The 57671-nt window shown below is 66.7% G+C and carries 47 protein-coding genes and 1 pseudogene (2 of these 48 cut by a window edge); 26 read left to right on the top strand and 22 right to left on the bottom strand.

The window, feature by feature from the left end:
- The 3 genes and pseudogenes from IE075_RS15910 to IE075_RS03020 form a co-directional block, all read left to right on the top strand.
- Positions 1-1920: pseudogene (locus IE075_RS15910) on the top strand (ATP-binding protein) (its annotated part extends 159 nt beyond the left edge of the window); the annotation flags it as partial.
- Positions 1921-2011: 91 nt separating this feature from the next.
- Positions 2012-2416: a response regulator gene (locus IE075_RS15550; RefSeq protein WP_229792280.1), complete on the top strand. Its 405-nt coding sequence runs from the start codon at positions 2012-2014 to the stop codon at positions 2414-2416.
- Between the two features lie 185 nt (positions 2417-2601).
- Positions 2602-4521 (top strand): glycerophosphodiester phosphodiesterase family protein, encoded by a 1920-nt coding sequence (locus IE075_RS03020; RefSeq protein ID WP_189453160.1) that lies wholly within the window; start codon positions 2602-2604, stop codon positions 4519-4521.
- 78 nt (positions 4522-4599) lie between these two features.
- Here the strand turns inward: IE075_RS03020 and IE075_RS03015 are convergent, their stop codons facing one another.
- Complete coding sequence (locus tag IE075_RS03015; protein WP_229792279.1) at positions 4600-6117, bottom strand: NAD(P)H-dependent oxidoreductase; 1518 nt, start codon at positions 6115-6117, stop codon at positions 4600-4602.
- Positions 6118-6550: 433 nt separating this feature from the next.
- Between IE075_RS03015 and IE075_RS03010 the strand changes: the two genes are divergently transcribed.
- The 3 genes from IE075_RS03010 to IE075_RS03000 all read left to right on the top strand — a co-directional run bounded on the left by IE075_RS03010 (position 6551) and on the right by IE075_RS03000 (position 11028).
- Positions 6551-9001, top strand: coding sequence for a DUF305 domain-containing protein (locus IE075_RS03010; RefSeq protein WP_189453158.1), 2451 nt, complete (start codon positions 6551-6553; stop codon positions 8999-9001).
- Positions 9002-9287: 286 nt separating this feature from the next.
- Entirely contained in the window at positions 9288-10577 is a 1290-nt protein-coding gene (locus tag IE075_RS03005; protein WP_229792278.1) for a metal-dependent hydrolase family protein, read from the top strand.
- A 172-nt stretch (positions 10578-10749) separates the two neighbouring features.
- Complete coding sequence (locus tag IE075_RS03000; RefSeq protein WP_189453154.1) at positions 10750-11028, top strand: hypothetical protein; 279 nt, start codon at positions 10750-10752, stop codon at positions 11026-11028.
- A gap of 108 nt (positions 11029-11136) precedes the next feature.
- Here IE075_RS03000 and IE075_RS02995 read toward each other — a convergent pair whose 3' ends face one another.
- From IE075_RS02995 to IE075_RS15545, 3 genes are all read right to left on the bottom strand, one after another.
- Positions 11137-13284 carry a hypothetical protein gene (locus tag IE075_RS02995; protein WP_189453151.1) on the bottom strand — a complete coding sequence of 716 codons (2148 nt, stop codon included), beginning with the start codon at positions 13282-13284 and terminating at the stop codon, positions 11137-11139.
- Positions 13285-13533: 249 nt separating this feature from the next.
- Complete coding sequence (locus IE075_RS02990) at positions 13534-14835, bottom strand: MFS transporter (RefSeq protein WP_189453149.1); 1302 nt, start codon at positions 14833-14835, stop codon at positions 13534-13536.
- A 184-nt stretch (positions 14836-15019) separates the two neighbouring features.
- Entirely contained in the window at positions 15020-15514 is a 495-nt protein-coding gene (locus IE075_RS15545) for a gluconokinase (protein WP_229792277.1), read from the bottom strand.
- A 722-nt stretch (positions 15515-16236) separates the two neighbouring features.
- Here IE075_RS15545 and IE075_RS02980 point away from each other — a divergent pair.
- On the top strand, positions 16237-16740 hold the full coding sequence (locus IE075_RS02980) for a DUF4142 domain-containing protein (RefSeq protein ID WP_189453144.1): 504 nt from the start codon (positions 16237-16239) through the stop codon (positions 16738-16740).
- 219 nt (positions 16741-16959) lie between these two features.
- On the opposite strand, the gene IE075_RS02975 is transcribed toward IE075_RS02980, so the two are convergent.
- Positions 16960-17310: a hypothetical protein gene (locus IE075_RS02975; protein ID WP_189453142.1), complete on the bottom strand. Its 351-nt coding sequence runs from the start codon at positions 17308-17310 to the stop codon at positions 16960-16962.
- A gap of 472 nt (positions 17311-17782) precedes the next feature.
- Between IE075_RS02975 and IE075_RS02970 the strand changes: the two genes are divergently transcribed.
- Both IE075_RS02970 and IE075_RS15770 read left to right on the top strand, forming a co-directional pair.
- On the top strand, positions 17783-17959 hold the full coding sequence (locus IE075_RS02970) for a hypothetical protein (RefSeq protein ID WP_189453141.1): 177 nt from the start codon (positions 17783-17785) through the stop codon (positions 17957-17959).
- Positions 17960-18063: 104 nt separating this feature from the next.
- Positions 18064-18186 carry a hypothetical protein gene (locus IE075_RS15770; RefSeq protein ID WP_268244906.1) on the top strand — a complete coding sequence of 41 codons (123 nt, stop codon included), beginning with the start codon at positions 18064-18066 and terminating at the stop codon, positions 18184-18186.
- A 216-nt stretch (positions 18187-18402) separates the two neighbouring features.
- Here IE075_RS15770 and IE075_RS02965 read toward each other — a convergent pair whose 3' ends face one another.
- On the bottom strand, positions 18403-18681 hold the full coding sequence (locus tag IE075_RS02965; protein WP_189453139.1) for a hypothetical protein: 279 nt from the start codon (positions 18679-18681) through the stop codon (positions 18403-18405).
- Between the two features lie 472 nt (positions 18682-19153).
- Between IE075_RS02965 and IE075_RS02960 the strand changes: the two genes are divergently transcribed.
- On the top strand, positions 19154-20677 hold the full coding sequence (locus IE075_RS02960; RefSeq protein WP_189453137.1) for a serine hydrolase domain-containing protein: 1524 nt from the start codon (positions 19154-19156) through the stop codon (positions 20675-20677).
- A gap of 110 nt (positions 20678-20787) precedes the next feature.
- Here the strand turns inward: IE075_RS02960 and IE075_RS02955 are convergent, their stop codons facing one another.
- Complete coding sequence (locus IE075_RS02955; RefSeq protein WP_189453134.1) at positions 20788-21726, bottom strand: uracil-DNA glycosylase family protein; 939 nt, start codon at positions 21724-21726, stop codon at positions 20788-20790.
- Positions 21727-21944: 218 nt separating this feature from the next.
- Here IE075_RS02955 and IE075_RS02950 point away from each other — a divergent pair, with 218 nt between their 5' ends.
- From IE075_RS02950 to IE075_RS02935, 4 genes are all read left to right on the top strand, one after another.
- Positions 21945-22352, top strand: coding sequence for a hypothetical protein (locus tag IE075_RS02950; protein WP_189453132.1), 408 nt, complete (start codon positions 21945-21947; stop codon positions 22350-22352).
- Positions 22353-22628: 276 nt separating this feature from the next.
- Entirely contained in the window at positions 22629-22886 is a 258-nt protein-coding gene (locus tag IE075_RS02945; protein ID WP_189453130.1) for a hypothetical protein, read from the top strand.
- A 212-nt stretch (positions 22887-23098) separates the two neighbouring features.
- A complete protein-coding gene (locus IE075_RS02940) occupies positions 23099-23671 on the top strand; it encodes a L,D-transpeptidase (protein ID WP_189453129.1) in 573 nt (190 codons plus the stop codon).
- A gap of 553 nt (positions 23672-24224) precedes the next feature.
- Entirely contained in the window at positions 24225-26045 is a 1821-nt protein-coding gene (locus tag IE075_RS02935) for a sensor domain-containing phosphodiesterase (RefSeq protein WP_189453127.1), read from the top strand.
- Between the two features lie 200 nt (positions 26046-26245).
- On the opposite strand, the gene IE075_RS02930 is transcribed toward IE075_RS02935, so the two are convergent.
- On the bottom strand, positions 26246-26626 hold the full coding sequence (locus tag IE075_RS02930; protein ID WP_189453125.1) for a YajD family HNH nuclease: 381 nt from the start codon (positions 26624-26626) through the stop codon (positions 26246-26248).
- A 303-nt stretch (positions 26627-26929) separates the two neighbouring features.
- On the opposite strand from IE075_RS02930, the gene IE075_RS02925 reads away from it, so the two are divergent.
- Entirely contained in the window at positions 26930-27664 is a 735-nt protein-coding gene (locus tag IE075_RS02925; RefSeq protein ID WP_189453123.1) for a hypothetical protein, read from the top strand.
- Positions 27665-27693: 29 nt separating this feature from the next.
- Here IE075_RS02925 and IE075_RS02920 read toward each other — a convergent pair whose 3' ends face one another.
- From IE075_RS02920 to IE075_RS02895, 6 genes are all read right to left on the bottom strand, one after another.
- Positions 27694-28722 (bottom strand): mechanosensitive ion channel family protein, encoded by a 1029-nt coding sequence (locus IE075_RS02920; RefSeq protein ID WP_189453122.1) that lies wholly within the window; start codon positions 28720-28722, stop codon positions 27694-27696.
- A 572-nt stretch (positions 28723-29294) separates the two neighbouring features.
- Entirely contained in the window at positions 29295-30578 is a 1284-nt protein-coding gene (locus IE075_RS02915; protein WP_189453119.1) for an MBL fold metallo-hydrolase, read from the bottom strand.
- Between the two features lie 430 nt (positions 30579-31008).
- Positions 31009-32625, bottom strand: a complete 1617-nt coding sequence (locus tag IE075_RS02910) for a DUF262 domain-containing protein (protein ID WP_189453118.1) — start codon at positions 32623-32625, stop codon at positions 31009-31011.
- Between the two features lie 4 nt (positions 32626-32629).
- Entirely contained in the window at positions 32630-33436 is an 807-nt protein-coding gene (locus IE075_RS02905; RefSeq protein WP_189453116.1) for a hypothetical protein, read from the bottom strand.
- Between the two features lie 91 nt (positions 33437-33527).
- Complete coding sequence (locus IE075_RS02900; protein ID WP_189453114.1) at positions 33528-34121, bottom strand: efflux RND transporter periplasmic adaptor subunit; 594 nt, start codon at positions 34119-34121, stop codon at positions 33528-33530.
- Between the two features lie 147 nt (positions 34122-34268).
- Positions 34269-37727: a methylmalonyl-CoA mutase family protein gene (locus IE075_RS02895; RefSeq protein ID WP_189453112.1), complete on the bottom strand. Its 3459-nt coding sequence runs from the start codon at positions 37725-37727 to the stop codon at positions 34269-34271.
- A 253-nt stretch (positions 37728-37980) separates the two neighbouring features.
- Here IE075_RS02895 and IE075_RS02890 point away from each other — a divergent pair, with 253 nt between their 5' ends.
- Complete coding sequence (locus tag IE075_RS02890) at positions 37981-39273, top strand: 2OG-Fe(II) oxygenase (protein ID WP_229792276.1); 1293 nt, start codon at positions 37981-37983, stop codon at positions 39271-39273.
- A gap of 37 nt (positions 39274-39310) precedes the next feature.
- Here the strand turns inward: IE075_RS02890 and IE075_RS02885 are convergent, their stop codons facing one another.
- From IE075_RS02885 to IE075_RS02870, 4 genes are all read right to left on the bottom strand, one after another.
- A complete protein-coding gene (locus IE075_RS02885) occupies positions 39311-39817 on the bottom strand; it encodes a group I truncated hemoglobin (protein WP_189453109.1) in 507 nt (168 codons plus the stop codon).
- Positions 39818-39836: 19 nt separating this feature from the next.
- Positions 39837-40727 (bottom strand): DUF3034 family protein, encoded by an 891-nt coding sequence (locus IE075_RS02880; protein WP_189453107.1) that lies wholly within the window; start codon positions 40725-40727, stop codon positions 39837-39839.
- Positions 40728-40928: 201 nt separating this feature from the next.
- Positions 40929-41969, bottom strand: a complete 1041-nt coding sequence (locus IE075_RS02875) for a methyl-accepting chemotaxis protein (RefSeq protein WP_189453105.1) — start codon at positions 41967-41969, stop codon at positions 40929-40931.
- An 8-nt stretch (positions 41970-41977) separates the two neighbouring features.
- Positions 41978-42727, bottom strand: a complete 750-nt coding sequence (locus IE075_RS02870) for a cupredoxin domain-containing protein (protein WP_189453104.1) — start codon at positions 42725-42727, stop codon at positions 41978-41980.
- A 350-nt stretch (positions 42728-43077) separates the two neighbouring features.
- Here IE075_RS02870 and IE075_RS02865 point away from each other — a divergent pair, with 350 nt between their 5' ends.
- From IE075_RS02865 to IE075_RS02830, 8 genes are all read left to right on the top strand, one after another.
- Positions 43078-44181, top strand: a complete 1104-nt coding sequence (locus tag IE075_RS02865; protein ID WP_189453102.1) for a Glu/Leu/Phe/Val dehydrogenase dimerization domain-containing protein — start codon at positions 43078-43080, stop codon at positions 44179-44181.
- A gap of 89 nt (positions 44182-44270) precedes the next feature.
- Complete coding sequence (locus IE075_RS02860) at positions 44271-45428, top strand: isovaleryl-CoA dehydrogenase (RefSeq protein ID WP_189453100.1); 1158 nt, start codon at positions 44271-44273, stop codon at positions 45426-45428.
- A gap of 353 nt (positions 45429-45781) precedes the next feature.
- Entirely contained in the window at positions 45782-46957 is a 1176-nt protein-coding gene (locus IE075_RS02855; protein WP_189453098.1) for a thiolase family protein, read from the top strand.
- Between the two features lie 122 nt (positions 46958-47079).
- Positions 47080-47427 carry a hypothetical protein gene (locus IE075_RS02850; protein WP_189453096.1) on the top strand — a complete coding sequence of 116 codons (348 nt, stop codon included), beginning with the start codon at positions 47080-47082 and terminating at the stop codon, positions 47425-47427.
- Positions 47428-47582: 155 nt separating this feature from the next.
- Entirely contained in the window at positions 47583-47882 is a 300-nt protein-coding gene (locus tag IE075_RS02845) for a hypothetical protein (protein ID WP_189453094.1), read from the top strand.
- Between the two features lie 374 nt (positions 47883-48256).
- On the top strand, positions 48257-49885 hold the full coding sequence (locus IE075_RS02840) for a carboxyl transferase domain-containing protein (protein ID WP_189453093.1): 1629 nt from the start codon (positions 48257-48259) through the stop codon (positions 49883-49885).
- Between the two features lie 54 nt (positions 49886-49939).
- Positions 49940-51637, top strand: a complete 1698-nt coding sequence (locus IE075_RS02835; RefSeq protein WP_189453091.1) for an Hsp70 family protein — start codon at positions 49940-49942, stop codon at positions 51635-51637.
- On the top strand, positions 51634-53187 hold the full coding sequence (locus IE075_RS02830) for a hypothetical protein (RefSeq protein WP_189453088.1): 1554 nt from the start codon (positions 51634-51636) through the stop codon (positions 53185-53187). Before IE075_RS02835 ends, IE075_RS02830 begins: the two co-directional genes overlap by 4 nt.
- A gap of 46 nt (positions 53188-53233) precedes the next feature.
- On the opposite strand, the gene fur is transcribed toward IE075_RS02830, so the two are convergent.
- Complete coding sequence (gene fur / locus IE075_RS02825) at positions 53234-53635, bottom strand: ferric iron uptake transcriptional regulator (RefSeq protein WP_189453087.1); 402 nt, start codon at positions 53633-53635, stop codon at positions 53234-53236.
- Positions 53636-53787: 152 nt separating this feature from the next.
- Between fur and IE075_RS02820 the strand changes: the two genes are divergently transcribed.
- Positions 53788-54186, top strand: coding sequence for an outer membrane protein assembly factor BamE (locus IE075_RS02820; protein WP_189453085.1), 399 nt, complete (start codon positions 53788-53790; stop codon positions 54184-54186).
- A gap of 12 nt (positions 54187-54198) precedes the next feature.
- Here IE075_RS02820 and IE075_RS02815 read toward each other — a convergent pair whose 3' ends face one another.
- Both IE075_RS02815 and IE075_RS02810 read right to left on the bottom strand, forming a co-directional pair.
- A complete protein-coding gene (locus tag IE075_RS02815) occupies positions 54199-54462 on the bottom strand; it encodes an RnfH family protein (RefSeq protein ID WP_189453083.1) in 264 nt (87 codons plus the stop codon).
- A 10-nt stretch (positions 54463-54472) separates the two neighbouring features.
- Positions 54473-54910 carry a type II toxin-antitoxin system RatA family toxin gene (locus IE075_RS02810; RefSeq protein ID WP_189453081.1) on the bottom strand — a complete coding sequence of 146 codons (438 nt, stop codon included), beginning with the start codon at positions 54908-54910 and terminating at the stop codon, positions 54473-54475.
- Positions 54911-54967: 57 nt separating this feature from the next.
- On the opposite strand from IE075_RS02810, the gene smpB reads away from it, so the two are divergent.
- Positions 54968-55480, top strand: a complete 513-nt coding sequence (gene smpB / locus IE075_RS02805) for an SsrA-binding protein SmpB (protein ID WP_189453079.1) — start codon at positions 54968-54970, stop codon at positions 55478-55480.
- A 3-nt stretch (positions 55481-55483) separates the two neighbouring features.
- Here smpB and IE075_RS02800 read toward each other — a convergent pair whose 3' ends face one another.
- Positions 55484-57671: the 3' portion of a CHASE domain-containing protein gene (locus IE075_RS02800; protein ID WP_189453078.1), read on the bottom strand. The gene runs 14 nt beyond the window's last position; only the last 2188 of its 2202 coding nucleotides appear in the window; its start codon lies beyond the right edge, outside the window — the gene reads right to left on this strand; its stop codon occupies positions 55484-55486.

Here is a 57671-nt window from a genome sequence, read left to right as displayed (position 1 = left end):
ATGCGCGTGATGTTCCGGATGATGCTCGACGCGAAGCAGCCGATGTCGCTGGTCTGGGGCGACGAGCGCCGGCTGCTCTACAACGACGCGTACGTCGAGTTCCTTGGCGAAAAGCACCCGGCGGCCCTCGGCGAGAAACTCGACGAGGTATGGCCCGAAATCTGGCCGGATATCGGCCCACTCGTGGACCGCGCCCGCGCAGGCGAAGCGTTCCACATGGAAGACGTGCCACTGATGATCCGCCGCGCCGGCGGCGAGGAACGCGCGTGGTTCACGTATTTCTTCTCGCCGGCGCGCGACGAGGACGGTCGCCTGCGCGGGATGTACAGCTCCGTGGTCGAGACGACGACGCGCGTGCTCGGCGAGCGGCGTCAGGCGCACCTGCTCGAACTCACCGACGCGCTGGCGGCGGTGGACTCGTCTGACGATGCACTCGCTGCGGCCGGTCGTGTGCTCGTCGACTACCTCGAACCGCTTGGCGGATGCCGCGTCGTCGATCAGACGCCGGAGGGCGCAGCCCGGACGGAAGTCATCACGGGCGAGTTCGACGCTGAGACATGGGAACGCGCCATCACGTCCCGAGTAGTGCAGTCCGCTGCGGCCGGTGACATTGCGGCTCCTGACGCATGGTGTCTGCCCCCGTCGAGCGGGCCCGCTCCGACAAGCTCCCCGCTCGATCGGGCGCTCCTGGCCGTCCGTATCGACCGCCCCGCAGATGCGCCGGGGCGTTTTTTCTTCGTCGCTTCGCGAATCTGGACCGAGGCCGATTCGGAATTCGCGAGCGAAGTCGCACGGCGCGTCACGGCGGCGATCGACCAGTGGGCGACGGCAGCGGCACTGCGCGAGCTCACGGGTTCGCTGGAGACCACCGTGGCCGAGCGCACCGCGGAGCTTGTCGAAGCGCGCGCCGAAGCGATCCACATCGCCCAGCGCTTGCAGATCGCGCTCGACTCGGCGGAGATCGGCGACTGGGATCTCGACCTCGTCACCGACGCTGCGTACCGCTCGTTGCGGCACGACAAGTGCTTCGGCTACGACGAGCGCATCCCCGAGTGGGGCTTCGAAACATTCATCCACCACGTCCACCCGGACGACCGCGATCGGGTTGCCCAGGCATTCCGCGACGCGATCGCGCAGATCGGAGTTTGGCGATTCGAAGCGCGGGTCATCTGGCCCGACGGTTCGCTGCACTGGATCGCGGCCTACGGCGCCGTCTACGAAAGCAACGGCGCGCCGAGCCGGATGGCGGGCGTGGTCATGGACATCACTGCGCGCAAGGCCGTGGACGAGGAGCTGCGCCTGTCCAACGAGCGCAAGGACGAGTTCCTCGCCATGCTCGGCCATGAACTGCGCAACCCGCTGGCGCCGATCGCCACCGCCGCGCAGTTGCTGCGCATGGTTCCCGAGGATCCCGCGCGCGTGCGCACCACGGGCGAGATCATCAGCCGCCAAGTCGGCCACATCACGGCCCTCGTGGACGACCTGCTCGACGTGTCGCGCGTGACACGCGGCCTGGTCCAGCTCGACGTCGCGCCGGTCGACATGCGCGCCGTCGTCGCGGCCGCGGTGGAACAGGTGCGCCCGCTCGTCGATGCGCGCCGCCACGCGCTGTCCGCGTCGGTGCCATCGGAACCGCTGACCGTGCAGGGCGACCGCACCCGGCTCGTGCAGATCGTCGCCAATCTCCTCAACAACGCGGCGCGTTACACGCCTGAAGGCGGGGAGATCCGCGTCGGCGCCGCCGCGGACGGCGACTCCGTCTCGCTGCACGTGACCGACAACGGCTTCGGCATCAGTCCCAGCCTGCTGCCCGTGGTGTTCGAACTGTTCACCCAGGGCGAGCGCACGCCGGACCGCTCGCAGGGCGGCCTCGGTATCGGCCTGCCGCTGGTGAAGCGCCTGGTCGAGATGCACGGGGGGGGCTGTAACCGCGTCAAGCGAGGGCCCCGGACAGGGCAGCACGTTCGCGCTCTCGCTCCCGCGCCACCAGGCGGCGGACGCGCCACCGCCGGTGACCCACGCACGCCCGGTCACCTTGCGACATGCACGCGTCCTGCTCGTCGACGACAACGAGGACGCGGCGAACACGACGGCCGACCTGCTCCGGTTGTACGGCCACGACGTCACCGTGGCCCACACGGCGACGGGCGCACTTTCCGGGCACGACCCGGGCGCATTCGACACGTACGTGCTCGACATCGGGCTGCCCGATCTCTCCGGCTACGACCTCGCCACCCGGTTGCGCGCGGCCTGCGCCGGCGACGCGCTGTTCATCGCGGCGACCGGGTACGGACAAGCCGAAGACCGTGCGCGTTCGCATGCGGCAGGTTTCGACCACCACCTGGTGAAACCGCTGGATCCCGAACGGTTGCTCGAACTGGTCGGCGGGGCGGTGCCCGGCGGGCAGATCGACTAGTCCGACGCCATCGCGCCTCTGCCGCCGGCCGCGTCGACGCGCGCGGGCCCGGCCGGGACGGAACGAGGCCGCAACGCGACGCCTGCCGAGCAACGGCGGAGAATGCTGGCGCCTGCGATCGGCCGTCGCCCGCCCTGCTCGTCTTTCTTCGCAGCCACCACCGCCCGTCTGTCTAGACTCGCGCCATGCAGGAACGAGGCAGCTCGAGCATCCACGACACGAGCCACGACAGAACGACGCCGCAGGCCGCGCCCGACGACCGCGCGCTCCTGCGCGGCATCCTCGTTCACGACATGCGACGCGACGTGCGGCGCCACCTGCGGCCGATGCTGGCCTGGTATCTGCTGTTCACGGCGTTTGCGACCGTCGCCGCAGCGCCGCTGACGACGTGGTCGCTCGCCGCGTCGTTGCATTGGATCGAACGCCCGCTCGCCGGCGACGTCGATGGTCTGCTCGACAGCGCGCTGGCGCTCGCGTGGCTCATGCTCGCCGCCGCGCTCACGTGGTTCGTCGTGATGTTGCAGCAGGCCGGCATGCTGCTGGTGTCGGCCAGCCACGGTTGCCGGTATCGCACCGCGGCCATGGCGCTGCTGGGCGTGCTGCGCCGCGCCGGTCCACTCGCTGTGCTCGCCGGCACGCAGGTGCTGGTTCACGCGTTGCTGGCTGTGCCCTGGCTCGCACTGGGCAGCGTGCTCTACGAGATGCTGCTGAGTACATATGACCCGTACTACGTGGTGACCGCGCGGCCACCTGCGATGTGGGCGTTTATCGGCGCGTTCCTGCCCGTGTTGATTGCGGGCCTGCTGCTGCACGCGACGCTGTACTTCCGATGGCTGCTCGCAACGCCAGCCCTCGTGCTCGAAGGCCTGACGCCGGCCGCCGCACTCGCGCGCAGTCGGACGCTGACGCGCGGCAGGCACCTGCGCATCGCCGTCCTCGTGGTCGGATTGGCACTCACCGTCGCCGTGATGCCGGTGATCGTCACCGACCTGTATTCGCGCGCGGCTACGCCGCTGCTCGACGGGTTGCCGCCGCATCGCTGGCTCATGAGCGCCGGCATGGCTGGCTACCTCACGTTCTATGCCGCCACGGCGCTGGGTGTGCTGTTTCTGGGCACCACGCTCAATGCACTGCTCGTGCGCGCGCTGTTCCTCCGGCTCGGCGGCACGCGCGCCTCCTGCACCGCCGATCCCGTGCCGGCGCATCCGGGCCGCTTCGTCTGGGCCGCGGAGGGGCTGTTCCTCGTCGTCGCACTCAGCCAGGCAACGCTCGCCGTCAACAGCATGAACCTGCGTCGCGAGGTCACGATCACCGCGCACCGCGGCGCGTCGGCCGTCGCCCCGGAGAACACGCTGGCCGCATTCAAGGCCGCCATCGACGCGGGCGCGGACGCGATCGAGCTCGACGTCCGGCTCAGCGCCGACGGAGTGCCCGTGGTCTTTCACGACAGCGACTTCCTGCGTCTCGCCGGCGATCCGCGGCGAGTCGTCGAGACGCCCACGGCGGTGATTCGCGAGCTCGACGTCGGCCGCCCGTTCGATCCCGCGTTCGCAGGCGAGCGCGTCCCCACGCTGCGGGAGGCACTCACCTTCATCGACCGCCGTGCCACCACGATCATCGAACTCAAGCCCGACGCGCACAACGCCGATGCGCTGCTCACGGCGACCCTCAGGGAGATACGGCGTGGCCGGTACCAGGACCGCGTCATGCTCGCCTCGCTCTCGCCGGAGTTGATCCGCGTCGCGCGCGATGCCGCACCGCAAGCACCGCTGGTGCTGTTTGCCAACGCCGCGTTGCCGGGCACCGCGCGGCGCACCGAGTTCGACATGCTCGGGCTCAACCACTTGGCGCTCGATTCGGCCGCCGTGGCCGACGCCCGGCGTCGCGATTACCGGCTGCAGGTCTGGACGGTCAACGACCCGGCGCGGATGGCGCGCTACATGGACCTCGGCGTGGACGACATCTCCACCGACAACCCGGCGGCGGCCGTCAGGGTGCGCGCGCAGCGCGAGGCGCTCACGGATGCCGAGCTGCTGCTCGCGCGGCTGCGCAGCTGGTTCGGTCGGCAGCAGTTGATGGCGACACCGCATCAGCTCACCAACTGAGCGCGTCGCGGCGAGCGGCTTGCCGGGCAGCGGCCCGGATCTGTCCGGCGGCACCGCTGCGGACGTCACTAACCGTGCCTAACCGAACGCCAGCCGCAGCAGCGGCACCAATCCGAACCAGAGCACGTAGCCGAGCGTGACCGCCATGAGCCCGTCGATCCGCCGCGGCATTTCGGCGGCGCGTGCGTGGCGCCGCAGCAGCCACGTCAGCAGGGCCGCGTGGGGGAGCGCCGCCCAGGCGATGCCGTCGTACGCGCCGCCGACCAGGCCCAGGCTGTCCCACCCGAGCGCGGCCGCGGCGGCCAGCAGCACGAAGACCAGCGACGCCCGCAGCGCGTTGCGGTGACCCAGACGCACGGCCAGGGTGCGCTTGCCGGCAGCGCAGTCGGACGCTAGGTCCGGAATGCCCGACAGGGTGATCGACGGCAACGTGGCCAGCAGCAGCGGCACGCTCAGCACCCACGGCGCGAGATCGCTCCAATCCCCGCCGAGAAACACGTAGCCACACAGCAGCACGCCGATGCTGTGGGTGACGGCGACGTCCAGTTCACCGAGGCCGCGATAGCTGAGTTTGAGCGGTGGCGCCGTGTAGCCGATGGCGAGAACCGCTACAGCACCGAGCGTCCCGAGCACGGCAGCCGGGCTCGCGGTCGACACCGAGACGAGCCACCCCGCGCACGCCAGCAGTCCGACCAAGGCCACCCCAATGCCCGTTCGTACCTCCCGCACGCTCAGCGAGCCGTCAACGAGCACCCGCGAGCCGCCGGTGAAGGTGCTGTAGTGACGGTTGCGCCGGTCGGTCGGCAGGTCGACGAGCTCGTTGACGAGCACCGTCGCCACCTCCAGCAGGAACAGGCAGAGGTAACCCATCCAGAACACCGGCGCCTCGAACACCTGCCCGCCGGGGGAGGCCGCCAGCGCGCCGATGGCGTAGGCCACCCAGGACATCGGATAGAACTGCAGGCGCAGGCTTCGCAGCCAGGCCGCGGCTTTCTGCCGCAGCCGCTCGGCGCGCGTGACGCGGCCGTGCCGCAGCGCGCGCCCCTGCTCCCTCGCCCGGGCCAGCCACGCCTCGCGCTGCGCGGGATCGGCCTGCTTGACCGACCCGAACACCAGCGAACGCACCGGCCGCACGCCGCAGAAACCCAGCGTCGCCCGGGCCAGCGCGTTCCGCCCAGGTTGGCGGTACACGAGCCGATGGACCAGCGGCGGCGTGTCCATGGTGGTGATCAGCTGGGCCGAGCGATCCTGCAGCAGGCCTTCGTAACCGGTGCCGCCTTCACTGGTCTGGAACGCGAACCCCGGCGCCATCAGCCGATCCAGAAACCCCTTGAGCAGGGCCGGCGCGCCGCCCCACCACGTCGGATAGACGAACACGAGGTGGTCGGCCCACAGCACCAGCTCACGGGCTTCGCGGAGGTCATCCTCGAGTGGCTGGTCGTTTGGCGAGTACGTGTGCAGGTGCGCATCGAAGTCCAAAGCCGCCAGGTCAAGGCGACGCAGTTGCGCACCCGCCGACCGCGCGCCCTCGGAGTACGAGTCGGCCAGCGCGCCGCACAGGCTGTCCACCCGCGGGTGGCCGAGGATCACGAGCACGTTGATCGGTCGCTCAAGCGATCCCGAGCCATCAGCCGTCACGCATTTGCCCCGCAGCCCGTCCGTCGATCAGCGTCAAGGGTAGAGCCCGCGTTGCGCGGCGGGCATGAAGCCGCGCCGGCGGGCGCCATTAGAGCCGTCGGCACGGCAGGGCCGTGACAGACGAGCCGGTCCGGGGATCGGCGACGGAGGTGTCCGCGGCCGATCGACGGGCGGCGCGCATGTTCGTTGCCGGCAGGAGCGCACCGCCTTCGCTCGGAAGGCCAGTCCCTCAACCCGACCGCGACCGTCAAGTCTCTTGGTCCGCGTTTCGCTACGTTAGACGGCGGTGGCGCCTCCTCCGGGCGTCGATCTTCGTACTCGGCCACAGGACCCATTGATGACCCGCCAGCCGCTTGAGCCTGTCGCATCGCCCCGTGCGCGCATTTCGAACATGCGCCCCTCCCTCCTGCTCGCGGCGATGCTTGCAGCGCCGATCTCGCCCGCCTTTGCGCAGGTGAGCATCGTCAACCCCGGTGCGCCGGGCGAGGCAACGCGCGAGCTGTCGCCCGACCAGGCGGTGAAGATTGCCGGTTCGCGTTACTCGGCGGCCGACGTGCAGTTCATGCGGCAGATGATCCCGCATCACCAGCAGGCGATGGACATGGCCGCGCTGGTCGGCAAGCGCACGAACTCCCCGGCGGTGATCGAAGCAGCCGCGCGCATCGAGGCCTCGCAGCGGGACGAAATCGGCTTCATGCAGCAGTGGCTCACGGCCCGCGGTGAAACCGCGACGGATCCGCAGGCGGGCGACCATGCCTCACACGGCATGTTCGGCATGGCCACGCCCGCACAGATGGGCGCGCTGGCCCAGGCCGAGGGCCGCGAGTTCGACCGCCAGTTCCTGCAGTTGATGATCAGCCACCACGGCGGTGCGCTGAAGATGGTCGAGGAATTGCTCGACCAGTCGGGCTCGGCCTACGACCCGACGCTGCTCGAGTTCGTCAATGACGTCGCGAACGACCAAGCCGCCGAAATCGAGCGCATGACCACGCTCTTGGCCACGGTCAGCCCCGATCCGCGCACCGGCCTCAAGGCGGGCTTCCGCGACGCCGCGAGCGCGATTGAAAACATGCGGCTGATTGCTTCGGTGCCGAAACCGGCGGGCTTTTTCGACCCCGAAAATCCGGCGGGCCTGCCGCTGGAGCCGGTCGACGACAAGAAGAAAAAGAAGGAAGAGAAGAAGGACGCGAAAGCACTCGCGGAAGAACAGCGCGACAAGGCGTTCAAGCGCTTCAAGGGCGAGTCCGGCGAAAAAGGCCGGGGCGCACTGCTGAGTTTTTCGAACACGGACATGGCGTTCTCGAACGACGTGCTCGTGGTCGGCAACTACCACGGCTTCAACGCGTATCGCCTCGGCGCCGACGGCGTGCCCACGCTGGTCAGCTCGGTGGTCTGTCCCGGCGGCCAGGGCGACGTGTCCATCGTCGGCAACCTGCTGCTAATGTCGGTCGAGGAAACGCGTGGCCGGCTCGACTGCGGCCTGCAGGGCGTCGTCGAGGACGTATCGAAAGACCGCTTCCGCGGCCTGCGCGTGTTCGACATCAGCGACCTCGCGCGTCCGAAGCAGGTCGCGGCCGTGCAGACCTGCCGCGGTTCGCACACGCACTCCGTGGTGTCGAGCGACGACAAGCGCATCGTCGTCTACAACTCCGGCACCAGCTCCGTGCGCAAGCAGAAAGAACTCGAGCGTTGCGTCGATGAAGTCCCCGGCGACACGCGCACCGCGCTGTTCCGCATCGACGTCATCGAGATCCCGGTCGCCGATCCGTCGAAGGCGCGCGTGGTCGACAGCCCCGCCGTGTTCGCCGATCCCAAGACCGGCACGCTCGCCGGCCTGTGGCGCGGTGGCGACCACGGCGACATGACGCAGAAGACCAGCAAGACCGACCACTGCCACGACATCACCGTGTTCCCGGAGAAGAAGATCGCGGCCGGCGCGTGCTCGGGCAACGGAATCTTGTTCGACATCTCGAACCCGTTGAAGCCCAAGCGCATCGACGCGGTTACCGACACGGGCTTCGCGTACTGGCATTCGGCGACGTTCAACAACGACGGCACGAAGGTGATCTTCACCGACGAATGGGGCGGCGGTGGGCGCCCGCGCTGCCGCGCCTCCGATCCGCGCAACTACGGCGCGGATGCGATCTACGACATCGTCGACGGCAAGCTCGTGTTCCGCAGCTACTTCAAGATCCCTGCCCCGCAGGCGGTGACCGAGAACTGCGTTGCGCACAACGGGTCGGTCGTGCCGGTGCCGGGGCGCGATGTGTTCGTGCAGGCCTGGTACCAGGGCGGACTGTCGGTGATCGACTTCACGGACTCGGCGAATCCTGTCGAGATCGCGTTTTTCGATCGCGGCCCCGTCGATGCGGAAAAGCTCATCACCGGCGGCTTCTGGTCGACGTACTTCTACGACGGGCGCATCTACGGCTCGGAGATCACGCGCGGGCTCGACGTGTTGACGCTGGAGCCCAGCAAGTTCATCACCACGAATGAAATCTCCGCGGCCGCGCTCGCAACCGCCGATCCGGTGTTCAACCCACAGCAGCAGTTCGCAATGACGTGGCCGGCGGCGCCCGTCGTCGGATTGGCGTACGTCGATCAGCTGGCGCGTAACGGCGCGCTCAAGGCGGGTCTCGAACCCGAGCTGCGTGCGGCACTGACTGCCGCGCAAACCGCGCTGAACCAACCCGGTTCTGGCGGCGACAAGGCCGCGCTGGCCCGCCGCCTCGACACGCTGGCGGGCTCGGTGGCTGTTGGCTCCGGCACCGCAGGTAACAGCGCGGGGCGTGAGGCGGCACTGTCGAGGGTGTTGAAGGAGCTCGCGGCCAAGCTGCGGTAAGCGGGCGGACCGGGGGCGGAGACCGACGGCCGGCTGCGGGGACTCCGCCTGCCGGCCTTCGCCGCCTGCCCGGCGTCCGGACCGGACAACGGAGGCGCCGCGCGTCGCCCGACCGTTGCCTCAACCGCGCCGCGCCCTGCCCCCCGGGCGTGCAATCCGTTCGTTCCGCAACGCAAACGCGCGGGCAGGCCCCTGTTTCGGCCAACCGCCGCCCGCCGAGCGTCTGCTACGTTTGGTCCGTTGGCCATGCGCCGTACCGCGGGGTGTTTGCATGTCGATTCGAGGAATGCTGCTGGCCCTGCCGCTGCTCGCGGCCGCAGTCGGTGCACAGGCGCAGCCGGTGGTCGTGCAGGCCGGTCGGCTGCTCGACCGGCCGGGCTCGACGCCGCGCGGCGCGGCCACGCTGCTCATCAACGATGGCGTCATCACCGAGGTTCGCGACGGCCACCATGGCCCCGAGGCGTTCAACGTCGCCGACGCGCGGGTCGTGGACCTGCGCGAGCACTTCGTACTGCCGGGCCTGATCGACAGCCACGTGCACCTCACCAGCGATCTCGGAGGGGTGGCCGGCCAGCTTGCCGAGGTCCAGCGCAACGCCGCCGACAATGCGCTCGAGGCCGCCGCCAATGCCCGCAAAACGCTTGCCGCGGGGTTCACCACCGTGCGCAATCTCGGCGATGGCGACGGCGAGATCCGCGCCCTGCGCGATGCCATCAATGCCGGCAAGCTGCCGGGCCCGCGCATCCTGTCCGCGAACACCTCGATCTCGGCCACCGCCGGCCACGGCGACCCGACGCTCGGCTACCGCGAGGAGCTGCACGCCGCGATCGATACCGGCGGCAACGTCTGCGACGGCGTCGACAGCTGCCGCAAGGCGGTGCGCCAGCAGATCGCCCAGGGTGCCGACGTGATCAAGCTGTCGATCACCGGGGGCGTCAACAGCCGTATCAGCGCCGGGCTCGGCGCCCAGATGTTCGAGGACGAGGCCCGAGCCGTGGTCGAGACGGCGCGCATGTACGGCAAGAAGGTCGCCGTGCACGCGCACGGCGCGGACGGCATCAACCTCGCGCTGCGCCTGGGCGTGGACTCGATCGAGCACGGCACCCTGCTCGATGCCGACGGCCTCCGGCTGTTCCGCGAGAGCGGCGCGTACTACGTGCCCACGCTGTCGACCGTTAACGGTTACATCGAACGCCTCGAAGCGAACCCGGCCGCATACACCGGCGAGGTGCTCAAGAAGGTCCAGTGGCGTATCGGCATCACCGGCAAGGCGCTCGAACGCGCCGTGCCGGCCGGAGTGAAGATCGCATTCGGCACCGACGCCGGCGTCAGCCTGCACGGCCGCAACGCCGACGAGTTCGTTCTGATGGTCAAGCACGGCATGACGCCTGCCCAGGCGATCGTGGCCGCCACCCGCAACGCCGCCGACCTGCTCGGGCTCGGCGACCGCATCGGCAGCCTGGAAGCCGGCAAGCAGGCCGACCTGGTAGCCGTGCGCGGCAACCCGCTTGAAGACGTTGCCGCCCTCAAGCAGGTGGAACTCGTCATGAAAGGCGGCGAAGTCGTCGACCGGTGACGAGACCGACGCACCCGGCACGGATGTCGTCGCTCTGATGCGACCCGGGTGATGGTTTCCATCCCGATCTGAGCATCCGCGTGCCCTCTGGACTCCGAGCGGCCGCCTGCCTGATCGAACGCTACGCTAGGACACGCTCCCGGTCCGGCGCCCGCGAAAAGGATTTCCGCACATGCGACTCATCGGCCTGACGCTCGCCCTCGCAGGGTCGCTGCCCTTGCAACCCGCGACTGCCGCAACGCGTCCCTCGCCGGCCGAGTTCGCGCGGTATGCGGACGGGCTGCTGGCGGATGCCTCAGGCGTGCGTTTCGCGATCACGGCGTGGCTCCTTGCCACGCTTGGATTGATCGGGCTTTGGGTCCGCCTGCTTACCTTCTCGGTAAAACTGGGGGCAGGCGGCGCGGGCCAGCCTTCGCGGCTGGGGCGCCTCGTGCCGTCTGAAGGGCTGTAACCGGGCCCGGTCGGTGGAACACCGGGCCGCCGCATCGCAGGTGCTCGCCGAAGCGCCGGCGCTTCATCTCATCGATCCGCGACGCCGTTGCGAGCAGTGCCGCGGCAGCTACGCAGACGCATGCGCGTTCACCAGCACCAGGCTGAGCGGCGCATCGCACCCGCCCGTCAGCGCGACTTCGGTGCCCGCAGGCGCGTCCCCGAGGATCATGCGCAGCAGTGCCGGGCAGTAATCGTCGCCCATGTCCGCGCGCAACTCGTCATCCGCATGACGCCAGACATCGCCGTTGTCGGCAAGGTCGCGGCCGGTGAGATCGTTGCACAGCGACCGCAGACCGTCGGGATCGGCACCGGGCACGCGGATGCGCAACGCCAGCAGCGCGTCGCCGCCATCGCCATCGCCGCCACGTAAGGTAATTTCATCATCGAAGCTGCTGCTGAGGATGCGCCAGTCGCGCACCGGTGCAGGAGCCGGCAGTGCGGCCAGCAGGCCGTTCGTGGTTTCGCGCGATGCCGTCTCGACAGGGGGTCGAAGCTGCAGCGACGGCGTGAGGTCGCCCGGCGCGAAGAGGTCTCCCACGCCGAGGGCAACGGGCACCGCGCGCAGGTCGAAGTTGCGACGTGCCTCTCGTAGCGCGTTGGGGTCGGCTGGTGGCAGACCGGCATCGGCTGCATCCCGTGCCTCACGGCCGGCTGCGAAGTACGTGAGCGACACGGCGCCATCGGGCACGACGCGTGCGACGATCCCCGAGGCCTTTCGCTTGCGCATCCACGCCGCCGCGGCCGCGCTGAGATCGCCCTTGATCAATGCGCGACTGTCGAGAAAGACCTCGGCGGCCCACGGCCCCGGCGGGATGTCCTCTTCGTGCTCTTCAGGCGCCTCGAGGCCGAAGGTCTCCCGCAGTGAGGCACGCTCGGCCCTCGGCGCAACGATCGCGGTGAAGGCGGTTCGCGCCAACGTCTCTGACACCGTCGCCAGCGGTTCGACGAATCCGTGCCAATTCCAGACCTCGCACTCGTTCGAAAGCATCGCGATGGCGACTGGATCGCCCGCGCGCGACCGCGGCTCGACATGCAACAGCATCCGTGCCGCCGCCGCCGACTCGCCCGCTCCCTTGGTCCCGCAGCCGAACGTCATGGCGCGGTGCGCCAGGCTGTCCTCCACGCGCACCACGGTCTCGGCGGCATGCGTACGCTCGGCCCACGGGCCGCCCGTCGGTGCCGGCAAACGCTGGTGGAACAGGTGATGAGCGAAGACGACTGCCTGCGCGGTACTGCCCTTCCCCGGCCGCGTAGGCTTCGCAGGCAGTTTGTCGCCGGACTCGCCGAGCACGGCATTGACAGCCGCAAGCGCCTGCTTCGTCGGCGGCGCGCCGGTCAGGAGAGCGGTTGAGACGTCGTCCAACTGCTTCCAAAGCACTTCCGCGTTCGGCGGCTCCACCTCGCGCGCACCAGCAACGCCGAACGCTTTGAAGAACGCGGCTACGGAGATGCGCGGTGCCGCAAGTTCGCGTTCGATCGCGGCGAAGTCCGGCTGGATCGCCGCCCCCTGGAACAACCGCCGCAACCGTAACAGCAGGTCCGGGTGGCGGCCGCTAGCGGCCAACGGGACAAGTCGCACCGTCCATTCGTCGTCCACCGCAGGCGCCGCTCCCGGGCCAGCACTCGCGATGCGCTCGACCCGCAATGCCTCGCCCCACGTCGCTAACAGGACGTAATCGCCCCCGTAGGCCTGCGCGAAGGCGTGCAGTGCGTTGCGCTCCGCGGCGCGGTGTCCCCACAGGCTGAACTCCCAGGGGGACCCCGCGTTCGACGCGTAGCCGAGGCTTCCGCCGCGTTTGAGCTTGCCGGCCGCAATGGCGCGCAAGGCATCGCCGCGATATTGCTCAAGATTGTCGAGACCCGGCGCAGGCGCCAGGCCGAGCGCCTGCGATGTGAGCAGCGTGTCGATGACCGGCAGCGGCGCGGCGAACTCACCAACGACGTAGTGGTCGATCAGCTGCTTGGCCCACTTGAATGCGTTGCGACCGACCTTTTCCGGCCCGGAGCCCGCCCCGAAATGCATCGTGCCGCTCGGCAGCCGCATCTGCAGCGCACGCGGCACGCGCGCGCGCTGCTCGGGAGGCAGACGATCGCGCAGCGTGTCCCAATGGGCGTTGAGCGCCATCGACCATTGCTTGAGGTCGCAGAACCACGCTCGATCGGCTTCGGCGGGAATCGGCGCGAGAGGTGCAAGCAGAAAAGCGAGAGAGGCCATGGCGTCCAAGCAGGCGGGTGAAGCAACCCACTCTAGCGACGCGACGCCAGGCGCACGCGTCCGTTTGGAGGGCAGGCACAACCGCAGGTCGGAGGCGGGCTCGATGGCGCCTCGCATCGCGAGCGGGACAGAGCCGATTTTGCGCGGACGCAGGGCGCACTGATAGCCGCGACGTTTATCGCCGGCTGGCCCGCACCGCCCCGTTGGCCGTTGGAGTTATCGCTCGTGCATCTCCCCGGCCCCGCACCCTCACTTCACCCGCTCGCCCGCCGCCACCCGCACCGCCTCAATGTCGCGCGGTTCCGCGTCGACCGCGAGGCGCCACCAGCTGCCGTCGCGATCGCGGCGGAGCCTGCGATGCCTGACCAGATAGATGACCGCAACGCCCGCGGCGGCGAGCCCCGACAACGCGCCGACGCCAAGTGCCCACCGCGGTCCGAACCGGTCCGCAACCCAACCCACCAGCGGCGCGCCTATCGGGGTCCCGCCCATGGCCACGGCAATGCGCAACGCGAGCACGCGCCCCCGCATCGCGCGTTCGGTGGTCAGTTGCACCATCGAAGTGCTGGCCGTCATGAAGGTCAGCGCCGCAAGCCCGACAAAGACCAGCACCGCCGCGAACGACAACGGGCTCGGCATCACCGCGGCGACCGCCGTTGCGACGCCGAACGCCGCCGCGGAGACGCCCATCAGCACCATGCCCGGCATCGGCCGTCGCGCCGACAGCAGCGCCCCGCTCATCGTCCCGAGCGCCATGGCCGAAGTCAGCAGGCCGTACTGGCTGGCATCCCCGTCGAACACGGTGACCGACATCGTCGACACGAAGATTGCGAAGTTGAAGCCGAACGTGCTGATCAACGCCAGCATCACCATGACCGCGACGAGGTCAGGCCGCTGCCACACGTAGCGGAATCCGGCGAGCATGCTGCCGCGCGTTCGCTCCGGCGTAGCCTCGGCATGCAGCTCATGCGCCCGTAGGCAGCCGATGGAGACCAACACGGCGGCGTAGGACGCGGCGTTGATCATGAATAACCAGCCCTCGCCCACCGCCGCGATCAGCAGCCCCGCCACGGCGGGCCCGATCATGCGCGCCGCATTGAACGACGTCGAATTCAAAGCGACGGCGTTTGCCAGGTCGTCGTCGCTGACAATGTTCGAAACGAACGCCTGCCGCGCGGGCGCGTCGAACGCGGTGACGCAGCCGAGCCCAAACGCGAACGCGTACACGTGCCACAGCTGCACCACGCCCATCAGTGTCACCAGGCCCAGCCCCAACGCGAGCAAGCCCGCGGCCGCCTGCGTCCACAGCAGCAACTTGCGACGATCGAGGTGATCGGCCGCCCAGCCCGTGAGCGGCAACAGCAGCAGCGGCGGCCCGAACTGCAGCGCCATCACCATGCCCACCGCCGTGGCGCTGTGGTCGGTCAGCTGGGTCAGCACCAGCCAGTCCTGGCCGACGCGCTGCATCCACGTGCCCACGTTGGACACGAGCGCGCCGCCGGCCCAGACGCGGTAGTTGTAGATCCGAAGGGAGGAGAAGGTGCGACTCACGAGTCGCGAGAGACTAGACGACCCTACCTTTCGGCGGGATCAACGCAGGCGGCTTTGACGCGCCTTTTTGATGACGTTGGGTGTGCCTGATCTGCCGATTGCACGGCGACGTCGCGCTCCGCCGGGCGCAGGGGCCGAGCCGAACCGAGCCGCTCGTTTCGCCCGTCCTTGGCTCGAGGACCCGTCAACCCATCGCCTGCACGATGAGCTCGACGATCGCCTCGGGCGTCGCCCCGACGTCGATCGCCAGCGCATCGCGAGGCGGCTCCAAGGTTTCGAACTGGCTCGCTACGAGCGCGGGATCGAAGAAGTGGCCTTGCCGCTGGACGACTCGCCCGTGGATCGTCCGGTAGTCGCCCGTGAGATGCACGAGCAGCACGTCGTCGCTCTCGCCGACAAGCTGCTCGCGGTGCGATTCACGCAGCGCCGAACACGAGAACACCGCTCGTCCACCCGTGGCCCGCACCTGATCCATGCACGTGCGCAGCGCAGCGAGCCACGGGGCGCGATGGGATTCCTCTAGCGGCAGTCCCTGCGCCATTCGCTCGCGGTTCGGCTTGGGATGGAAATCGTCGCCCTCGAAATACGGCCAACCCAGCCGGTGTGCGAGCAAGGTGCCGACCGTGGTCTTGCCCGAACCCGACACGCCCGTGACCAGCACGATGCGCGGCGTGCTCACTGCAGCCCCCGGCACGTCGGCCGGCCCGGGTCTGGTCGGGACCCGCCGAGGGGCCAGGAAGGCACATCGCGAAGTTCGCCCGCTGGCCTCCCCGCTTGCTCCGCTGAGACATCGGCGCTCTGCATTCGTTGCTCGATGCGAAAAGGTCCGATCAATACCAAGCAAACGAATATCAATCTCCCGGCGTACGCCTGGTGAACGCAGCACCGGCTGAGGATCGACACTCGCTGCCTGTCCGCCCGCCGGCCGCCACTCGCCTCTAGCGTCGCGGGCCAAGTGTCGACGCGGCGTGCAACGCATGGGCGGGCACAAGCTCGGCGGGTAAAGCGTCCCATAGGAGTCCGCCTCCTTAGCTGGCGGACACGGCTACCGATAAAATTCAATCTCGACCATTATTTAAAGTTCGCGCTCCCCGGACTTGGCCTGAGCACGTCCGGACATGCGCGGCACATCGTTTCGGAGGACGCCGTGTCGACTGTCGACGCGAGCGCTCGAAACGCGACCGATAGCCGATAACGCCGCTTATCGAAGTCGGATCCACAGCCTCTCTTCACTTTGTTTCGACCGTTACCTAACTGCTCGTCCTTTATGGTGGTGTTCCTTGCGCGGAGGACGCCCAATAAAGGGCGTATGCATTCGCGCACCCCGCCCCCACAAAAGGAGACATACCCATGGAAAATCGCGGAGATAATCAGAAGGGCCTGAGCGGCGTTGCTAAGGCAGTGGACGCCGTCGGCGGCCTGGTCGGCACGATGAAAGCCGGCCTGGGCTCCAAGTCGGTTAACGCTTTCGTCGCCAATGCAAGCCGTGGCGACGTGTACGAGATCGAGGCGGCCCGCATCGCGCAGCAGCGCGCGCGTTCGCCGGAGATCCGGCAGCTGGCCGATCGCATGCTCAAGGACCATACCGAAAGCGCCAACAAGCTGATGGCGGCGCTGCGTTCGCACGGCGATCAGGACCTCATCGGCGAGATCGAAGGCGAGCTCGACCAGCACCGTCAGACGATGGTTGACCACCTGCGCCAGGCCAGCGATAACGAATTCGACAGCGTCTATCTCGCCCAGCAGAAGCTGGCGCATCGCGAGACGCTCACGCTGTTCGAGGGCTTCACGTCCTCGGATGAGCACCCGGAACTCGTCGCGTATGCCCGCGGCATGCTGCCCACGCTCAATGAGCACAAGGAAATGGTGGAGCGCATTGAGGGCAGCGGCAACATCCGGTCCTAAGGGATCACCGGCGGTACCCGGCAGATGCGCGGCGTTTAGCACAATGGTCGCGAGTCTGCAGAGGGCGTAACGCCTCAGTCCAAGACGCTTAAGGGAAAAGGCCCCGCGCTGCGGGGCCTTTTGTTTTGCAGCCGCGGAGCGTCCTAATTAGGGGCTAGCGTGTTAGCACCTCAGATGCGTCGGCCGCCTCGGAGGCGCAAGCAGCCAACACAGCCGCGGCTAAACATCATCGGGTCCAGAGACGGCCGAAACATGGAACCCCGCGGCCGCCTTCGCCGCATTGCGCGCTGCGAAGTGCGAGAGCGGCTTCGCGCGCACGCGGTCGATCTCCTGCCGCTCCGCCTCGTCCGCGCTCACGCCTGCCGCCTCGGCCAACGCAAGCAGCGTGACGCCGAGACCGCCGAGTTCCTTAGCAAGCTCGCCCACCGGCTTTGCGTACACATGGTCGATCAGCCGATGGAGCATCGCCGGGTCGCATCCGCAGGCCTGCGCCGTTTCGATCGCCTCCTCCGCAAGTCGAAGACCGCGCTGCGGGATCGAGCGTGCGTCGTGGTCGCCGAACGCGGCCACGCACCAAGCATGCGTTTCCGCTTGGCGCGTATCGCGATCGGTAGGCGCGCGCTGCACCCCATCGGATGATGACGTCGATTCGATTCTGTCCATTGCCCTGCCTCTCGTAGTGTGCCCTCCAGAGTATTACCAGGCGGACAGCACACAACGGCAGCAGCACCATCCAGCGCATAACCGGCGAGCTATCCGCGCGCTGCGACCTCAAAGCGCAAAACGTCCTGACGCTGAATCTGGACTACGGCATCGTCAAGGGAATGATGACGGTCGAAGAAGTCGCCAGGCCTTTAGCGAGCCCGTCCACAAAGAGAGGATCGGCAACCTGACGCCGTACACGCAGGCGTTGCAGTCCACACCGATGACGTAGAACGCCGCTAAGTTCAGCCACGAGTCTGTCGCCGCAAATTCGCCGTTGCACTCCCCTGCGGAGAGAGGCACGACCGAGCCCGACGCCGAAGCCCTCGCGAGCGTAGCGATGATCGAAAAGAACGAAGCGGTCGCCGCCATGCAGGCAAAGAGCAAGCAGCTTAGCCAGCCGGTGGCGGAGTTCGCCGGCAGTCTGCACGGCAACCACGGCATGAACTTCAGCCAGACACTGAAGTTAGGCGAGCAGGCTGATGCGCGCCCCGTGATCACGCCGCAGGTGAGCTAGATGCGCAAGGACGGTGCGGTGGTGCTGGCGCCGCTGGTCGCGAAGGACGGCGCCGGGTTCGAACGCGGCTACGTCGAGGCGACGGTCACAGGAAAGCGCTAGCGATGATCGACGACAAGCTGATGGAGGCCGCGAAGGGCGAAGCTGTAAAGGCGCGTCTCGAGAAGACGCGCAAAGTCGTGGCGAGACGTCTGGAGACAGCGACGGCTTTGATGGCCAAGCGCTGAGGCCGCAAGCAGCGCGGAAGCCATGGTCAAACTGGACTTCTCTAGTCGCGCTACCCCAGACGCACCCGTGGCGCCGCGCTCGGGTTACTGGAAGCTGCTTTCGTTCGAGCTGGGCCTTGTCGAGCTGACGCGAGTCCTTTCATCGTACGACGGGACCCGCCGCTAGCCGGGCCCCCTCCCGCCTAGGCGGTCGCCCGCACGCCAGCGATCGACCCTTCATTCACGCCCGGGACCACGTGCACTGGCGGCCGCTGCCCGCAGCACACCGGCGTACACCGTGCGATGGGACGGCGCATTGCCCGCAGCGGTTTCAAGCCCCTCGACGTACGTGTTGATCAACGCGGCCGCATTCCACTGGTCGCGCAGCTCGGCCATTGTCTGAGACACCGCGCTGCGCACGTGCCAGTCGACGTTAATGCCCTTCTCGGCTTGATTAGCGAGGTCTACGACACGGAGCAGATGCGGCGTCACGAGACCGGCGACGGTGGCGGTCATCCATTCAATCCTTCGGTCGGGATGACGAGAGGCTAACCCCGGGAGCGCCGGATGTGGATGCGAACGCGCGGCTCGGTCGACCTCTGTCGTGCGCCCTGCCCAACTGGTCACAGTTGGACGCCTGCGGAAGGCGCTCTCGCCTGACCTCGACGCGAGATCGACTCTGACCCTGCGGTCTCGGTCGCGGGAAAATGGACCTGCACGCACTCCCCGGCCGTCCAGCTCCCTGCTCTGGAAGCGAGCCGAACGGCCCTTATCACTCTTCGCGCGGGTCATGCCCGTCAGTCCCGACCGGCGCCCCACTCGTCGGCGAATTCACCCGCGTCGTTCCCGGCGGCCGCGCATTCGTCATCCGGTGGTGGCGTCCCGCCCCGTTGAACTGGAGTCTCGCGCACCGGCGGCGCTTGCATGCGTGTCACTTCGACAGCACGCCTTCGCTCCGCCGCGCACAAACGCCACCAAGGATCGGATCATGAGCAATCTTCACCCAGGAAGCCGCGCCCTGCCCCATCACCGCTGCACGAGACTTCCGGCGCACCTGCTGCTCGTCGTGCTCGCAGTCGCCTCTGCGCCCTCCACGGCTCACCCGGTGGAAGACCCTGCAGCGCAACGCATCGCGCGCTATCTCGAGGCTTGTCGCGACATCGAAGTGTGCAACGGGAGCTACCTCGTCATGCGGGCTGACCAGGTGATTTACCGGAATGCCATCGGTCATGCGTCTTCCACAGGCGACGAGCCGATCGGGCCCGACCACGCGTTCGACATCGGGTCCATCAGCAAACAGTTCACCGCCGCAGCGGTCATGCGGCTGGTTGAGAACGGGCGGGTCCGGCTGGATGACCGTGTGGCGCGCTATGTGCCGAGCTTTCCGTACCCCGATATCACCGTGCGACACCTGCTGACGCACACTTCGGGATTGCCCGACCTGATTCCTCATTACTCACGCCGATCAGAATCCGTGTCGGCACCGGCCCCGGTGCTGTTTCGCGGCGCCGTCGAGACGCTTGCGGACAAGGCGCTTCCGCTGCGCTTCGAACCGGGTACGCGCCACGAGTACAGCAACACCGGCTACATCGTCCTCGCCGACGTGGTCGAGATAGCTGCCGACGTGCCAATCGCCGAATTCCTGAGTCGCACATTCTTCGTTCCGCTCGGAATGACGCGCACACGGCTGCGCACACCCGAAAACGAAAGCTCGATCAAGCCGCGTGCCTACGGCTTCGCCACCCGGGGCGATGGCCAACGGCGCCCGATGGATCAGATCGCTAACGTGTACCTCCGCGGCGCCGGGGGCATCTACTCGACCGCGCGCGATCTGCAGATCTGGATGCGCGCCATCCTGGAAGGTAAGGCAGTGTCGGCCTCGAGTTGGAAGGCCGCGACCACTCCCGCGAGACTCACAGACGGTTCCGCCGTTCCCTACGGCTTCGGGTTGAGCCTCAAACCTTCGAAGCTCGGCACGTCCCGCGTGACGCACGGGGGCCACTGGCGCGGCTTCAAGTCCGATCTCACTCTATGGCCGACGCATGACGCAGCGGCCGTGCAACTCACCAACAACGGTGAAGACGACAGCGTGGAGCAGGTCCGCGACGCCGTCGAGCACATTCTTGCCGGAGGAGCACCGTCGCCCGTCCTCGAACCGGCCCACCGCGCGCTCTCGGAGAGGCTTGATCGCGACAGTCTCCAATCGGTCGAGCAGTGGCTGGACACAGAGCTCGCTGCGCGGCCCGCACGGTATGACTTCGGCGAGAAGCAGGTGAACCAGCTCGGCTACCACTTGCTGAAACGCAAGATGGCAGACAAGGCGGTCCTCGTCTTCCGTGCCAACACACGCGCCCACCCCGCCTCGACCAACACCTATGACAGCCTGGCGGATGCGCATCTCGCAAAGGGTGATCGCTCGCAGGCACTTCAGGCGCTCCGCCAGATTCTGCAGCTCGATCCCGGCTCCTCATCCGCGAAGGACAGGCTCCGATCCCTGGGCGAAGAGCTGTAGGCTCATTCGCTTGCGCGACTCCGGGTTCGCGGCGGGTTCGCACCGAGGCGGGCCCAGTTTCATAGGACGTGAACCTGGTGTCGTACCTGGTCGTATCCGCCCCTTACTGCTTACCGCCACAAGCGTCGCTGCGACTCTCGGAACGCCTGCGCTTCGGCCCGACCACCACACGCGTAGGCCGCTCTTTCGAGCTTGTTGCACGACCTGCAATAAGACCGGTCGACCTGATTCCCATAGACGAACTCGCTGGCCGGAAGTCGTCTTCCGCATATCCGACACGCCTTCTGAGCTTGAGCAGTTGGCGCGGGGCTGCTGCTCGTGGCGATGGGCGGGTGCAGGGCCCCCGACACTCTGTCGTCGCCCACGGCGCGCAGAGATTCGGCAGCCATCGAGTCCCGCATGCGCCGCCAGTCGCCTGCAACACGCCCTGGATCGCCTCGAGACCGGTTGTTGAAGCCCATCCCACCGGTGTGCGCTTGGCACCAGATGCGACTGTTGCGCCAACCAAAAGGCTGTTCAATCGCGGCATCGAGCGGACGCACGCTCTTCAGCCCGCATGCTTCGCGAAGCGCGTTGAACGTGGCCAACCCCAGACAGATCACCAGCGCCGGTGCGACGACTTCGATTTGCGGGAGCGCGAATTCGCGCGCGGCGCGGCGTAAGTGCGCCGCGGGAATGCGCGAGCTCATCCCGCCGGGCTTCACGAACGGAAACAGGTCAGTCGCATAGATGTCCGCAAGCGATAGTCCAAACGTCTGCATCAGCAGGCGCTTGAGGTTCCGGTTTGTTGCCAGCTTCGGTAGCTGGCCATGGCGCACCATGTCCGGGTCGATCGGCTGCGAGATCGCGTCGTGGGATATCCAGTCCTGCAGCAGCACCATGACGGGTGCGTCCAGATTGCACGCCGACTTCGAATACGGACACACGTAGTCGCCTTCGTACGCGCCGTCGTGATATTCGCCGAGCCCGGTGTAGCCGGGCCAAACCTCGCGCCTGCGCTTCTCGACCAAAGGTGCAAGTCGCTGCGCTTTTTCGCTCTGTGTGTCCATCGCCTGCCACCGGCGCCGAGGCAGCCATCGAGCATGGCTCCTCGATCCAACGCCGCGCCCGAGCGGCCGCGGCCAGCCGACAGCTCAACCCGGTGGGAAAACCTCACGCGCGCTGACCTGAGGCCTAATTTCTGGCGCCTTTGCTTGAGCAACGCGGGAGCTGGCGCCGCACGGGCCGTGTAGCCTCGCTGCAGTTACACCGCCCACAGAGATCTCCGATGAAAGCAGCGTCGCTTCTCGTACTTCGGTTATCGCTCGGCCTATTGATGGTGATCTGGGGCATCGACAAGCTGGTCAATGTCGAACACGGGCTCGAGGTTTCCAAGCATTTCTACCTCGACCTCTTCTCATCGACGACGTTGCTCAAGGCGTTCGGTGTGCTCCAGATCATCCTTGGTCTCGCGGTCGTGCTTGGTTGGCTGCGTGGGTTTGCCTACCCCGTGCTGCTGCTGATCACAGGCGCAACCCTGATCGGCGTATGGCGCTCGGTGGTCGATCCGTGGGGCTGGTACTTGGAGGGCGGCAACGTGCTCTTCTATCCCTCGCTCATCATCTTTGCGGCCGCCTGGGTGCTGTACTGCTTCCGCGAGGACGACACGCACGCACTCGATCGGGATCGTCGCTGACCACCGGCGGGCCGCTGCAGGGCGCGTGGATAGCTTCGCCGGGTCTCTGTCAGAGACGAACGGCGCCGGTGCGAGGCGTCTTTCTCGCAGGGTCCATCGCGAGCCGAGACCCTGACGCCCGCAGGGCAGTCCAACCTGACCCCGCGCCTGGCGCGGCTCACGTTTAGCAACGCCTTCACAGCCCATCTACGTAGTCCAACCTCAGCTGTACGCTGAAAATTAACGGGCCAAAAAGCCCGCTATATTTCGGCCACCCCAACAGGAAGGAGGATTCAAATGGTTCTGACCAAGCAACATCTCGCAATGGGCGTGGCCCTCGCCGCCAGCCTCGGCCTGTCCGCATGCGCCACCTACGACGACGAGTTCGCAGCAGTCAACACGCGCCTCGATCAGATCGACACGCGCGTGCAGAGCGCAGCCCAGAGCGCCGAATCCGCCAACCAGTCCGCGACGCAGGCGAACCAGCGCCTGGATCAGCTCGAAGGCCGCGTCCAGCAGCTCGAAACGGCGCCGGCCCGCAAGCCGCGCGGTTAATCGCTCTACGTGCCGTTCGCAACGAACGGCCTGAGCGGGACCCTGGTGGCCTTTGCGGGCCACCAGGGTCCTGATCCCATCCAGCATTGGTTCTGAGGAATCGTCCTATCCGTACCTGCACACTCCCTGTGATCCGCGCCGTTTTTGGCGCGTTGACACTGACATTTGCAAGCTTCGGCATCGCCAGCGCGAAGGATGCCCCTGCGCAACCGATGGCCGCCGTCGACCAGCTTCCGCGAGGTCAGGAGGTGTCCGGCACCGTGATCAAGCTCGCGGGATGGGCGGTCGCAACGAAGGACAGCCAAGGCTATCCGTTTGCGGTCATCGACAAGAAGGCCGCACAGATCCTGGTGTTCGACGGCGAAGGCCGGCCTCGCGGCGCGGCCCCTGTACTCATCGGCTCGGCGGTCGGCGACCACACGGCCCCCGGGATCGCCGGTGTTGCGCTTCGCGAGATTCCGGGGCGGGACCGCACGACACCGGCCGGTCGTTTCGTGGGCGGCTTCGGGCCGTCTGTCGACGCCGGGCGCGTGCTGTGGGTGGACCACGATTCCGCGGTCGCCATCCACCCGACCGCGACCGACGTCCCGGCCGAGAAGCGTGTCGAACGCCTTGCATCGCCGACGCCGGACGACAACCGCGTCACGCACGGCTGCATCAACGTCTCGCCGGAGTTTTTCGAACAGATCATGCGGCCAACGTTCGAGCGTGGCGGCGTGTTCTACATCGTGCCGGATGAGGCGCCGATCGCGAAGGCCTTCCCAGAGTTCGCGCAAAGTCGGTGAAGACAGACGGAGCCAGGCTCGCTTTCTCAAGGAACCCAGCTTGACCCTGTTACCGGGCACTACCTGGAATGCAAACGGCCCCGCAGTGCGGGGCTTTTTTGTTTGCCCGACCTAGCCGGTGGCAGCGTAAGTGAGCCTAACCGGTCTGCGCTAATTGTCAGACCGTGACCGCCCGGCTGCGATAGCGACCGGCGATCCACCCAAGAGCAAAGGCCAGCAGATAGAACTGCAGGAAGAGCACCGCGTGATAGAGCCACATCGCAGGTTGCTGTTCGGTCTCAGCGCCGACTGACAGGGCTGCGCCCTCGAACGGAACCACTCACGCCGGCCAGATCAGATGAGCCGCATCCTGCTGGGCGATCAACACACAAACACTGAACCCGCCCCCTTTCCCGACGTGGCCGCTTTGTCGCATTCAGACGTTGAAAAACGAACCTGACCCCTTTTCCTCGCCCCCTTTCCCCGGTCCGTCGTTCCACCTTGGATCATCAAGCTAGCGGCCCACCTGCCGATAACCGCAGAAGCGCCCCGCATTGCCAATCGCAGCCCCGCCATGGATGCCCCCCTCGTGCCCCAGCCCGCTGATGCTGATGCTGTGCCGGCCGCGACCGCCCCGTCGTGCACGATCGACCCTACGGCCGAGGCGGCGCGCCTCGCCGCCCTACGCGATCTAGCGCTGCTCGACACGCTCGAGAGCGACGGCTACGACCGCATCACCCGCATGGCCAGTCGGCTGTTCAACGTGCCGGTCGCCGCGGTGTCGCTGACCGATGCGCACCGCCAGTGGTTCAAATCGCATGTCGGCACCGCGGGCCGCGAGATTCCGCGCGACAAAGCCCCGTGCGCCGCGGTCACCGCGCAGGCCGGCATGGTCGTGGTGCCCGACCTGCAGCAGGACCCACGATTCGCCGACAGCGTGCTGGCACGCTCGGGCATGCGCTTCTATGCCGGCGCGCCGCTGATCACCCGCGACGGCCACGTGCTGGGCGCGATGTGCGTGCTCGACCGGACACCTCGCGAGACCAGCGAGGAGGAACAGGCGTCCCTGCGCGACTTCGCCGCCATGGTGATGGCGCAGGTGGAGCTCGAGCACGATTACGGCCGGCGCGACCCGCTCAGCGGCCTCCCGAACCGCAACCAGTTTGCGAACGACCTGGCCGACTTGGCGCGCGCCCGGCCCGGCGCGCCGCGGGTGCTGCTGCTGGTCAGCCTGCTCGACCCCACGCGCCTGCAGGAGCTCGTCAGCGTGATGGGCACGCGCTGTATCGACGACCTCGTGCAGGCCAGCAGCCGGATCCTCAAGGCTCGGCTGGGCCGCGGCTGCACCGCGTACCACGTCGATGTCGTGTCCTACGCTGTTCTGCTCGACGAGGCCGAAGCGGGCCCTTGGACGACGGTGACGACGGCGCTGTCCGCCGCGCTGGCCGTGCCCGTGGGCAGCAACGGCATCCCCGTACAGATGATGCCGGTGTTCGGGGTCTCGCCCTTCGACGTGGGCGACGCCGCGGCCGATGACGCCTTGCGCACCGGCATCAGCGCAGCGAACGACGCGCGCACCATGGGCCTGGACTCCGCGGTTTACAGCCCGGCCAGCGATGCCGCCAATCGCCGCCGGCTCACGTTGCTTTCCGATTTCGCCGACGCACTCGCGCAGCCGGCCGGACTGTCGCTGGTCTACCAACCACGCATCGACCTGCGCACCGGCCGCTGCGCCGGCGCCGAGGCACTGCTGCGCTGGCGTCATCCCACGCTCGGCGACATCTCGCCGGCCGAATTCGTCCCGCTGGTCGAACAGACCGCGCTCGCACGGCCGATGACCGAGTGGGTGCTGCGGGCAGCGCTCGACCAGCAGGTGGCGTGGCAGGCGCAGGGCGCGATGATCCCGGTATCGGTCAACGTCTCGGCGCGCAACCTCGAGGAGACGGATTTTCTGCCTCGGCTCGCCGCGCATCTCGCACAACGCGGGCTGCGGGCCAGCGGCGTCGAACTGGAGCTGACCGAAACCGCGCTGATCCGCAACGCCGAGCAGGTGCTGGTGCAGCTCGTGGGGTTGCGCGACATGGGCGTGACCATCGCCATCGACGACTTCGGCACCGGCTACAGCAACTTCGATTACCTGCGCAAACTGCCGGCACGCGCGGTCAAGCTGGATCGCAGTTTTGTCGGCGACCTCGGCCCGGATGCGGACGCACGGCCGCTCGCACGCGCGATGATCGGCATCGCGCACGACCTCGGCCTTCGCGTGGTGGCGGAAGGCGTGGAAACCCAGGACACGTTGGACGTGCTGCGCGCCTGGAATTGCGACGAGGTGCAGGGCTACTTCACCGGGCGACCGATGGCCGCGGCCGCGCTGTTGCAGGCGTTCGTCGGCTAGGCGCCTGCGCACCACGTTGCCCGTCCGACAAAACGGCGGCGGTGTAGCGGCGATCTCCACCTCCACATCGCCGAGGTCATCCATCAGGTACGCGACGCCTCGCACGACGTCTCGGCTGCTCATTGAAAGGCATGAACTTTCAAGGAAACAGGCGGCCCGGGAGCGGCCTGTTGGGTTCTCGAGCGCCTTTTCCTCGGACCTCATCCGTCCTTCGGCGGGCGCTTCCCAAGTAGCGATTTCAGATCGGCGAACGGGTTGGACGTGGCCGCGGGCGGCTTGTCCTCGGCATCCAACGCGCTGACCCCGGTGTAGTCAGCCTGACGCGAGTGCTCGTTGTCGTGGCAGTACACGCACAACAGCTCCCAATTGCTGCCGTCGGGCGGATTGTCCGAGTGGTTGTGGTTGCGATGATGGACCGTCAGCTCACGCAAGTTGGCGCGCGTGAACTCGCGCGCGCAGCGGCCACAGACCCACGGGTACATCTTCAGCGCACGCTCGCGGTACCCCTGGTCGCGCTGCTCCGCGCTGCGCCGGGCCTCGGCCACAATCCGGTCAAGCTTGGCGTCATTCGGCGTCGTCATGGGTCCTGTCGCGCGGCGGAGAACGCGATCGATCATCGCGCATGCCAGAGTATTACCCGAAGCGACGGACACAACCGGCGCTGAGCACCACCGTTATGGAGGGCGCCAGTCGGCTTTAATCGCCTCCGTCGACTTTGCCTGTGAAAAAAATCAACCTGATCCCTTTTCTAGCTTGACCCCTTTTCTAAAAAGGCCCCGCGGTGGGGGGCCGTTTGTTTGGGCTGTGCAAGTCAACCTCGCCCCGCTCCGTCATTTTCAAGTGCCGGGATCTGAACTGGAGGGGTATGCGGCCGAGCTCAACCCGTGACCGCGGGTAAGCGTCGCTGTTTGCTCGACTTCAGTCACGACGAACCCGTCCTCGCAACCTGCAACATCGCCATGTCGATGCCACCGGACCACGCTATGAGGAAGACTGACCCCGGGGCTGTCAGCCACACGCCGCCCCAACCGCACCAGCCGGCGCTCGATCACGCACGCAAGATCGCAGCGTGGGTGTTGCGTGCCCTCTCTGTTCCGTCGCACGCCCGGCGGAGCACACCCGCCCTTGCGCTGCACGACCAGGTGATCGAGCACCAGGCGGCGATCGTCACCCTGTCTGAGCGGCCGCTATTCGGTCCGATGCTGTCGCTGGTGCGCCCCACGGTGGACCGCCATTTGCGCGCGCTGTGGGTCGAACGGCTGTCCGGCGGGGCGATCGACCGCTTCCTGACCGGGCCCGACACCCCGGACACCGAAACCCTGCTGCGCCTGCTGCGCAAGGCTTCACGCCTCGGCGAAAGCGAGGCATTACTGACAGCATGGGAACACTCGCCGTTGTACGACCACCCTGCGCTCGTCGTTTCCGCGGAACACGCCGGGGCCAGCCGCGCCGGAGATATGAAGTTCGTGCCGACACTGCACGACGTCATCGACGGGCTCAACTTCAGCGCCGGGCTTTCGTTGTTATCGACGATGCGCATGGCGCAATTGACGGGCGACAGCGGTGCGGAACAATCGGCACGATTCCGATTCGGGGTGATGGCCGGCGTTGGTAGGTAACAGTCGCGGGCGCTCTAAACGGAACGGGGTCAGGTGGCGGGTTTGTCACCCTGCTGCGCTGGTGCCTGCTCAGCCGCCTGGATCAGCGCGCCTGCGACGGTACGGGCGGGCGGCGGGGAGTCCCCGGCCGGCCAACCTTCACGTTGTTTCGTGCGGTCGCCATCGGTGGCCTCGGTCTGGTCATGCAAAAGCACGACTCGAGTGGGGAACGGCAAATCGATGTTGGCCGCGCCCATCGCTTCGGCCACCTTTCGCAGTACCTCGCTGTGCTTGACCACCACATTCGCGCGCTTGGGGTTGGTCCACCAACGCAGTCTGAGGTTGACCGTGGACCCGGCCAGTTCCCACACGAGAACGTCGGGTCCAGGATCGTCCAGGATCCCGTCGATCCCTTTCAGCGTATCCAGCGCGACCTCCAAGGCCTGCCCGATATCGTCACCGTAGCCGATGCCCACGTCGTACTCACTGCGGACCATGTCGTAAGCGGTGATGACGCTCACTGGCTCCTGATAGATCTGGCTGTTCGGCACGATGACGCGAATGCCGTCGTAGGTCTTGATCCAGGTGGCGCGGGTTTCTATTGCCTCGACCGTTCCCGTGTACGCGCCGCTTGTGATCTCGTCTCCGACACGGAACGGCTTCTGCAGCAGGATCAGGATCCCGGCAAGCAGGTTCTGAAAAATATCCTTGAACGCAAAGGCGATTGCGACGCCACCGATACCCAGAGTGGACACCAGCTTTCCGGGCGTCATCGACGGCACGATGATGGTGATCGCGACGAGCAGGCCCAGGATCAGCAACCCCCAGTAAACCAGCCTGGAAAGCACGGTGGCGAGATTGCCATCCTCGCGATTGGCCGTTGCCCTGGCCACGACTTTCTGGATCACCTTTGCCACGATCCAGAAGACAAGAATGACGACCGCCGCAATGGCGATATTCGGCAGGAGGGCGAAGAATCCGTCCACCATCGCGTCGACGGTGTCCCAGGCATTTCCTACATCCGGTTCAACACCGGCGAGCCCAGCGCTTGCACTGTTGACCGCTTCCCACGACTTCATTCTCGAGGCCCGCTGACTGTTTGCTCGGGATCCTAACGCGCTGCCCCCGATCCTTCGTTCACCGGGCCCGAACACGAAAACAGGGGTCAGAGTGCATTGGCAGTGAACCTGAGCCCGATTCGGCCGAAATGAACCCGACCCCTTTTCCTTGGTGCGCTGGAGGACGCTGCACACTGACCCGTGTTGTAGAGCGCGACGAAATGGCGCGTGACCTCGCCACCCACGACGCACTTGCGCTGCGCCGCACCCGCATCGACCGCCTGGGCAAAATTTTCACCGACACCGGCATCTCGCTCGGCAGCGACATAAAGGCCGCCGCGCACTGCACGGCTACGCCCGGCTCAAGCTCAGCGGCCAGGCCGCGGGCCTCGATGGCCTGCGCCGCGACCTCGGCAAGCGCTTCGAGAAGAGCCCGCTGGAGAAGCCTGACATGGGCACCGCGGCTGGTAAGTCTTCGTCGCCCGATGTGGAATGCGAACGGACCTGCAGTGCGGGGCCTTTTGTTTGGGGTATGTAAGTAAACCTGACCCCGTTATTCACCCCGTTATTCACACGCTGCTGTTTTCTTTTAGTCACGTCCAAGCCGGAACGATGCCGCGAACGCGATAGGTGTTGGATGGGTACTCGTCCACACGAACGAAATCGACCAGTGGCGCAGCGGCGACGGCGGTCTGAACAGCACTTCCGGGATGGCCATAGCGGTTCGGGCCCACAGCCGCAATTGCACACCTCAGGCGCGGAAAGGCACCGAGCATGCCCGGATTAAAGCTCAAGTCTGAACCATGATGAGGCAGCCCCAGCTGACCAACCATGCGTGCATAAGGGGAGTAGTAGTTGAGCAAGCCAGCCCGTCGCCTCGTGACACTCGCATCGAAGTCGCCTGTCGAGATCCAGCCTGGCGGTACGGGACGGACAAACTTGCCATGCCAAGCTGTGCACAAACGCGGCCCGCCTGCAGGGGTAGCAGGCCCAGCATAAAGCGCCATCGAGTGCAGATTGTGGTCCCTCCAAACTGCGTCGTAGCACTTCCTGAGCCTCGCGCGCCCCTCGGTAGAACGGGCGAAGTTTGCATAGTCCTTCGCCGTCCAGCAGCATCCGAAATGATGCTCCAGCGCGTTTCGGAACGTCGCCATCTTGGCTGCAGACGGTCGGAAAGCGAAAGGCGAGAGCACCCAGTTCAACCTTTGGCCCGCCACACGCACTGCTGCCACCGCACCGTGCGCTAAGAGGGCAGTCGCGGCACGCCTACTAGCCGGGTCACCCGCGTCAAGAACGCGCGGAGGCCGCGACCAATCGGTCTCCATGGGCTCCGCAGCGTCTTCAGTACCATCCGGGTCCTGAGACGGTAGCTCCGGGAGATGCCGGCCGGGCTCGATCGAATCAGGACGACCGACTGCATCGTCGTCGTCTACGCCCGCGACGAAAATGATGCGGCCCACCCCTCGTGCGCCCAGCCAGCCTGCCGGGTCGGCCGCAAGGTCGAGCAGACTGCTCGTGAGCGTCCCCGAAGCTGCAGAAGCGGCCAGGTGCAGCGCCCAGTCCTCGGCTCCCAGATAGGGAAGAACCACTTCGTCGACACCAGAAGCTGCGAGCAGCAACCTGTCAATGCCTGCCACATGGTCACTGTCTAAGTGCGAGAGGAACAGTACGTTAAAACGTAAGCCGCTGACCTTCCGAATCTCCGCTGTTAGCGCCGACATTTGATCGGAGCCGCAGTCGTAAGCCCAGGCGAAGGATATCCGTGTACGTGAAACCGTCCCCGAGTGCCGCTTCAAATCAGGACTGTGCAGGAAGGATGTCTGGAACCCGCCCTGACCGACGGGCCGCTGAACCTGGGAAAAAGAGATTCTGATCACTAATATACCTAGGTGAGCGCCTTAGAAACCAAAAATGACGGCGCGGCGAGGACACTCAATTAAAGCCAAAATGCATGGCTCGCTGCTTACAGGGCGAACTCGGTTGCACTTCTGCTTTGTGGATTCCAAGGAATCTAGCCCAGTCCCAACGGCGCACGACAATAGCGCGGAGAATCGGGCGCAAACCGGGTCTGCCTGTAGGCGCAGCCTGCCCGAAGATCGCCGCGGATGGGACCAAATGCGGCTCGGCCTCGTTTAGATAGAAATGGAATCTACCCACCTTCTGCCCAGATCGATAGCCGCGCAAAATGCAATCTGCCCCAATCCGCCTAGAGGGAAAGTGCGCTCCGACCCGGGTTTCGAGGTTTCGAATGCGGGGCAGTCCACTGTGACCCCTGTTTTAGTCCAACCCGACCCCGTTTTTGAGCACCTACAGCGAAACACCAGAAGCCGAGAACACCACGCCGTCCGCGGCCAGGCGCGAAACTAAATTTCCTGCACGCGTCGCGAGCACTCTGTCCCACTCCTCCTGATCTACAAGACGAAGAAGCTCATCTCTAGATGGGAGGAAATTGCAACGCAGCGTGGACTCACATTCTCCAGATGAAGCCAGCCATGATTGAAAGCCATTTTTCTGGATTTCAACGGCATCTCCTCGAGCGACAAGTACCGTACCAAGCACGCGCGTCGAGAGAGGCGGTGCGCCAGCGACGGCGGTCTCAGCATGACCTGGAATGAGCGACGCGGCAGCGGAGCCCCCGACATCACCTAGGCCGCATGCTACATATTGCTTACGCAGGTACAACAACAACGCGTTCGACAGGGCTCTACCGCCCTGCTTTCCCGCGAGCACAAGATCCTCAGCCGTAAGGTCCGTAGCGCACAGATCCCGTGCAGGCGACTTGGCCCGTCGGATTTTTTTATAGTCCGCAACGACCCGAGTATTCGAGGCTACGTCGTACGCACGACCAAACGAACGAGCCCAAAAGAAAGGCTCGACCCACTCACTGGACAACCAGCCTGAGTCCTCGGCCGCTAGTGCGGCAAACAGAAGCGCCAGTGACACATATGGAAGTTCCGCCCTTGACGAGGCAAAGCACCGCTTCTGGAAAAAGTTCTTCGCGTCGACCAAGGCAGATGCAGTTGCCGCCCATTGAACGTGAACCTGCGGCGCGGACAATTTCAGAACGGCTGCCTGCCTCACGTCTTCTGCGGCACGAAGCGCAACGACTTGCAATATTGCCATACCGTCGTGATCAAAAAACGCATGCGCATCTGGGTGCTCGACGCCGAAAGCCTTCCAGTTTTCCCGGAGATTCCAGTTTGCCGCGTAGGTCCTCGCGACCATTAAGTCGAAGGTGTTGAGTCGCTGGCCGAGTCGATTTACTCGTTCAAAAATTCTTGCGACTGCCACGGCGGAGGTCGCTCGCTCGAGCACTACAGCAGGAAGCTCGTAGTAGTGCAGAGGCGACAGATAGCGCTGGTAGATGCTTGTTAGATCTCGACGCAACTGCGGCCCGCTTTCGGACAACACGTCGACAACGTCGTCTCGCCATTCGAAAAAAGCAGTAGGGCTTTCCAAAGCCGCGCACGGGATGATCAGGTCTTGCGCCTGTCTACGCTTATCACGATAGGTTGCATTCCATTTCCCACGTGAGATCGCCTGCATTGACTCCTCTAAGTCGTCGGTCTCAAGTAGTCTCGCGCCGTCAATATAGTAAATCCGATCTCCGCGGTCGTATATCGCGTGAAACAGGGCCGTTATACGCTGCTGCCCGTCTAGAACGATATATCTCGGAGTTTCCGCTAGACGAGCGGGCCCCCTATTAAACGGCTTCACTCGAAAGAACGATTCGCCCCCACCCTCCAGCAACAGCAATGACCCTGCCGGCCAAGCATTCAGTGCAGTGACAAGCATCTGCTCGACGTCTGCGCTTGACCATTCGAAGTCACGCTGAAAATCCGGCAGAGCGATTTCGCCCCGCCCAACTGCGCCCAAGAGGTCGCCCAGACCGAGCATCCGCACTGCTAAGCCATGTGGTTTCATCGCCTCAACTCCGGACGTTCTCGTAAATGAGCGTAGAGGACGCAGCCACATCCTCGAAGTGCCTCTGGTACCAACTACCCGGATACGCCTCCTGAGTGAAATCAAACGTGCTGAATATTCCGTTATCAACTTCTCCGTGGCGACTTCCGCACGGCTTGTATGAAATGATCACGGCAACTTTGTCCAATAGCGCCAGAGTGCTGACACAGACGCTATCGAAAGCGGCTATTCGGATGCTGGATCCGGAAGCTATGTTGTTTCGATTTCGCCACGTTGCCTCGGCACGGCCCGCGGCCCGGTCGATCGAGGCACGAAAATCGGCGTCTGGAACTCCATGAAGACTTGCGACACTTTCGGTCATCGCGCCGGAACTCGAAGGGACAAGAATGTGCACGTTGATCTTTCGACGGACTGCAGCGTCGACTATTGGTGAGATGACGTTGCTGATCCAAGGCTCGGGGTTCGAAAGAACTACTCGGATGTTTTGAGCATTTTGCAATGCCTCGAGCCACTGAAACTGCTCGGAGGCCCCAATTTGACGTAGCCTGGCCCGCGCGGCCGACCTTTCGACGCCAACCAATTCCACTAGCTCATCGTGAATCTGCTGTCTCATCGCGAGTTCGTACACGAGAGACAGGGAGCCGATTGAGAGAAGCGCGGAGGAGATACTTGCGATCACCGCCTGCCCCGTGCCGGACCTCTCTGTAGCCAGCCACAGGCCGGCGATCGAAATCGCGACAATCAGTGCTCCGATGATGAGAGCACGGTGACTGGATAACCTGCCCATGCCCTTCTTAAGCTTCGCGTTCATGCGTCCCATCAGATTAGTTCTTCGTCATCGCGTGTGAGCCGGCTTGCCAGACAAACGGGGCAGCTTCACTTCCTGGCTTCACCATCCACGTCTAGTTCAGCACCGCACGCGGGATAGCCGCCTCAGCCGGCTGGCGTGCGGCATCGCTCGCATCCACTACCGCCAACCGCCGCTGCAACTCTTCGTCACTCAGCGCACCCTCCTTGTGCAGCCACTTGAACCTCCCGCGCAGTTGCTCGGCGGTGTCGCCCTCGGGCATGAAGTCGTACTCGCGGCGGAACTGGGCGGCACGGCGTGATTCGATCTCGGCGAGGATGCGGCGGCCCTCTTCGCCGTCGATGACGAGCAGGCTGCCCTTCTCGCTGGGGACGATGGTGAAGCTCGTGCTGCGCAGGCGGTAGGCGCCGTAGCAACCGGCGCCGATGAGCAGCCAGATCGACGCCTTGAGCTCGCCCGCGCTGAACCAGTTGATCGCCGTGGTGCCTGCGCCGATCGCGAGCCACAGCAGGCCGACGTTGCGCAGCCACGCGTTGCGCTCGACGAGCGTCTGCCGGTCTCGGCTGATATCGGTGTACGGCACCGAGAACGACCGGCTGCCCGAGCCGTCCTCCCACTGATACTGCAGCTCGTCTTCCCCGAAGACGTAGCGGATGCGGTTGGAGTTGCGGCGCTGCTTGATTTCCATGCGAGCTCCCCTGCTCGGCGTTGAACCAGCGACGCTAAGCGATACGCGTACTCGTCGGCAATTGCGGAACGCGGCCATACCGTGACGCAAAGCAAAACGCCCGCGGATGCGGGCGTTTTGTCGGGCGAGAATTGTTCTCGGCGGGCGTTACATATTCCGGCGGTACTCCCCACCCACGTCATACAGCGCGTGGCTGATCTGCCCCAGGCTGTGCGTCTTCACCGCTTCCATGAGGCTCGCGAACACGTTCTTGCGCTCCCGCGCCGTCGCCTGCAGCGCCTTCAGCCCGTCTGACGCGAATGCATTGCGGTTGCCCTGGTAGGCGGCCACGTTGTCGATCTGCTGGCCCTTCTCGTCCGGCGTGGAGCGGATCAGCTCGATCTCGGTGACGATGTCGCCGCCGTGGTCCTTGGGCAGGTAGGTGTTGACGCCGATCAGCGGCAGGCTGCCGTCGTGCTTCTTGTGCTCGTAGTAAAGCGACTCTTCCTGGATCTTGCCGCGCTGGTACATGGTGTCCATGGCGCCGAGCACGCCACCGCGCTCGCTGATGGCCTCGAACTCCTTGTAGACGGCCTCTTCGACGATGTCGGTGAGCTTGTCGACGATGAAGCTGCCCTGCCAGGGGTTCTCGTTGAAGTTGAGCCCCAGCTCCTTGTTGATGATCATCTGGATCGCCACGGCGCGGCGCACGCTCTCTTCCGTCGGCGTGGTGATCGCCTCGTCGTAGGCGTTGGTGTGCAGGCTGTTGCAGTTGTCGAACAACGCGTACAGCGCCTGCAGCGTGGTGCGGATGTCGTTGAACTGGATCTCCTGCGCGTGCAGGGAGCGGCCGCTGGTCTGGATGTGGTACTTCATCATCTGGCTGCGCGCGGACGCGCCGTAGCGCTCGCGCATGGCGCGGGCCCAGATGCGGCGGGCGACGCGGCCGATGACGGTGTACTCCGGGTCCATGCCGTTGCTGAAGAAGAACGACAGGTTGGGCGCGAAGTCGTCGATCTTCATGCCGCGCGCGAGGTAGTACTCGACGATCGTGAAGCCGTTGCTGAGGGTGAAAGCCAGCTGGCTGATCGGGTTCGCGCCGGCTTCGGCGATGTGATAACCGCTGATGCTCACCGAGTAGAAATTGCGGACGTTGTGGTCCACGAAGAACTGCTGGATGTCGCCCATCATGCGCAGGGCGAACTCGGTGCTGAAGATGCAGGTGTTCTGGGCCTGGTCCTCCTTGAGGATGTCGGCCTGCACCGTGCCACGCACGGTGGCGAGCGTCTCGGCGCGGATCTTCTCGTAGACCTCACGCTCGACGACCTGGTCGCCGGTGACGCCGAGCAGACCCAAACCCAGGCCATCGTTCGTCTCGGGCAGCATGCCGCTGTACGTCGGCCGCTCGCGGCCCTCGAACATCTTGTCCATCACCTCGCGTGCGGCGTCCCAGCGGGCCTGGTCGGCGCGCAGGTACTTCTCCACCTGCTGGTCGATCGCGGTGTTCATGAACATCGCGAGGATCATCGGCGCGGGGCCGTTGATCGTCATCGACACCGACGTGGTGGGCGCGCACAGGTCGAAGCCGGAGTACAGCTTCTTCATGTCGTCGAGCGTGGCGATATTGACGCCCGAGTTGCCGATCTTGCCGTAGATGTCCGGGCGCGGCGCCGGGTCTTCGCCGTAGAGCGTGACCGAGTCGAACGCGGTGGACAGGCGCGCGGCCGGCTGGCCGACCGAGAGGTAATGGAAGCGACGGTTGGTGCGCTCGGGCGTGCCCTCGCCCGCGAACATGCGGATGGGGTCTTCGCCGCTGCGGCGGTACGGGTACACGCCGCCGGTGTAGGGGTAAGCGCCCGGCAGGTTTTCCTTCTGCAGGAAGGTCAGCAGGTCGCCCCAGCCGCGGTAGGTGGGCGCGGCGATCTTCGGGATCTGCTGGTGGCTCAGCGATTCGCGGTAGTTCTCGACGCGGATGACCTTGTCGCGGACCTTGTACTCGTTGACCTCGTCGGTGATCGACTTCAGGCGCGCCGGCCATTCGCGCAGCAGCTTGAGCGCTTCGGACGTGAGCGACTGCACGGCGTCGTTGTAGCGCTGGCGCAGCGTGAGCAGGGTTTGGTCGCCGCCGTCGGTGAGCGCCTCCGCCGGGTAAAGGTCGAGCCCCTTCGGCAACTGCGCGTCACCGAGCACTTCGAGCGCCTGCCAGCAGCTCTGCGCGCGGTCGGCGATCTCGGCCTGGGTTTCGATCTGGCGGTTGATTGAGCGGCCCTGCTCGGCAATCTCGGCGAGGTAGCGCACGCGGCTGCCGGGGATCAGCACCGTGGCACGCGGCTCCTTGAGCGAGGTGTCGAGGTCCGGCGTCCACTTCTCGGCGGGCACCTGCAGCTTCTCGCGCAGCAGGCGGCAGAGATTCGAGAACATCCAGCTGATGCCCGGATCGTTGAACTGGCTCGCGATCGTCGGGTAGACCGGCACGTCCTCGTCGGGCGTCTGGAACGCCACGCGGTTGCGCTTCCACTGCTTGCGCACGTCGCGCAGTGCGTCTTCGGCGCCGCGCTTGTCGAACTTGTTGAGCACCACGAGCTCGGCGAAGTCGAGCATGTCGATCTTCTCGAGCTGGCTCGGCGCGCCGAAGTCGCTGGTCATCACGTACATCGGGAAGTCGACGAGGTCGACGATCTCCGAGTCGGACTGGCCGATGCCCGCGGTCTCGACGATGACGAGGTCGTAGCCGAGGCCCTTGAGGAAGCAGATGGAGTCCTTGAGCACGGCGTTCGTCGCGGCGTGCTGGCGGCGCGTGGCCATCGAGCGCATGTACACGCGCTTGGAGCGCAGCGAGTTCATGCGGATGCGGTCGCCGAGCAGCGCGCCGCCCGTGCGGCGGCGGGTCGGGTCGACCGAGATCACCGCGATGCGCATCTCGGGGAAGCTGGCGAGGAAGCGGTTGAGCAGCTCGTCGGTGACGGACGACTTGCCCGCGCCACCGGTGCCGGTGATGCCGATGACCGGAGTCTTGCTGCCGGCGAACGTCCACTGCTTGCGGTGGTGCGCGAGCTGGGTGTCGTCGAATGCGCCCTCTTCGATCGCGCTGAGCATGCGGCCGATGCCGATCTCGTCGTCGATCGACGGGTTGTGATGCGGCGGCTCGCCTTCGATGCGGCCTTCGCTCGCGCGGCGGATCACGTCCTCGATCATCGCGACGAGGCCCATGTGCATGCCGTCGTTCGGGTGGTAGATGCGCTCCACGCCGTAGTCCTGCAGCTCGCGGATCTCCTCGGGCGTGATCGTGCCGCCGCCGCCGCCGAACACGCGGATGTGGCCGGCGCCGCGCTCGCGCAGCATGTCGACCATGTACTTGAAGTACTCGACGTGCCCGCCCTGGTAGGACGAGAGCGCGATGCCGTCGGCATCTTCCTGCAGCGCGGCGCGCACCACGTCCTCGACCGAGCGGTTGTGACCGAGGTGGATGACTTCGGCGCCCTGCCCCTGGATGAGGCGGCGCATAATGTTGATCGCGGCGTCGTGGCCGTCGAACAGGCTGGCGGCCGTGACGAAGCGCAGCGGCGTGGCGCGTTCGATCTCGGCGGACGATTCGGTGCCGGTGGCGTGGGCGGCAGTCGTGCTCATGGCGCGCTCGTTCATATAAAACGGGGATGGCCCGATTGTAACGCGGGTGTCCCACGAGCCCGGCCGTGGGGACATGCGCGACGTGGCGCGTTGGCGCGGGGCGCAAAACGTCCTCCGCAGGCGCCGGGGGGTTCCGTCGAAATGCCTGCCGCGGTCGCGCCGGGCCGGCGCCGCGCGACGCCTGTCTCGTCGCATTTGGCCCCGCCACCGCCTGCGGCGCGAATGCGAAATCCCACCGCGCTAAGCTGCGCCGATGAGCTTCCAGCCCCCTGTCGACGTCGACCCTGAACTGGCCGCCCTGCGCGCCGCGGCCGCGCGTGGCGGTCTGGATGACCGCGTGCGCCTTGCCCTCGCGCTCGTCCAGCGCGGCGCGATGGAGGAGGCGTTCGAGCTGCACCGCGCCGCGGCCGAAGCCGGTCACGGCGGCGCGCAGGTCGAGTGCGCCCGGATGCTGCTCTATGGCATCGGCACCGACGCAGCGCCTCATGCAGCGGTCGACTGGCTGGAGCGCGCCGAGCGGCAGCGCAATGTCGTGGCTGGCTACTTCCTTGCGCTGATCGCGCTAGGCAGCACCGTGCTGCCGCGGGACGGGCGGATCAACCAGCGCGTGCTCGCCGGGGTGCAGGCCGGTTTTCCGCCGGCCTTGCGCGCCGCCGCGGTGCATTTCGGACGCCGCGACAGCGCGCAGGACCAGGCGCTGTGCGTCCAGATGCTGCAACGCGCCGCGCAGCTGGGCGACGGCATCGCCGCGCAGCTGCTGCTTCCGCGGCTCGCCCGCGGTGAAGGCTGTGCGCCGCAACCGGCCGCGGCCGAAGACCTGCGTCGCCGGCTAGAAGCGGCGGGCGCCCTGCCCTTGCCCGCGTCGTCGGCCCGCAGGCCGACGACTGACCCCCGCCACATCCCCGCGCCCGGCATGGTCGCGCTCGAGGACGCGCTGCAGACCCCGCCGCTGGTCGAGCGCGCGTCCTCGCCACGCATGTCGGAGATCGAAGGGCTGCTGTCGGCTGACGAGTGCCGCCTGCTGATCGCCTGCGGCGCGCAGCTGCTGCGCCGGTCGCAGACGCTGGACCCGGAAACGGGCCAGCCTGCCGCGACGCAGGTGCGGACCAGTCAGGACGCGAGCTTCGACCCGATTCTCGAAGACCTCGCGCTGCGCGCCGTGCAGCTGCGCATCGCGCGAGCCGCACGCATGGAACTGGTGCATGCCGAGCAGCTGATCGTGCTGCGCTACGCGCCGGGCGAGGAATACCGCCCGCACCGCGATTACCTCAACCCGGCCTCACTCGCCGCCGACCGGCCGCACGCCGGCAACCGTACCCGCACGATCTGCGTCTATCTCAACGACGTCGAAGCCGGCGGCGCGACCGAGTTCCCGGCGGCGGGCGTCCGTGTGGAGCCGCGCGCAGGCTGCGCGGTGATGTTCGACAACCTCGACGCCGATGGCCGGCCCAACGCAGACTCGCTGCATGCGGGCCTGCCGGTCGAGCGCGGCGAGAAGTGGCTCGCCACGCTGTGGCTGCGCGAACGCCGCTACCGCAGCTACTGACCACGGCGACGCATCGCCGCCGCGGTACGCCCCGCCCTCAGCGCGTGATCACTTCGCGATGCATCGGCGCGAGGATCGCCAGCAGCTTGTTCTGCGAGCGGAACGGCACGCCCTTGCGGTCCATCGCGACCTGCAGGTCCTCGACGAGTGCGTTGAAGTCCGCGCGGTCGATGCCGAGGCCCGCGTGCGAGGACTTCATGTCGCGCCCGCTGTAGGCGCAGCCGCCGCCGAGGATCGCGCAGAACTGCTCGACGAGCTGGCGCTTGATGCGCGGCTGGTCGGTGTTCTCGAAGAACGGCCGCATGCGCGGGTCTTCGAGCATCACGGCCATGAACTCGTCCATCAGCGCGGTCAGTCCCGGCTCGCTGCCGAAATCCTGGAAGACGCCCTTGAGCTCGGGGTGAACCGGCGCGGGATTGCGTGCGGTGGGGTCCTGTTGCCCGGCGGGCGCGGCTCCTGCGGTCGGCGCCGGCGACTGGGCGGCCGCGGTGAATGCGAGGCCGAACGAGAGCGCCGTGGCGAGCGCGTGGTTGTAGAGGTTCATGGGTGGGTCTCCGCGTTGCTCAGAAGCCGACCTGGAGCGAGGCGTAGACGCCGCGCTGGTTGTCGGCGATGACGATGTTGCCGAGGTCGACATAGGCGACCGTCAGCGAGACGTTCTTGACCGGCGCCCAGGCGACGAACACGTCGTAGGCGTCGTCCTCGACGGCGATGTTGAGGTTGTCGGGCTTGGTGCGGTATTCGGCGCCGATCGCGAGATTGCGCGTGACGAGGTAGGCGGCCGAGGCCTCGAACTGCGCGGAGTGACCGTCGTGCTTGTCACCGCCGAAACCGAGGATGCCGAACTGGTTGGCCTCGGTGAAACGCACAGTGCCGTTGAGCAGCAGGCTCTGATCCAGGAACAGCTTGGTGGCGCTCACGTAGAAGTCGGTGCCGCTGTCGTCCTGCGCGCCGATGGCCGCGAGCAGTCCGCCTTGATCGTTGCGCTTGTGCTGCGCGCCGATCGCGATTTGCGGCAGCATCGAATCCTGCTCCAGCACGGCGTCGCCGGCCACGCGGAGCTTCACGCCCACCACGTCCTGCTTGATCGTGAACCCGCGGCCGAGACCGAGCGTGGCGCCGACGTTCTCGGTGTCGAACTCGTTGCGCGCGATGCTGAGCTCGACGCGGTCGTAGAAGCCGACGAGCGCACCGAAGCTGTCGAGGCTGTAGTCGTCGACTTCGACCCGGGTGAAGTACGCATTCGCGCCGATCTGGTCACGCGTGCCGTAGCCGCCGATCACCGCCCACGGGGTGAGACCGCCGCCGGCTGCGCCTTCGATCTGGCTCACGCCGCCGGTCAGCAGCAGCTTGCCGCTCATGCCCGCGCGGGTGTCGGTCGCGTCTTCGGCCGGCGCTTCGAGCGAGGCAAGATCCTGCGCATAGGCTGCAGGCGCGCAGAGCGCGGTGGCCATGGCGAGCGATAGCCGCGTCGCTCGGGCGAATGGTGTTTGCTTCACGTACGTCCCCTATTGGATATGCAACGCGCACCGGCGTCGTTGTCGCGCTTTACGCAGGGCGCGTCGGAGTGGATGCGTGGCCGTGTGGAAGTTGGGACGTTGAGCACGAATCGTCCGGCGCATGCGCTTATCGGCACGCGCATGCGCCGGCAGTGATCAGGTGCTCAGGCGCGCCATGAGCCGATTGAATGCGTGCGCGAGCGGTGCGAGGGAGCCGGCCGCCGCCATCGGCATCTGCAAGCGGAAATCACCGGCACCGGCGCGATCGAGGCAATCGGCGATCGCGGCCGCGGGCTTCAACACGCTGCGCCAGATCAGCCATGCCACCGCTGCGAGCACCAGCAACAGAACGGCGACCGCAACCAGCCACGTCGTGCGCAGCGCGCCGATGAGGGCTTCGCGGGGCGCAGCCGATGCGAGCAGCACGAGTCGCGCGCGATCCGAATCGAGCAAGGGCAGCACCGTTACCGGACGGTCGGCATCACCGACGAGCACCTGCGCCGGTGCTGCATCGCCAGGCTGTGCGAGCGCCTGCAGGATGGCTGCAGGCGCTCCACCGAGCGTAGAGGCCACGACGCGCCCGCTGTCGGCGTGCCGCAGCAGCACGTCGCCCCCGCCCGCGGCAGCGATCTCCTGCGCAAAGCGAAGGTCCAGCGGCATTCCGACGAGCAGGAAGCCTTCGCTCACGCCGACCGCCGCCAGTGGAAGCACTGCCACGTGCAGCAGGCCCTCGGCCTGCTCGCGCACACCGGTCACCACGGTGAGGTCGGTCTGCGCTCGCGCAAACAAGGGGTCGCCTTCCAGCGTGCCGGCGCGCCCAAGTTCCACCGTGGACGCGACGACGCGGCCGTTGCGGTCCAGCACGGCGGAGGCGGCAAGACCGTGCTGGCTCTGGCGCTCGCGCAGTAGGTCGACGATGGAGGTCGTGTCGATGTCCATGCCGGGCAATGCGCCGCCCATCGCCTGCTCGACGTAGCCCGCGAAGGCGGGGTCGCTCGCGACGAACTCCGCCCGCTTTTGCAGTGCAGCTCGGTGCTGGTTCTCGATTGCGCGCTGGGTGGCCCGCTGTTGCTCACGCACGTGCGCATCGTGCACGTGCAAAAGCCGCGCCTGTTGCCAGATCAGCAATGCACCGAGTGCGAGCACCAACGCCAGGGCCACGAGGCCCACGCGGGTCAGAAAACGGTTCCGACTCATGTGTCGCCTCAGAGGTAGCTGCTGATGCGCGGCCGGGAGGCCACGAGCGTGCGGACGATCGGCGCGTTGGAAACGCCGTCCACCACGACCGACTGCGCGGACGCGCGCGGGTGCCAGATCACCAGCGTGCCGCGCCCAGCCGGAAGTCCGCTCAGCTTGAAACGGCCGTCTGCGTCGGGCCGCACCAGATGCGGCGTTTCATGCACGAGCACGTTGACGCGCATGCCGCGGTGCACGCGGCAATTGACGACGACGAGCCCGGCCTTGTCGAAACGCTGCGAGCGCGTCTCACCCGGCCCGTAGTTGCCGAGGTCGAACGCCGAGCCCGGCGTTACCGAGAACACGTTGTGGATGATGACGTCGCGGTTCGGAAACCGGACCGTGCTGCCGACCGGCACGACGAGAAGGTTGGGATCGAACCCCTTGGTGTACGTCGCAGCGCTGGCACGAATCGGGGCCGGCTTCTGTGCGCCGTCCTCCGGCACGAAGTAGATCACCGTGTCCTCGACCTCGCCGCGCATGACGTCCTGCCGCGGACCGGCCGTGAGGCTGATGCGTCCGTGGATTGGCGACCCGGCCGAAGCGCGTGCTCCCGATGCAGTGCTCGCATCCTGTGAGCGCGGCTTCTGAGTGGGCGTGCCGTGCGAGTCGGCCTGCGACTCCGCCGACGCGCGCTGGGCGAGCGTTGCCGCGGTCGCGAGCTGCGCGCACGCAAGCAATCCTCCCGCGAGCAGGCACTTTCTGATCAACTGTCCCATCGTCATTCCCCTTTCGGCGTTCTACGCGCCGGTGGTTTCGGCGCGTTGTTCGGGCGGGAATACGGGGACCTAGCGGCTGCGGATGCAGCGCATGTGCGACACCGTGACGCATGCACGATGCTTCGGGGGCGCGTCGCTTCACCAAGGCGCTACCGCGCGCGAGCTGACGATGGCCGCTTTTGCCCGGCCACCGCGTCACGGCCCCTGCAATCGATTGCATTAGAATGTCGGCCCTGCGGCGGACGCCCTAGCGCCCCACGCAGACACGATTCACTGCCGATTCAACGACTTATCAACTTAGAGCCGGCGTGGTGGCCTTTGTGCGACCGCCTGCCGACGCGGAGCACCGGATGATTTTCGAAACCCTCGACACCTTCGGCCACGAGCAGGTCGTGTTCTGCCACAACAAGGACGCCGGCCTCAAGGCCATCATCGCGATCCATAACACCGTGCTCGGCCCGGCCCTGGGCGGCACGCGCATGTGGCCGTACAAGACCGAGGCGGAAGCGCTGAACGACGTGCTGCGCCTCTCGCGCGGCATGACGTACAAGAACGCGGTCGCGGGCCTGAACATCGGTGGCGGCAAGGCCGTGATCATCGGCGATCCGGCGAAGGACAAGTCCGAGGCGCTGTTCCGCGCGTTCGGCCAGTTCGTCGAGTCGCTCGGCGGCCGTTACATCACGGCCGAGGACGTCGGCATCGACGTCAACGACATGGAGTACGTCTACCGCGAGACCGAGTACGTCACCGGCGTGCACCAGGTCCACGGCGGTTCGGGCGACCCGTCGCCGTTCACCGCGTACGGCACGCTGCAGGGCCTGATGGCCGCGCTCAACAAGCGCTTCGGCAACGAGGAAGTGGGCAAGTACTCCTACTCCGTGCAGGGCCTCGGCCACGTCGGCATGGAGTTCGTGAAGCTGCTCAAGGAGCGCGGCGCGAAGATCTTCGTCACCGACATCAACCAGCAGCTGGTCGATCGCGCAGTCAACGAGTTCGGCGCGGAAGCCGTGGGTCTCGACGAGATCTACGACGTGCCGGCCGACATCTACTCGCCGTGCGCGCTCGGCGGCACGGTCAACGAGCAGACGCTGCCGCGCCTGAAGGCGAAGGTCATCTGCGGCGCCGCGAACAACCAGCTCGCGAACAACGCGATCGGCGATGAAGTCGCCAAGCGCGGCATCCTGTACGCGCCGGATTACGCGGTGAACGCGGGCGGTGTCATGAACGTCGCGCTGGAGCTCGACGGCTACAACCGCGAACGCGCGATGCGCATGATGCGCACGATCTACCACAACCTCGGCCGCATCTTCGAGATCGCCGAGCGCGACGGCATCCCGACCTACAAGGCCGCCGACCGCCTGGCCGAAGAGCGCATCAGCGCGATCGGCAAGCTGAAGCTGCCGCTGGGTCGCTCGGTACCGCGCTTCCAGGGTCGCATCCGCGGCGGCCACTGAGCCGTAACTGTTGCGTTATGACGACGGGGCCTAGAGCCCCGTCGTTCTTTTTGAGTCGTCAGACCAACAACCGACAACCAGGAGTTCCGATGCGTCCTTTCCCGCTGGGTGAAGAAGTCGATGCGCTGCGCGACGCCGTGCGCCGCTTTGCCGAGTCCGAGATCGCGCCGATTGCCGAACGCGTGGACCACGAGAACGCCTTCCCGCAGGAACTGTGGCCCAAGCTCGGCGAAATGGGCCTACTCGGCCTGACCGTGCCGGGCGAATACGGCGGCAGCGAGATGGGCTACCTCGCGCACCTCGTCGCGATGGAAGAGATCTCGCGTGCATCGGGCTCGATCGGCCTGTCGTATGGCGCGCACTCCAACCTGTGCGTGAGCAACCTCTACGCGAACGGCAACGAGGCGCAGCGTCAGAAATACCTGCCGAAGCTCTGCACGGGCGAGTTCAAAGGCGCGCTCGCGATGAGCGAGCCGGGTGCAGGTTCGGACGTTGTCGGTTCCATGGCCTGCCGCGCCGAACTGCGCGACGGCGTGTGGATCGCGAACGGTAACAAGATGTGGATCACGAACGGCCCCGAGGCCGACGTGCTCATCGTCTACATGCGCACCGCCGGCAAGGAGGCGGGCAGCAAGTGCATGACCGCGTTCCTCGTCGAGAAAGGCATGAAGGGCTTCAGCACCGCCCAGAAGCTCGACAAACTCGGCATGCGCGGCAGCAACACCTGCGAGCTCGTGTTCGACAACTGCGAAATTCCGCAGGAAAACGTGCTCGGCGAAGTGCACAACGGCGTCAAGGTGCTCATGAGCGGTCTCAACACCGAGCGCCTCGTGCTGAGCGGCGGCCCGATCGGCCTCATGCAGGCGGCCATGGACATCACCCTGCCCTACGTCCGCGAGCGCAAGCAGTTCGACACGCCGATCGGTTGCTTTGAACTGATGCAGGCGAAAGTGGCCGACATGTACACGGCGCTGCAGTCCGCGCGTGCGTTCGCCTACCAGGTGGCGCGCGACTACGACGCCGGCCAGCGCAGCCGCATCGACGCGGCCTCGTGCCTGTTGCACGCATCGGAAGGCGCGGTGCAGGTCGCACTCGAAGCGATCCAGTCGCTCGGTGGCAACGGCTATATCAACGAGTACCCGACCGGCCGCATCCTGCGCGACGCAAAGCTCTATGCGATTGGCGCAGGCACGAACGAGATCCGCCGCATGCTGATCGGGCGAGAGCTGTTCGCCGGCAACGCCTGAGCGCGCGCAGGCGGCACGAAAAGGCGGCCTTCGGGTCGCCTTTTTGTTTGCGGTCGTCCTCGGCCGATTGGCTGATGTGCGGGCTTTGGCGTGATTGTTCAGGCGGTGCGACGCTGCGGCTCGCCCACCATCGCGAGACTGGTACCCCACCCGCCCAAGCCTATGCCGCGGACGCGAGAAAAACCCTGCGGTCTCGGCGACTTACGCCGACTGTGTGGCTGCTCGCCGCCTGCAGGTCGCATACACATTTCGTGCACAGGCACCGTCGGAACGTCCGTTTGCCGCGCTGCAGCATGCAGTCGCATAATCGGGTGGTTCCGGCCTTGAGCCGACCGCCCCACTCGGAGCACGCCATGAGCGACGTCGTCATCGTCGGTGCCAAGCGCACCGCCATCGGTTCCTTCCTCGGCCAGTTCACCGGCGTGCCCACCCCGCAGCTTGGCGCCACGGCCATTCGCGCCGCACTCGAGCACGGTGGCGTCGCGGCCGACCAAGTCGAAGAGGTGATCATGGGCTGTGTGCTGCCCGCCGGCCTCGGCCAGGCACCGGCGCGCCAGGCCGCGATCGCAGCGGGCGTGCCGACCTCGGCCGCGTGCATCACGATCAACAAGGTCTGCGGCTCGGGCATGAAAGCCATGATGCTAGCGGCCGACATGATCCGCGCTGGCTCGGCGCAGGTCGTCGTCGCCGGCGGCATGGAGTCGATGACCAACGCGCCCCACCTGCTCAACGGCTCGCGCACGGGCGTGCGCTACGGCGCGGCGGAATTCCTCGACCACATGGCCCACGACGGCCTCACGAACCCGTACGACGGCAAGGCGATGGGCGTGTTCGGCGATGCGACCTGCTTGACGTACGAGTACACGCGCGAGCATCTCGACGCCTTCGCGGCCGAGAGCGTGCGTCGTGCGCAGGAAGCCGTGCAGGGCGGCGCGTTCAATGACGAAATCGCGCCGGTGACGGTCAAAGGCCGCAAGGGCGAAGTCGTCGTCGACACGGACGAAGAGCCGGGCAAGATCGACGCATCGAAGATTCCGTCCCTGCGCGCCGCATTCGGCAAGGAGGGCCTCCTGACGGCCGCCACGTCGTCGAAGATTTCCGACGGTGCCGCGGCCGCCGTGCTGATGTCGGCCGAAGCCGCCGAGCGCCTTGGCGCCACGCCGCTCGCGCGTGTCGTTGCGTATGCCGGACATGCGCACGAGCCCGAGTGGTTCACCACCGCTCCGATCGAAGCCACGCGCCGTGTCCTCGAAAAGGCGGGCTGGACAGTGGACGACGTCGACCTGTTTGAAATCAACGAGGCGTTTGCGTGCGTGGCGATGGCACCGATGAAAGAACTCGGCATCTCGCACGACAAACTCAACGTCCACGGCGGCGCCGTTGCGCTCGGCCACCCGATCGGTGCGAGCGGCGCGCGTCTGGTGGTCACGCTGATCCACGCGCTGCGTCAGCGCGGTGGGAAGCGTGGCGTCGCCTCGCTGTGCATCGGCGGCGGCGAGGCGACAGCCATCGCAATCGAGCTAACCTGAACCGCGACCCGTACGACGGCAGTGGGTTGCCAGTACGGGACGCTTGACACGTGAATAGGGCTTGTCATCATGTTATCGGCGCGCGGGTGAGTGCGCCCGCCCACTGACGAGGAAACCGCACCATGATGATCAACAAGGCCCTCCTGGCTTTGGCCTTGGGTTTTGCGCTGGCCGCGTGCTCGAACGAAGAGCAGGCTGCGGATTCCGCTGTCGAAGCCGCCGACGCGGCCACCGCCGCGCAGGACGCAGCGTCGAGCGCGGTCGCTGCCGGTGACGCTGCTGCGGCCGATGCCGCGCAGGCTGCAGCCGATGCAGCGGCTGTCGCCGCTGATGCGGCGGCCACCTCTGCGGAATCCGCGATGACGTCCACCGACCTCGGCAGCGCCGACAGCGCAGCCGACGCCGCGGCGCAGTCCGCCGACGCGGCAGAACAGGCTCAGGAAGCGGCGGAAAACGCCGTCGAGAACTAACAAGCCATACCGCTTGCTGTACCGGAAAGGCCGCCAGCTGCCTGGCGGCTTTTCCTTGTCAGTGCATGAAAGCGACGCGATGAGCCGAGCCGATTAACACTGGCGTTGCTTCACCGTTGTCCCACCCTCAAGTCTGTTTTCTCTGGAGAGATCCCATGAACACCAAGCTCTACGTCGCCCTGTTCGCCGCCGCGTTCGCCCTGTCGGCTTGCAACAACGAAGCCGCTGACACCGCCGCCGTCGACGCTGCTGCGACGGAAGAAGCCGTTGCCGCTGACGCCGAAGTCGCCGTCGAAGCGCCGGTCGTTGACCCGGCTCTGGACCCGGCCGCTGCCCCGGCTGCCGAGGCCACCACGGCTGAAGTGATCGACCCGGCCGTTGCCCCGGCTGCCGACGTTGCCGCTCCGGCCGTCGACGCCGCTGCTCCGGCCGCGACGGAAGAAGTCCAGCAGTAATCGCTTCACGCGACTGCAGTACCCGAAGGGCCCGCGCAAGCGGGCCCTTCTCTTTTGTAGCCTCGTGCGGCGCATTCGAGCGTGGGCTCACGTCGCGAACGCGGTCGCCGCGCAAGGAAGGTCTCGTTGCGAGACGCAAGAGCGCGGCAACCGCGCAGACCCCGCGTGGCTTCGGTCCGCCGCCGAAAGCGTTCCGCCGGTAAATCGCGTCGCGGCCGACGCAAGGGCGAATCGCGATCGCATCGCGCATCCAGACTACGTGCAGCCGAGGCGTCGCATGCGCTCGTCGCGAACGATTGCCGAACAAGCGACCTGCTTGGCCCATCCACACGCTTTGTGGTTTGATGCCGCGCCCCCGTTTCGCGACTGAGTCGATGCCTGCCCTCGCCTCCCAGCTTGATCCCCGCTCGCAGGATTTCCAGGACAACGCCGCCTACCACCGCGCGCTTGTCGACGAACTCGACGCGCGTCTCTCGCGTGCCGCAGACGGCGGCGGCGAGAAGGCGCGCACGAAACACACCGAGCGCGGCAAGCTGCTTGCGCGCGACCGCATCACGGCCCTGCTCGACCCGGGCTCGCCGTTCCTCGAGGTCGCGCCCCTCGCGGCCGAGGGCATGTATGACGACGCGGCGCCCGCCGCAGGCATGGTCTGCGGCATCGGCCGCGTGATGGGTCAGGAAGTCGTCATCGTCGCGAACGACGCGACGGTCAAGGGCGGCACCTACTTTCCGATGACGGTCAAGAAGCATCTCCGCGCGCAGGAGATCGCCCGCGAGAACCGGTTGCCCTGCGTCTACCTCGTCGACTCCGGCGGCGCGTTTCTGCCGCTGCAGGATGAAGTGTTTCCCGACAAGGAGCACTTTGGCCGGATCTTCTACAACCAGGCGCGCATGAGCGCGGAGAACATCCCGCAGATCGCGGTCGTCATGGGCAGCTGCACCGCGGGCGGCGCGTACGTGCCCGCGATGTGCGACGAGTCGGTGATCGTCAAGGAACAGGGGACGATCTTCCTCGGAGGCCCGCCGCTGGTGAAGGCGGCCACCGGCGAAGTCGTCGATGCCGAAGCGCTCGGCGGTGCGGACGTGCACACGAGCGTCTCAGGTGTCGCCGACCACTTCGCCAACGACGACCGCCACGCGCTGCAGATCGCTCGCGACATCGTCGGCCATCTGAATCGCCGCAAGACGCTTCCCGTCGCGACGCAGCCTGTGCGTGAGCCGCTGTACGGCGCAGAGGAGCTGTATGGCATCGTGCCGAAGGACACGCGCCGGCCGTTTGATATCCGCGAAGTCATCGCGCGCATCGTCGACGGCAGCGAGCTGCAGGAGTTCAAGGCGCGCTACGGGAAGACGCTGGTCACCGGCTTCGCGCATCTGCACGGCTATCCGGTCGGCATCGTCGCGAACAACGGCATCCTATTCGCCGAAAGCGCGCTCAAGGGCGCGCACTTCATCGAGCTGTGCAATCAGCGCGGCATCCCCCTGGTGTTCTTGCAGAACATCACGGGCTTCATGGTCGGCCGCAAGTACGAGAACGCGGGCATCGCGAAGGACGGCGCGAAGATGGTCACCGCCGTCGCGTGTTCGCACGTGCCGAAGTTCACCGTCGTGATCGGCGGCAGCTTCGGCGCGGGCAACTACGCGATGTGCGGCCGCTCGTACGGCGCGCGCTTCCTGTGGATGTGGCCGAACGCGCGCATCAGCGTCATGGGCGGCGAACAGGCGGCCAGCGTGCTCGCCACCGTGCGTCGCGACGGGATCGAGGCCGCGGGCAAGGTGTGGACGCCCGAGGACGAGGAGGCGTTCAAGGCGCCGATCCGTGACCAGTACGAAACGCAGGGCAACCCCTACTACGCGACGGCGCGGCTGTGGGACGACGGCATCATCGATCCCGCCGACACGCGGCGCGTGCTCGGGCTCGGGATCTCGGCGAGCCTCAACGCACCGATCGAACCGGCGCCGGGCCAGAGCACCGGCACGCGCTTCGGCGTGTTCCGGATGTAGGCTGTACCGGCCGCTCGCGGCGCAGCACGACAGCAGGTGGGGGCCTGCAGCAACATGATCGTCGGAATCGACTTGGGGACCACTCACTCGCTCGTGGGTGCGTTCATCGACGGGCAGTCGCGGTTGTTCGCGAATGCCCACGGCCACGTGCTCACGCCATCTGCGGTCAGCGTGGGCGACGACGGCACGTTGCTGATCGGGCGCCCAGCGCTGGACCGCGTGATCTCGCATCCGGATGCGAGCGTGGCGAGTTTCAAGCGCTGGATGGGCACGCGCCGCGAGACACGGCTCGGCAAGCGGGCTTACCTGCCTGAAGAACTTTCGGCACTCGTGATCCGCTCGTTGCTCGACGACGTGGAGGCCGCCTGCGGGTCACGGCCGGACGAAGCCGTGATCAGCGTGCCCGCGTACTTCAGCGACGCGCAGCGCCGCGCGACGCGTCGAGCCGGCGAACTCGCGGGCGTCCGAGTCGAGCGTCTGATCAACGAGCCTACAGCTGCCGCCCTCGCGTACGGCCTGGCGGAGCGGCTGGATGACGCCCACGTCCTCGTGCTCGACCTCGGCGGCGGCACGTTCGACGTGTCGATCCTCGAGCTGTTCGACGGCGTGGTGAAGGTCCATGCGAGCGCCGGCGACAATTTCCTCGGCGGCGACGACTTCACACACGCGCTGCGCGACCACGTGCTCGCGTCGCACAAGGTCGACGCGGAGTCGCTGTCGGCAGCGGAACGCGCGATGCTCTGGATGCGGGCGGAGCACGCGAAACGCGAGCTTTCGAACGGCCGCGCCGCGCGCATCGCCCTGTCCCTTGCGGGGCACGATGTCGCGACGGATCTCGACGAATCGCAGTTCGAGGCGCTTGTCGCGCCGCTGATCCAGCGCCTGCGCACACCCATCGAGCGTGCAATGCGCGATGCGGGCTTGCGCGGTGCAGACCTCGCGGAGGTCGTGATGGTCGGCGGCGCGTCGCGCATGCCGCTGCTGTCGCGCATCGCCGCCCGCCTGCTTGGGCGGCTGCCGCTGCGGCACGTCGCGCCGGACGAGGCGGTTGCGCAGGGTGCTTGCGTCGCCGCCGCGCTCAAAGCGCGCGACGCGGCGTTCGAGGAAATCGTGCTGACCGACGTATGCCCGCACTCGCTCGGCGTCGAAATCAGCATGAACTTGGGGCCAGGCCAGCGCAGCGACGGCCATTTCGATCCGATCATCGAGCGCAACAGCACGGTGCCGGTCAGCCGGATGCGCGAGTACTTCCCCGTGCATCCGCAACAGACGCAGGTCACGCTCGGCGTTTACCAGGGCGAACACCCGCGCGCAGACCAGAACATCGCGCTCGGTCAGCTCGAGATTCCGGTCCCGCCCGGCCCGCCGGACGAGCGCGGGATCGACGTGCGCTTTACCTACGACATCAACGGCGTGCTGCAGGTCGAGGCCACGGTGCAGAAGAGCGGCATCCGCCGCGAGCTGCTGCTGATCCAGGACGGCAGCGACCTCACGGAGGCCGAGGCGAAGAAGCGCCTGGACGAACTCGCGGCGCTCAAGGTCCATCCACGCGAGGAACAGCCGAACATTGCGGCCGTGGCGCGGGTGGAGCGCCTCTACGCCGAGTCGCTCGGCGACATGCGCGCGCAGTTGCAGCACTGGCTAGTGCAGTTCCAGTCGGTGCTCGCGACCCAGGACCGGGCGCAGATCGATGAGCATCGCACCGCGCTGCTGTCTGCGCTCGACGGCCTTGAAGCCGGGCCGCTGGCATGAGCGCGACGGCCTGGGACGTCCTCGGCATCGCCGAGACCGGGGACGCGCGCGCAATCAAGCGCGCCTATGCCGCGCGGCTGAAGATCACGCGCCCGGAGGCGGACCCGGTCGCGTTCCAGCTGCTCTCGGACGCGTTCGAATGGGCGACCGGTCACGCGCGCAGGTCGGCGCAGGAGACCGAGCACACGGTCGAACCGCAGGGCCCCGCGGTCGACGCGCTGGCGCCCTCGCCCCTCGATGACGCGCGTCGCGAACTCGGGCGACCCATCGACACACCAACGCACGAAGCCAGCGACGCGGTCGGAGATGCCGCGCCCGTCGAAACCGGGGCGGAGCCCGCTCAGGACTTCGACTTCGGCGCGTTCTTCGCTGAACTGTGCGAACCGCTGCGCAGGCAGGATCCGACCCATCTGGCGGCGTGGCTCGATCATCACGAGGCGCTGTACTCGATCGAACTCAAGTGGGCCGTGATGCCCCACGTGTTCGACGCGCTCGCTCGCCGCGGCGCGGAACTCAACCCGCATCAGGGACACCTCGACGTGCTGCAGGCGTTCTTCGGGGTGGACGCGCGCCTCCGGCGGCACCCTGCGATCGCACCCGCGCTCGACTTCCTCGAGGCGCGCAGCTGGCTCGATCCGACCGGCGTGCCCGGGATGCGTGCGCGGTCACCCGAGGAGGCGTTCGAGGCACTGATCGAGAAGTACCGCTCGAAGCGCGTCAAGCCCGTGGATCGCATGTTGCTGCGCGAGCTCATGGGGCCGGTGGCGTGGCTGCGCCGGATCCTGATACTCCTGGTGCCGGGGCTGCCGGGCCAACTGGCGGGTCTGTTTACGCGCCTCGTCGAGGCGTGCGCGCACAGCACCTATGCCCGGCTGGACACCGAAGCCCTCGAGTTCTGGCGCCGGGTCACGGATCCCAACAGCTTCGACTGGCGGCGCCTTGCGGTGCCGGTTGCGCGCGCACCCGTGTACGCGGTGCCGTTCGTCGCGCTCTTCAACTGGCTGGCTGGCCAGGACGCGTTACTCGCCGGCGCAGCTGCGACCAGCGGCCTCGCCGCGGGGATTGGATTTGCGTGGACCGCGCTCATGACCGCGGTGCGGCGTCTTGCCGCGTGGAACCGAGATACGTTGCGGTGGAATCCCGCACTCGTCATCGTGTCCGCGCTGTTCGGCACCGCCTGCGTGTTGGCGGTCGCAGGTTCCGGCGGCTGGGGCGCGTGCGTCGCGGCGCTCGTGCTGCTGTGGATTCACACCCGCGGCTTCGGCGGCACGCTGTTCACCGTGCTTGGCGTGATCGTGAGCTGGGCGCTGCTGTTCGGCGCGTTTCAGCAGTGGACCGATGCTTCGAGCGTGACTTGGCCCGCGACCGTATCGATCCTGATCTCGGCGGGGCTGCTCGTCGGCACGGACGTCGTTGTCGCGCGGGTGAAGCGCATCCCGCTCAACGAAGCGCGGACGTCCGACGCTGCGCCGGCGTGGATGATGCTCGCCGCCGGGCTCGTCGCTGGCCTCTGCACGGCGACGCACGCGGCCGTCGGCGCGATGTTCTAGCGGGACGGGCGTCGCCGCAGCGCCGCCCGTACACAGTCCGCCAGCTTCAGCGCTTCTTGCGCACGTAAAGCACCAGCGAGTGGTCTTCGATCTCGTAGCCCATGCTCTCGGCAATACGGCGCTGCAGCTCTTCGATCTCGCCGCTTTCGAACTCGATGATCTTGCCGGTGTCGACGTCGACCATGTGGTCGTGGTGCTGGCCGCGATCGAGCTCGTACACAGACTGGCCCGCTTCGAAGTTGTGCTTGAGCACAAGGCCCGCCGCTTCGAACTGCGTCAGCACGCGATAGACCGTCGCCAGCCCGATGTCCTCGTCCTGCTCGAGAAGCATCCGGTAGATGTCTTCGGCAGTGACGTGGCGCGACTTCGACTTCTCCAGCAGCGCAAGGATGCGCATGCGCGGATGCGTGACTTTCAAGCCGACGTTCCGCAGATCCTGTGACTCCATTGCGCCTCCGGTCGCTTCGCATTTTTCCGATGCGCGTGCAGGCATCGGTCGCTCAACCCGCGATGAACAGGGCCGTGGCCGCCGTCGTCGACAGGGGCGGCAGTGTATCATCGGCGCTGATTTCCCCTGCCCGATCAGTGCCCATGCACGCAATGCGCTCGCTTCTGCCCGTCCTGCTCGTCGCCGCGATGACCGCGGGTTGCGGCATCGTGTATCGCCAGCCGATCTACCAGGGCAACCTGCTCGAGAAGTCGGCGGTCGACCAGCTGCAGGCCGGCATGAGCAAGCAGCAGGTCGTGACCCTGCTCGGCACGCCGTCGATCTCGGATCCGTACAACCCGGGCCGCTGGGACTACACGGCAACGCAGCGGGTCGGACGCGTATCGCGCGCAGACATCAAGAACCTGACGCTGTGGTTCGAAGGCGACACGCTCGCCCGCTGGGACGGGGATTACTTCCCCGAGCAGGACGAGCAGCTGGCCGAGAAGTCGGTCGAGCAGTTCGGCCGTAACCTGGCGAAGGACAAGAAAAAGTCGCGCGGCGGCCGCTGAGGCCGCCTGTCGCTAGCGGCCCTTCAGTGGCCGCTGTTCGGCGCGTTTGCGCCGTGCATCCTTTGGGTCTGCAATCAGCGGCCTGAGCAGTTCGATCCGGTCGCCGTCGTGCAGAAGGGTGTGCGGGGTTGCGCGCAGGCCATGCACCGCAACTGCAATCTCGTCCGCGTTACGCTGCACCTGCTCAAGCGCATCGCCAACCGTGCTGCCTTCCGGCAGTTCGAGGAACGTCGACTCGAACCGCCGCGGCCACGCGCGGATCACTTCGATTTTCACGAGCTCGGGCTCAGCGAGGATCCGGGTCGCGGTCGGCGACGCGGATGAAGTCGTTGACCATTCGATCCGCGAGCCCCTGGAATCCGATCGCGAGCGCCGGCGCCAGCAGACGCACCTTCGGCTCGAAGCTCAGCGTCAAGGTAACGCGGCAGGCAGACTCGTCCAGCGCGTGGAACTCCCAGCGGCCGCTGAGCCGTTTGAACGGGCCCTCGACCAGTCGCAGCTCGATGTGATGCGGTGCAGACAGCGTATTTTCGGTCATGAACCACGTGCGCAGCCCGCCGAGACGCAGGTCGAGCCGTGCGAGCTGGCGCTCGTCTGACGATTCCAGGACCTGAGCTTGCTCGCACCACTCGAAGCGCCGCGGGTACGCCGCCACGTCGTTGACGAGGGCGAACATGCGGGCGGCGGAGTGTTCGACGAGCGCGGAGCGGCGGATATCGGGCATGAGTGGCTTGCGATCGCCTTTTCACGCAAATCCCCGTCAATCGGAGAGAATGGCGCGATGGCGAAGACTGCGAATAACAAGACCGGCAAGGATACGGGAAAGAGCGCGAAGGGCGGCACGATCGCGCTGAACCGCCGCGCCCGGCATGACTACCACCTCGAGGATCGATTCGAGGCGGGCCTTGCGCTGCAGGGGTGGGAACTGAAGTCGATCCGCGCGGGACGGGCGAACATCACCGAGGCATACGCGAATATCCGCAACGGCGAGATCCATTTGCTCGGCGCGCAGTTCACCCCGCTGATCTCCGCGTCCACGCATGTGGTTGCCGAGGAGCGGCGCGCGCGCAAGCTGCTGCTGCACCGCAGTGAGATCGACACACTGATCGGCCGAGTGCAGCGCGACGGGTACACCGTTGTGCCGACGGCCCTGTACTGGAAGGGCAACAAGGTCAAGATCGAAGTCGTGCTCGCGAAGGGCAAGCAAACGCACGACAAGCGCGAGACCAACAAAGAACGCGACTGGGCGCGCGAGAAGCAGCGCGTCATGCGTCGGCACAACAAGAACGCCTGAGGTTTAACGCCCTTCGCCGTGCGCCTCGGCGCGCAGCGTAAACCGGAACAGCGCGCCCTCGCCCTCCGCGCCCTCGGCGCGGATTGCGCCGCCGTGGCGCTCCACGATCCGCTTCACCGTCGCCAGGCCGATGCCGTGGCCCGCGTAGGCCTCCTGGCTGTGCAGGCGTTGGAACGGCCGGAACAGCTTGTCGACGTAGGCCTGGTCGAAACCCGCCCCGTTGTCCTGGACGAAGTACTCGCCGCTGTCCTCGAAACGACCGAACTCGATACGGGCCGGTTCGCGCTCGCGCGTGAATTTCCAGGCGTTCGCGAGCAGATTCGAGAGCAGGTTACGCAGCAGCGTGGCGTCGCCCGTAGTCGTCAGTCCGGGTTGGATGACGAACTCGACCGGCCTCTCCGCGTCTTCGGCGCGCAGGTCGTCAGCGATTTCGGCGGCAAGGCGGCTGAGGTCGACGACCTCGAGCCGCATGTCACCGCGCGTCAGCCGCGACATCTTGAGCATTGCGTCGATCAGCTCGCCCATTCGGCCTGCGGCGCGGCGCACGCGGGTGAGATAGTCGCGCCCTGAATCGTCAAGCACCGCGCCGTGACGCTCAGCCAGGATCCGGCTGAATCCGTCGATCGCACGCAGCGGCGCGCGTAGGTCGTGCGAGACGCTGTACGCGAACGATTCGAGCTCCTGGTTGGCCTGGCTCAACTCGCGCGTGCGCAGCGCGACGCGCGCCTCGAGCGTGCGGTTCAGCGCGTGCACGCGTGCTTCGGCGCGCATGCGCTCGGTGATGTCCTCGAGCTGCACGAGCTCGGCAACGTCCTGGCCGATGTTGCCGGGCACGGCAGCGTAGGTGAGGTGCACGTAGCGCGGCGGGCCGTCGTCATGCTGGATGCGACGCGTCGCGCGGCGCGTACCCGCCTCGTCCGGGGCCGGCGTCGGGACGCGCACGGCGTCGTCCTCTCCGTCGCAGAACAACGAGCGCAGTGTCAGCCCCTGCAGCGCTTTTGGATCACGCCCCACGATGCCGCCCATAGCCGGGTTCGCTTCGACGATCGCGCCGTGGCTGTCGAGCAATGCCATCCCGATCGCCGAGTACTGCATGGCGCCGCGGAAGCGCTGCTCGCTGCGGCGATAGTCCTCGGTGAGGCGGCGCGCGATCGTGCGCGCACGGGCCTCAGTCTGCGCGAGGGACCACGCGATCCCGTACAGCAGCATCGACGCCAGGATGCCGAGCAGGAGCGAATTGCGCAGCGCCGGCAGCCGCGGCGCGGCGACCTCGACTGGCGGCGACTCGAACTGGATTCGCCAGTCGCGCCCGTACTGCTGCAGCGTGCGCTCGTAGCGGAATGCCGGCTCCTGCCCCTCGGCCGGGGCCGACGCGTTGGTGAAGAGCAACACGGCCTGGCCGCCGGTCACGTCGTACACCCGGAACCGCGCCTCGGGATGGATATTGCCGAGCGCCGCGGTGACGAACGGCCGCACGCGGAATGGCACGTACACCCACCCCTGCATGAGCATCCGCCGCGCAGCTGCATCGGAGGGGGCTTCGCCGCTGCGGAACACGGGCAAGTACAGCAGCAGCCCCGTGGTCCTGGCGGTCCCGTCCTGAAGCAGCCGCACGGGACCTGTCAGCCGCGCCGCGCCGGTCTCGAGTGCGCTTTGCAATGCCGCTTGCCGCGTCGGCTCGGAATGCATGTCGAACCCGACCGCACGCATGTTCGCGGGCGTCCTCGGCTCGAGGAACAGAACGGGCGCGTATGTGTCGCGCTTGCCACGCGGATAGACCTCGAAGTAGCCGTCCCCTGCATCGCGTCGGTCGAGCTGGAATGCGGCAATGCGCCCGCCGTCCACGTACGCGGCAAAGCCTAGACCGAGCATTGCGGGAAAGCGCGCCTCGAGGTCCATGCCCTCGACGTATGACGCCCACTGCTGCGGCGTCGGTCGGCTGACCGAAGCGAACAGTGCGGCACCGCCGCGCGCGACGAGTTCGTACTCGACGAGACGCTGCACGAGGAGGTCGGTGACCTCGCCGGTCATCGCGACAAAGCGAGCCTCCGCCGCGCGCACCTCGCGCTGGCGGACGGTGTGCCACGTGGCCAACACGAGCAGCAAGGCGCCGGCGAAGACCGCGAACGCGAGCAAGTGACCGCCGTGCAGCCAGCCGGCAAATCGTGGTCCGCGGTCCTGCGGGATGTCG

This window comes from Cognatilysobacter bugurensis, from assembly GCF_014652095.1.
GTDB classification, from domain to species: domain Bacteria; phylum Pseudomonadota; class Gammaproteobacteria; order Xanthomonadales; family Xanthomonadaceae; genus Cognatilysobacter; species Cognatilysobacter bugurensis.
Note: the sequence above shows the minus strand (reverse complement) of the source record. Positions and strands in the feature narration are given on the sequence as shown.

Excerpts from the sequence above, each read along its gene's own strand:
- IE075_RS02875 (WP_189453105.1), bottom strand. The coding sequence starts at position 41,969 with ATGAGTCGGAACCGTTTTCTGACCCGCGTGGGCCTCGTGGCCCTGGCG.
- IE075_RS02920 (WP_189453122.1), bottom strand. The coding sequence starts at position 28,722 with ATGAAGTCGTGGGAAGCGGTCAACAGTGCAAGCGCTGGGCTCGCCGGT.
- IE075_RS03020 (WP_189453160.1), top strand. The coding sequence starts at position 2,602 with ATGCAGGAACGAGGCAGCTCGAGCATCCACGACACGAGCCACGACAGA.
- IE075_RS03010 (WP_189453158.1), top strand. The coding sequence starts at position 6,551 with ATGCGCCCCTCCCTCCTGCTCGCGGCGATGCTTGCAGCGCCGATCTCG.
- IE075_RS02940 (WP_189453129.1), top strand. The coding sequence starts at position 23,099 with ATGGCCGCCGTCGACCAGCTTCCGCGAGGTCAGGAGGTGTCCGGCACC.
- IE075_RS02890 (WP_229792276.1), top strand. The coding sequence starts at position 37,981 with ATGAGCTTCCAGCCCCCTGTCGACGTCGACCCTGAACTGGCCGCCCTG.
- IE075_RS02830 (WP_189453088.1), top strand. The coding sequence starts at position 51,634 with ATGAGCGCGACGGCCTGGGACGTCCTCGGCATCGCCGAGACCGGGGAC.
- IE075_RS02965 (WP_189453139.1), bottom strand. The coding sequence starts at position 18,681 with ATGACCGCCACCGTCGCCGGTCTCGTGACGCCGCATCTGCTCCGTGTC.
- IE075_RS02945 (WP_189453130.1), top strand. The coding sequence starts at position 22,629 with ATGGTTCTGACCAAGCAACATCTCGCAATGGGCGTGGCCCTCGCCGCC.
- IE075_RS02885 (WP_189453109.1), bottom strand. The coding sequence starts at position 39,817 with ATGAACCTCTACAACCACGCGCTCGCCACGGCGCTCTCGTTCGGCCTC.
- IE075_RS02810 (WP_189453081.1), bottom strand. The coding sequence starts at position 54,910 with ATGCCCGATATCCGCCGCTCCGCGCTCGTCGAACACTCCGCCGCCCGC.
- IE075_RS02950 (WP_189453132.1), top strand. The coding sequence starts at position 21,945 with ATGAAAGCAGCGTCGCTTCTCGTACTTCGGTTATCGCTCGGCCTATTG.
- IE075_RS02865 (WP_189453102.1), top strand. The coding sequence starts at position 43,078 with ATGATTTTCGAAACCCTCGACACCTTCGGCCACGAGCAGGTCGTGTTC.
- IE075_RS02930 (WP_189453125.1), bottom strand. The coding sequence starts at position 26,626 with ATGACGACGCCGAATGACGCCAAGCTTGACCGGATTGTGGCCGAGGCC.
- IE075_RS02905 (WP_189453116.1), bottom strand. The coding sequence starts at position 33,436 with ATGAACGCGAAGCTTAAGAAGGGCATGGGCAGGTTATCCAGTCACCGT.
- IE075_RS02860 (WP_189453100.1), top strand. The coding sequence starts at position 44,271 with ATGCGTCCTTTCCCGCTGGGTGAAGAAGTCGATGCGCTGCGCGACGCC.
- IE075_RS03000 (WP_189453154.1), top strand. The coding sequence starts at position 10,750 with ATGCGACTCATCGGCCTGACGCTCGCCCTCGCAGGGTCGCTGCCCTTG.
- smpB (WP_189453079.1), top strand. The coding sequence starts at position 54,968 with ATGGCGAAGACTGCGAATAACAAGACCGGCAAGGATACGGGAAAGAGC.
- IE075_RS02935 (WP_189453127.1), top strand. The coding sequence starts at position 24,225 with ATGGATGCCCCCCTCGTGCCCCAGCCCGCTGATGCTGATGCTGTGCCG.
- IE075_RS02910 (WP_189453118.1), bottom strand. The coding sequence starts at position 32,625 with ATGAAACCACATGGCTTAGCAGTGCGGATGCTCGGTCTGGGCGACCTC.
- IE075_RS03005 (WP_229792278.1), top strand. The coding sequence starts at position 9,288 with ATGCTGCTGGCCCTGCCGCTGCTCGCGGCCGCAGTCGGTGCACAGGCG.
- IE075_RS02995 (WP_189453151.1), bottom strand. The coding sequence starts at position 13,284 with ATGGCCTCTCTCGCTTTTCTGCTTGCACCTCTCGCGCCGATTCCCGCC.
- IE075_RS02880 (WP_189453107.1), bottom strand. The coding sequence starts at position 40,727 with ATGGCCACCGCGCTCTGCGCGCCTGCAGCCTATGCGCAGGATCTTGCC.
- IE075_RS02850 (WP_189453096.1), top strand. The coding sequence starts at position 47,080 with ATGATGATCAACAAGGCCCTCCTGGCTTTGGCCTTGGGTTTTGCGCTG.
- IE075_RS02855 (WP_189453098.1), top strand. The coding sequence starts at position 45,782 with ATGAGCGACGTCGTCATCGTCGGTGCCAAGCGCACCGCCATCGGTTCC.
- IE075_RS02960 (WP_189453137.1), top strand. The coding sequence starts at position 19,154 with ATGAGCAATCTTCACCCAGGAAGCCGCGCCCTGCCCCATCACCGCTGC.
- IE075_RS02955 (WP_189453134.1), bottom strand. The coding sequence starts at position 21,726 with ATGGACACACAGAGCGAAAAAGCGCAGCGACTTGCACCTTTGGTCGAG.
- fur (WP_189453087.1), bottom strand. The coding sequence starts at position 53,635 with ATGGAGTCACAGGATCTGCGGAACGTCGGCTTGAAAGTCACGCATCCG.
- IE075_RS15770 (WP_268244906.1), top strand. The coding sequence starts at position 18,064 with ATGATCGACGACAAGCTGATGGAGGCCGCGAAGGGCGAAGCTGTAAAG.
- IE075_RS02840 (WP_189453093.1), top strand. The coding sequence starts at position 48,257 with ATGCCTGCCCTCGCCTCCCAGCTTGATCCCCGCTCGCAGGATTTCCAG.
- IE075_RS02845 (WP_189453094.1), top strand. The coding sequence starts at position 47,583 with ATGAACACCAAGCTCTACGTCGCCCTGTTCGCCGCCGCGTTCGCCCTG.
- IE075_RS02820 (WP_189453085.1), top strand. The coding sequence starts at position 53,788 with ATGCGCTCGCTTCTGCCCGTCCTGCTCGTCGCCGCGATGACCGCGGGT.
- IE075_RS02835 (WP_189453091.1), top strand. The coding sequence starts at position 49,940 with ATGATCGTCGGAATCGACTTGGGGACCACTCACTCGCTCGTGGGTGCG.
- IE075_RS02870 (WP_189453104.1), bottom strand. The coding sequence starts at position 42,727 with ATGGGACAGTTGATCAGAAAGTGCCTGCTCGCGGGAGGATTGCTTGCG.
- IE075_RS02895 (WP_189453112.1), bottom strand. The coding sequence starts at position 37,727 with ATGAGCACGACTGCCGCCCACGCCACCGGCACCGAATCGTCCGCCGAG.
- IE075_RS02970 (WP_189453141.1), top strand. The coding sequence starts at position 17,783 with ATGATCGAAAAGAACGAAGCGGTCGCCGCCATGCAGGCAAAGAGCAAG.
- IE075_RS02900 (WP_189453114.1), bottom strand. The coding sequence starts at position 34,121 with ATGGAAATCAAGCAGCGCCGCAACTCCAACCGCATCCGCTACGTCTTC.